Origin of the sequence: Actinoplanes couchii, assembly GCF_016862075.1 — a bacterium.
In the GTDB taxonomy this organism is placed as follows: Bacteria; Actinomycetota; Actinomycetes; order Mycobacteriales; family Micromonosporaceae; genus Actinoplanes; species Actinoplanes couchii.
The window spans coordinates 56020-110938 of sequence record NZ_BOMG01000086.1 but is presented as its reverse complement, the minus strand read 5'-3'; the positions used below and the strand labels follow the sequence as shown (position 1 = coordinate 110938).

The 54919-nt window shown below is 69.6% G+C and carries 57 protein-coding genes (2 of these 57 running past the window's edge); 19 read left to right on the top strand and 38 right to left on the bottom strand.

Translation table 11 applies throughout. The annotated features are described in order from the left end of the window. Positions 1-89, bottom strand: the 5' end (the start) of a protein-coding gene (locus Aco03nite_RS34815) for a hypothetical protein (RefSeq protein ID WP_203803160.1). The gene continues 118 nt to the left of window position 1, outside the view; the window shows 89 of its 207 coding nt (coding positions 1-89); it begins with the start codon at positions 87-89; its stop codon lies off the left edge, out of view. Positions 90-468: 379 nt separating this feature from the next. Between Aco03nite_RS34815 and Aco03nite_RS34810 the strand changes: the two genes are divergently transcribed. Further along, positions 469-1422 carry a putative endonuclease domain-containing protein gene (locus Aco03nite_RS34810; protein WP_203803158.1) on the top strand — a complete coding sequence of 318 codons (954 nt, stop codon included), beginning with the start codon at positions 469-471 and terminating at the stop codon, positions 1420-1422. Positions 1423-2727: 1305 nt separating this feature from the next. Here Aco03nite_RS34810 and Aco03nite_RS34805 read toward each other — a convergent pair. From Aco03nite_RS34805 to Aco03nite_RS34785, 5 genes are all read right to left on the bottom strand, one after another. Continuing rightward, the gene (locus tag Aco03nite_RS34805) at positions 2728-3057 is read right to left on the bottom strand and encodes a YbaB/EbfC family nucleoid-associated protein (RefSeq protein WP_203803156.1); all 330 of its coding nucleotides are present in this window, start codon (positions 3055-3057) and stop codon (positions 2728-2730) included. A 238-nt stretch (positions 3058-3295) separates the two neighbouring features. Further along, the gene (locus Aco03nite_RS34800) at positions 3296-4252 is read right to left on the bottom strand and encodes a nucleotidyltransferase domain-containing protein (protein ID WP_203803154.1); all 957 of its coding nucleotides are present in this window, start codon (positions 4250-4252) and stop codon (positions 3296-3298) included. 657 nt (positions 4253-4909) lie between these two features. After that, entirely contained in the window at positions 4910-5290 is a 381-nt protein-coding gene (locus Aco03nite_RS34795) for a TFIIB-type zinc ribbon-containing protein (protein WP_203803152.1), read from the bottom strand. 1 nt (position 5291) lies between these two features. Then, positions 5292-6482: a glycosyltransferase 87 family protein gene (locus Aco03nite_RS34790; RefSeq protein WP_203803151.1), complete on the bottom strand. Its 1191-nt coding sequence runs from the start codon at positions 6480-6482 to the stop codon at positions 5292-5294. Beyond that, the gene (locus tag Aco03nite_RS34785) at positions 6479-8962 is read right to left on the bottom strand and encodes a putative bifunctional diguanylate cyclase/phosphodiesterase (protein WP_203803144.1); all 2484 of its coding nucleotides are present in this window, start codon (positions 8960-8962) and stop codon (positions 6479-6481) included. The genes Aco03nite_RS34790 and Aco03nite_RS34785 overlap by 4 nt, the downstream gene beginning before the upstream one ends. A 361-nt stretch (positions 8963-9323) precedes the next feature. Between Aco03nite_RS34785 and moaC the strand changes: the two genes are divergently transcribed. The 4 genes from moaC to Aco03nite_RS34765 all read left to right on the top strand — a co-directional run bounded on the left by moaC (position 9324) and on the right by Aco03nite_RS34765 (position 12071). Further along, entirely contained in the window at positions 9324-9815 is a 492-nt protein-coding gene (gene moaC, locus Aco03nite_RS34780; protein WP_203803143.1) for a cyclic pyranopterin monophosphate synthase MoaC, read from the top strand. After that, positions 9788-10285 carry a MogA/MoaB family molybdenum cofactor biosynthesis protein gene (locus Aco03nite_RS34775; protein ID WP_203803142.1) on the top strand — a complete coding sequence of 166 codons (498 nt, stop codon included), beginning with the start codon at positions 9788-9790 and terminating at the stop codon, positions 10283-10285. The genes moaC and Aco03nite_RS34775 overlap by 28 nt, the downstream gene beginning before the upstream one ends. A gap of 74 nt (positions 10286-10359) precedes the next feature. Beyond that, a complete protein-coding gene (locus Aco03nite_RS34770; RefSeq protein WP_203803140.1) occupies positions 10360-11583 on the top strand; it encodes a molybdopterin molybdotransferase MoeA in 1224 nt (407 codons plus the stop codon). 71 nt (positions 11584-11654) lie between these two features. After that, entirely contained in the window at positions 11655-12071 is a 417-nt protein-coding gene (locus Aco03nite_RS34765; RefSeq protein WP_373872658.1) for a molybdenum cofactor biosynthesis protein MoaE, read from the top strand. A gap of 153 nt (positions 12072-12224) precedes the next feature. Here the strand turns inward: Aco03nite_RS34765 and Aco03nite_RS34760 are convergent, their stop codons facing one another. From Aco03nite_RS34760 to Aco03nite_RS34745, 4 genes are all read right to left on the bottom strand, one after another. After that, positions 12225-13559 carry a glycosyltransferase 87 family protein gene (locus Aco03nite_RS34760; RefSeq protein ID WP_203803138.1) on the bottom strand — a complete coding sequence of 445 codons (1335 nt, stop codon included), beginning with the start codon at positions 13557-13559 and terminating at the stop codon, positions 12225-12227. An 85-nt stretch (positions 13560-13644) separates the two neighbouring features. Next, entirely contained in the window at positions 13645-14154 is a 510-nt protein-coding gene (locus Aco03nite_RS34755) for a DoxX family protein (RefSeq protein WP_203803121.1), read from the bottom strand. A 27-nt stretch (positions 14155-14181) separates the two neighbouring features. Next, positions 14182-15387 (bottom strand): ATP-binding protein, encoded by a 1206-nt coding sequence (locus Aco03nite_RS34750; RefSeq protein WP_203803119.1) that lies wholly within the window; start codon positions 15385-15387, stop codon positions 14182-14184. Between the two features lie 91 nt (positions 15388-15478). Next, a complete protein-coding gene (locus tag Aco03nite_RS34745; RefSeq protein WP_203803116.1) occupies positions 15479-16084 on the bottom strand; it encodes an LppU/SCO3897 family protein in 606 nt (201 codons plus the stop codon). Between the two features lie 76 nt (positions 16085-16160). On the opposite strand from Aco03nite_RS34745, the gene Aco03nite_RS53385 reads away from it, so the two are divergent. Then, a complete protein-coding gene (locus Aco03nite_RS53385) occupies positions 16161-16829 on the top strand; it encodes a prepilin peptidase (RefSeq protein WP_239145700.1) in 669 nt (222 codons plus the stop codon). On the opposite strand, the gene Aco03nite_RS34735 is transcribed toward Aco03nite_RS53385, so the two are convergent. The 6 genes from Aco03nite_RS34735 to Aco03nite_RS34710 all read right to left on the bottom strand — a co-directional run bounded on the left by Aco03nite_RS34735 (position 16816) and on the right by Aco03nite_RS34710 (position 25590). Beyond that, positions 16816-19944: a UvrD-helicase domain-containing protein gene (locus Aco03nite_RS34735; protein WP_203803114.1), complete on the bottom strand. Its 3129-nt coding sequence runs from the start codon at positions 19942-19944 to the stop codon at positions 16816-16818. The genes Aco03nite_RS53385 and Aco03nite_RS34735 overlap by 14 nt on opposite strands. A 65-nt stretch (positions 19945-20009) precedes the next feature. Further along, positions 20010-21374 (bottom strand): metallophosphoesterase, encoded by a 1365-nt coding sequence (locus tag Aco03nite_RS34730; RefSeq protein ID WP_373872657.1) that lies wholly within the window; start codon positions 21372-21374, stop codon positions 20010-20012. A gap of 431 nt (positions 21375-21805) precedes the next feature. Then, complete coding sequence (locus Aco03nite_RS34725; RefSeq protein WP_373872654.1) at positions 21806-22363, bottom strand: DUF6939 family protein; 558 nt, start codon at positions 22361-22363, stop codon at positions 21806-21808. Positions 22364-23402: 1039 nt separating this feature from the next. Beyond that, positions 23403-23654 carry a MoaD/ThiS family protein gene (locus Aco03nite_RS34720; protein ID WP_203803106.1) on the bottom strand — a complete coding sequence of 84 codons (252 nt, stop codon included), beginning with the start codon at positions 23652-23654 and terminating at the stop codon, positions 23403-23405. Beyond that, the gene (moaA, locus tag Aco03nite_RS34715) at positions 23651-24664 is read right to left on the bottom strand and encodes a GTP 3',8-cyclase MoaA (protein ID WP_203803103.1); all 1014 of its coding nucleotides are present in this window, start codon (positions 24662-24664) and stop codon (positions 23651-23653) included. The genes Aco03nite_RS34720 and moaA overlap by 4 nt, the downstream gene beginning before the upstream one ends. A gap of 35 nt (positions 24665-24699) precedes the next feature. Further along, the gene (locus Aco03nite_RS34710; RefSeq protein WP_203803101.1) at positions 24700-25590 is read right to left on the bottom strand and encodes a fructosamine kinase family protein; all 891 of its coding nucleotides are present in this window, start codon (positions 25588-25590) and stop codon (positions 24700-24702) included. Positions 25591-25646: 56 nt separating this feature from the next. On the opposite strand from Aco03nite_RS34710, the gene Aco03nite_RS34705 reads away from it, so the two are divergent. Both Aco03nite_RS34705 and Aco03nite_RS34700 read left to right on the top strand, forming a co-directional pair. Continuing rightward, positions 25647-26150 carry a GNAT family N-acetyltransferase gene (locus Aco03nite_RS34705; RefSeq protein ID WP_203803099.1) on the top strand — a complete coding sequence of 168 codons (504 nt, stop codon included), beginning with the start codon at positions 25647-25649 and terminating at the stop codon, positions 26148-26150. A gap of 95 nt (positions 26151-26245) precedes the next feature. After that, positions 26246-27271, top strand: coding sequence for a DUF4192 domain-containing protein (locus tag Aco03nite_RS34700; protein WP_203803097.1), 1026 nt, complete (start codon positions 26246-26248; stop codon positions 27269-27271). Between the two features lie 38 nt (positions 27272-27309). Here the strand turns inward: Aco03nite_RS34700 and Aco03nite_RS34695 are convergent, their stop codons facing one another. Together Aco03nite_RS34695 and fdhD are read right to left on the bottom strand one after the other, a co-directional pair. Then, positions 27310-28926 (bottom strand): alkaline phosphatase D family protein, encoded by a 1617-nt coding sequence (locus Aco03nite_RS34695; RefSeq protein WP_203803095.1) that lies wholly within the window; start codon positions 28924-28926, stop codon positions 27310-27312. 38 nt (positions 28927-28964) lie between these two features. Beyond that, positions 28965-29792 carry a formate dehydrogenase accessory sulfurtransferase FdhD gene (gene fdhD, locus Aco03nite_RS34690; protein WP_203803093.1) on the bottom strand — a complete coding sequence of 276 codons (828 nt, stop codon included), beginning with the start codon at positions 29790-29792 and terminating at the stop codon, positions 28965-28967. A 129-nt stretch (positions 29793-29921) separates the two neighbouring features. Here fdhD and Aco03nite_RS34685 point away from each other — a divergent pair, with 129 nt between their 5' ends. From Aco03nite_RS34685 to Aco03nite_RS34675, 3 genes are all read left to right on the top strand, one after another. Beyond that, positions 29922-30521 (top strand): NTP transferase domain-containing protein, encoded by a 600-nt coding sequence (locus tag Aco03nite_RS34685; RefSeq protein WP_239145698.1) that lies wholly within the window; start codon positions 29922-29924, stop codon positions 30519-30521. Next, complete coding sequence (locus Aco03nite_RS34680) at positions 30518-30757, top strand: DUF6457 domain-containing protein (RefSeq protein WP_203803090.1); 240 nt, start codon at positions 30518-30520, stop codon at positions 30755-30757. Before Aco03nite_RS34685 ends, Aco03nite_RS34680 begins: the two co-directional genes overlap by 4 nt. 81 nt (positions 30758-30838) lie before the next feature. Beyond that, positions 30839-31927, top strand: a complete 1089-nt coding sequence (locus Aco03nite_RS34675) for a T3SS (YopN, CesT) and YbjN peptide-binding chaperone 1 (RefSeq protein ID WP_203803077.1) — start codon at positions 30839-30841, stop codon at positions 31925-31927. Here the strand turns inward: Aco03nite_RS34675 and Aco03nite_RS34670 are convergent. Further along, positions 31924-32385 carry an Lrp/AsnC family transcriptional regulator gene (locus tag Aco03nite_RS34670; RefSeq protein ID WP_203803074.1) on the bottom strand — a complete coding sequence of 154 codons (462 nt, stop codon included), beginning with the start codon at positions 32383-32385 and terminating at the stop codon, positions 31924-31926. The genes Aco03nite_RS34675 and Aco03nite_RS34670 overlap by 4 nt on opposite strands. Positions 32386-32453: 68 nt before the next feature. Between Aco03nite_RS34670 and ddaH the strand changes: the two genes are divergently transcribed. Together ddaH and Aco03nite_RS34660 are read left to right on the top strand one after the other, a co-directional pair. Beyond that, positions 32454-33284: a dimethylargininase gene (gene ddaH, locus Aco03nite_RS34665; protein WP_203803071.1), complete on the top strand. Its 831-nt coding sequence runs from the start codon at positions 32454-32456 to the stop codon at positions 33282-33284. A gap of 52 nt (positions 33285-33336) precedes the next feature. Next, positions 33337-33900 (top strand): bacterial proteasome activator family protein, encoded by a 564-nt coding sequence (locus Aco03nite_RS34660; protein ID WP_203803069.1) that lies wholly within the window; start codon positions 33337-33339, stop codon positions 33898-33900. A 138-nt stretch (positions 33901-34038) separates the two neighbouring features. Here Aco03nite_RS34660 and Aco03nite_RS34655 read toward each other — a convergent pair whose 3' ends face one another. The 3 genes from Aco03nite_RS34655 to Aco03nite_RS34645 all read right to left on the bottom strand — a co-directional run bounded on the left by Aco03nite_RS34655 (position 34039) and on the right by Aco03nite_RS34645 (position 35644). Beyond that, the gene (locus tag Aco03nite_RS34655) at positions 34039-34776 is read right to left on the bottom strand and encodes an AIM24 family protein (protein WP_203803067.1); all 738 of its coding nucleotides are present in this window, start codon (positions 34774-34776) and stop codon (positions 34039-34041) included. Positions 34777-34806: 30 nt separating this feature from the next. Beyond that, positions 34807-35148, bottom strand: a complete 342-nt coding sequence (locus Aco03nite_RS34650; protein ID WP_203803453.1) for a metallopeptidase family protein — start codon at positions 35146-35148, stop codon at positions 34807-34809. Between the two features lie 67 nt (positions 35149-35215). After that, a complete protein-coding gene (locus tag Aco03nite_RS34645; RefSeq protein WP_203803065.1) occupies positions 35216-35644 on the bottom strand; it encodes an OsmC family protein in 429 nt (142 codons plus the stop codon). A gap of 67 nt (positions 35645-35711) precedes the next feature. On the opposite strand from Aco03nite_RS34645, the gene Aco03nite_RS34640 reads away from it, so the two are divergent. The 4 genes from Aco03nite_RS34640 (at position 35712) to Aco03nite_RS34625 (ending at position 39380) form a co-directional block, all read left to right on the top strand. Then, positions 35712-36359 (top strand): hypothetical protein, encoded by a 648-nt coding sequence (locus Aco03nite_RS34640; RefSeq protein WP_203803063.1) that lies wholly within the window; start codon positions 35712-35714, stop codon positions 36357-36359. A 54-nt stretch (positions 36360-36413) separates the two neighbouring features. Further along, on the top strand, positions 36414-37670 hold the full coding sequence (gene serS, locus Aco03nite_RS34635) for a serine--tRNA ligase (protein ID WP_203803061.1): 1257 nt from the start codon (positions 36414-36416) through the stop codon (positions 37668-37670). Between the two features lie 106 nt (positions 37671-37776). Beyond that, positions 37777-38586, top strand: coding sequence for an HAD family hydrolase (locus tag Aco03nite_RS34630; RefSeq protein WP_203803059.1), 810 nt, complete (start codon positions 37777-37779; stop codon positions 38584-38586). Beyond that, positions 38586-39380, top strand: a complete 795-nt coding sequence (locus Aco03nite_RS34625; protein ID WP_203803056.1) for an HAD family hydrolase — start codon at positions 38586-38588, stop codon at positions 39378-39380. Before Aco03nite_RS34630 ends, Aco03nite_RS34625 begins: the two co-directional genes overlap by 1 nt. A 102-nt stretch (positions 39381-39482) precedes the next feature. Here Aco03nite_RS34625 and pheA read toward each other — a convergent pair whose 3' ends face one another. The 5 genes from pheA to Aco03nite_RS34600 all read right to left on the bottom strand — a co-directional run bounded on the left by pheA (position 39483) and on the right by Aco03nite_RS34600 (position 42815). After that, on the bottom strand, positions 39483-40409 hold the full coding sequence (gene pheA / locus Aco03nite_RS34620) for a prephenate dehydratase (RefSeq protein ID WP_203803053.1): 927 nt from the start codon (positions 40407-40409) through the stop codon (positions 39483-39485). A gap of 32 nt (positions 40410-40441) precedes the next feature. After that, a complete protein-coding gene (locus tag Aco03nite_RS34615; protein WP_203803042.1) occupies positions 40442-41032 on the bottom strand; it encodes a hypothetical protein in 591 nt (196 codons plus the stop codon). 140 nt (positions 41033-41172) lie between these two features. After that, on the bottom strand, positions 41173-41559 hold the full coding sequence (locus tag Aco03nite_RS34610) for an ACT domain-containing protein (RefSeq protein ID WP_203803040.1): 387 nt from the start codon (positions 41557-41559) through the stop codon (positions 41173-41175). An 83-nt stretch (positions 41560-41642) separates the two neighbouring features. Continuing rightward, positions 41643-42101 (bottom strand): hypothetical protein, encoded by a 459-nt coding sequence (locus Aco03nite_RS34605; RefSeq protein ID WP_203803027.1) that lies wholly within the window; start codon positions 42099-42101, stop codon positions 41643-41645. Between the two features lie 75 nt (positions 42102-42176). Continuing rightward, on the bottom strand, positions 42177-42815 hold the full coding sequence (locus Aco03nite_RS34600) for a hypothetical protein (protein WP_239145697.1): 639 nt from the start codon (positions 42813-42815) through the stop codon (positions 42177-42179). Positions 42816-43176: 361 nt separating this feature from the next. Here Aco03nite_RS34600 and Aco03nite_RS34595 point away from each other — a divergent pair, with 361 nt between their 5' ends. After that, on the top strand, positions 43177-44364 hold the full coding sequence (locus tag Aco03nite_RS34595) for an arginine deiminase (RefSeq protein WP_203803021.1): 1188 nt from the start codon (positions 43177-43179) through the stop codon (positions 44362-44364). 6 nt (positions 44365-44370) lie between these two features. Here Aco03nite_RS34595 and Aco03nite_RS34590 read toward each other — a convergent pair whose 3' ends face one another. The 9 genes from Aco03nite_RS34590 to Aco03nite_RS34550 all read right to left on the bottom strand — a co-directional run bounded on the left by Aco03nite_RS34590 (position 44371) and on the right by Aco03nite_RS34550 (position 52979). Next, a complete protein-coding gene (locus Aco03nite_RS34590) occupies positions 44371-45246 on the bottom strand; it encodes a DUF5926 family protein (RefSeq protein WP_203803018.1) in 876 nt (291 codons plus the stop codon). 69 nt (positions 45247-45315) lie between these two features. Beyond that, positions 45316-46503 (bottom strand): sensor histidine kinase, encoded by a 1188-nt coding sequence (locus tag Aco03nite_RS34585; protein WP_203803015.1) that lies wholly within the window; start codon positions 46501-46503, stop codon positions 45316-45318. Between the two features lie 84 nt (positions 46504-46587). Then, complete coding sequence (locus tag Aco03nite_RS34580) at positions 46588-47379, bottom strand: glycerophosphodiester phosphodiesterase (protein ID WP_203803010.1); 792 nt, start codon at positions 47377-47379, stop codon at positions 46588-46590. Continuing rightward, a complete protein-coding gene (locus Aco03nite_RS34575; protein WP_203803007.1) occupies positions 47376-47711 on the bottom strand; it encodes a rhodanese-like domain-containing protein in 336 nt (111 codons plus the stop codon). Before Aco03nite_RS34575 ends, Aco03nite_RS34580 begins: the two co-directional genes overlap by 4 nt. A gap of 27 nt (positions 47712-47738) precedes the next feature. Then, complete coding sequence (locus tag Aco03nite_RS34570) at positions 47739-48914, bottom strand: LCP family protein (protein WP_203803004.1); 1176 nt, start codon at positions 48912-48914, stop codon at positions 47739-47741. A gap of 89 nt (positions 48915-49003) precedes the next feature. After that, complete coding sequence (locus Aco03nite_RS34565; protein ID WP_203803000.1) at positions 49004-50188, bottom strand: LCP family protein; 1185 nt, start codon at positions 50186-50188, stop codon at positions 49004-49006. Between the two features lie 114 nt (positions 50189-50302). Then, a complete protein-coding gene (locus Aco03nite_RS34560) occupies positions 50303-51979 on the bottom strand; it encodes a monocarboxylic acid transporter (RefSeq protein ID WP_203802998.1) in 1677 nt (558 codons plus the stop codon). Beyond that, a complete protein-coding gene (locus tag Aco03nite_RS34555; RefSeq protein WP_373872656.1) occupies positions 51979-52341 on the bottom strand; it encodes a DUF485 domain-containing protein in 363 nt (120 codons plus the stop codon). The genes Aco03nite_RS34560 and Aco03nite_RS34555 overlap by 1 nt, the downstream gene beginning before the upstream one ends. A gap of 113 nt (positions 52342-52454) precedes the next feature. Further along, the gene (locus tag Aco03nite_RS34550; RefSeq protein WP_203802994.1) at positions 52455-52979 is read right to left on the bottom strand and encodes a flavin reductase family protein; all 525 of its coding nucleotides are present in this window, start codon (positions 52977-52979) and stop codon (positions 52455-52457) included. A gap of 72 nt (positions 52980-53051) precedes the next feature. Between Aco03nite_RS34550 and Aco03nite_RS34545 the strand changes: the two genes are divergently transcribed. Next, positions 53052-53336: a hypothetical protein gene (locus tag Aco03nite_RS34545; RefSeq protein WP_203802992.1), complete on the top strand. Its 285-nt coding sequence runs from the start codon at positions 53052-53054 to the stop codon at positions 53334-53336. A gap of 8 nt (positions 53337-53344) precedes the next feature. Here the strand turns inward: Aco03nite_RS34545 and Aco03nite_RS34540 are convergent, their stop codons facing one another. After that, positions 53345-54043, bottom strand: a complete 699-nt coding sequence (locus tag Aco03nite_RS34540; protein ID WP_203802990.1) for an SCO2207 family protein — start codon at positions 54041-54043, stop codon at positions 53345-53347. A 61-nt stretch (positions 54044-54104) separates the two neighbouring features. Next, positions 54105-54919 carry the 3' portion of a sodium/solute symporter gene (locus tag Aco03nite_RS34535; RefSeq protein ID WP_203802988.1) on the bottom strand. Its footprint extends 808 nt past the window's final position, so only the last 815 of its 1623 coding nucleotides appear in the window; the start codon falls outside the window, past its right edge; it ends in the stop codon at positions 54105-54107.

The following is a 54919-nucleotide window of genomic DNA, read 5'->3' as shown; positions in this document are numbered from 1 at the left end:
CCTTGCACCAGGAGCAGGGCCTGCGTCCCGTTGGGCCGCTGTTGCGGCTGCCGTTCAGGCGACGAATCAGTTCTGGTCGTACCTGCCATGAGAGATCCTCCTACGTGCCGGATGACGCTTACGTAGGGCAAGGTCCTTTAGGGACTCTGTGTGTGTGAGACCGGCAGCCGAGATCGTGGCGTTCGTCGCGATTCGGCCCGCGCATCTCACGCGGAGCCGCTGGGCTTCACGGCAGGGCGCGATCACGGGCGGCGTGCCCTGACGCCTAGCCGGAGTCGGCGGCGAGAGCACCGCGCGAGGCGCTTAGGGCGCTCCCGGTTCTGATCTCCCGTCCCGCCGTGCACTCGACGGCCACGAAGGTCAACGATCCGGGCCGTCACAGCCCGACAAACCTGAGCCTGGTTCAGGCTGGGCTAGCGGCCGGGCGAGCCATAAGGTCGGGCCATGGGAAGGGCGACGCCGCGCAAATTGCGGGGAGCGATCGGTCAGGCGTTGCGCGAGGCGATGAGCGCCCCGAAGGTCGAGCAGTTCTGCACCGGAATCGGGCTCGCCCCGCCCCACCCGCCCGATGACGTCGCCATGATCAGCAAAGCGGCCTATGTCGAGCGCCGCCTGGGCGGCAAGTCGGAACCCGAACTGCTCCAGCTCGCGCTCCAGGTACTCGACGAGTGCGAGGGCGGAGACGCCGCGGCCAGACTCGCGGATCTGGTGGCCGGCGGCGGCACCGGCGTCGCCGGAGAGATGAAGAACCTCATCTTCGCCGCAGACGGCCCGAAGCCGGAGTTCGTCTTCCGCGACGCCCTCAACAACGACCTAGAAGCGATCAAGAACGCGGAATACTGCCTCATCTACGACCGGCCCCTGGGCGACGACGGTCTCACCTGGCGACAACTCGGCGACTGGTGGACCGGCCACGCGGGCCTGGCGCACCTGCCCGAGCGCGAGATCTGGAACAACCTGCACGACCGGCTGGAACGCTCGCTGGGCGATAACGTCGGCGAACGCCACATCCTGGATGCGTACAAACGACGCTACCGGCGACTCGGACCCGACATCCCGGCCTTGATTCCGCAGGTCTACCTGCACTACGACCCCTACCCGCAGGCCCGCTACGCCCGGAGTACGCCACCGCTGGTCCGTCAGCGGATGGACTTCCTCCTTCTACTGCCCCACCGGATTCGAGTGGTGATCGAGTGGGACGGGGCGCAGCATTACGCCGACGACGAGGTGCTCGCCAACCTGCGTCGGTACGCCAACCCGAGCCGCTACGCCGCGATGATGGCCGAAGACCGGGCACTGCGCCTTCGCGGCTATGAGGTCTACCGGTTCGGCGGCCACGAACTAGACGAGCCCGGAATCGAGCAGCGCCTCGATCGGTTCTTCGACGACCTCGACCGGCGTTACGCGCCCCCGGCCGGCTAAGCAACCCACGCTCGTTCGCGACACCCACTTCACCCGGTCAGCGAGAGCGACTCTACGGCCGCGTCGGTAGTCAGCGCCGACCCCGGTGGCCCTGACCTTGCGAACGCCCGGCATCGTTCAACGTGCTGGGCCAGCCGACCGGCCGAGGGTTGGGTACGTACGGGGCAACGCTCCGTCTGCCGATGACAACAGAGACGGGACGGCTCGACGACTGCGGACACTTCGTGAGAATTAATCAAGAATTATCTCACTCTTGCTGAGACTGATCATGTCTCACATGACTGAGACTCTCTACGTCTCCGCAGGTCAGACTCGTGTCCTATCTCATGCTTCACGAGAACCTACACACTCGCACTCGCCCTCGCCCCGCCCTGTTTCGGCGGGGCGAGTGTGCGCCGCACCACGCCGCGCCGCACCACGCCGCACCGCACCACGCCACGCCGCACCACGCCGCGCCGCACCGCGCCGCGCCACGCCACGCCGCACCGCGCCACGCCGCACCGCGCCACGCCGCACCGCGCCACGCCACGCCACGCCACGCGGCGCGGCGCGGCGCGGCGCCGTACCGTGTGGCATCGCGTTGCGCTGTACCAATCCCGTCCCGGCTTGCCGTCGGGTTCCGCCTCGCTCTCGCGTGCGCGTGCTGACCGGTGACCGCACGGCCCCCGCCGACCTGGTTCGTCCCGACCCGCCTTGGCCTTCTCGGGCGGGGTCACCAGCTCCACCCACCCATCGGGTTGCCGTCGATCAGGGTGCCGTCCACCAAGCTGGCCTTTTCGGATCGGCTTTGACTGCTGCCTCTGGACCGTCTGGCTGATCTTGGCGGCTTTTGACCGCTCGGGCCCGGCTATCGACGCGGGCCGGAGGCGTTTGAGCTGCGGTTCGCGGGGCGGGATGAGCTGATCCCCAAAGGGCAGAGCTGGGGTGCGCCGGGGATTTTGGGAGTGGGCGCCGGGTCGCGGTGTTCGGGGGTGGGAACTGGCGGCCCGGCACGGGCACCGGATCCGGCTGGTCCGGGAGCCGGCGCGGGGGGTGTGCGTCGACTGGTTCGGTGAGCCGGAGTTTCGGGCTGAGCGAGAACAGAGAATGCGGGCCCGAATCAGTGGGGGTTGGGCGGTTATCAGGAAGATGAAGCAGCGGATTACTTCGACTGGTGGTCGGCGAAGCAGCATGGGGGCCGCTTCAGGTGGGGTGGTTTTTGCCGAAGTGGTCCGCGGGGGGTGACCGCCAATGTGGCTAGGTGTAGTCCGCGGTGGTGATTGCCGGTGTGGTTGGGCGTGATCCGCGGGGTGATTGCCGGAGTGGCTAGGCTGCCTCGGCGGGGCGGTGGTTGGTGACCAACTGTTCGATCTGTCGGGATTTGGTGGACGACGCGTTTCGCACGGTTTCCACGATCACCCGGGCCAGGGTGTCCGGGTTCCATTCCCGGCAGGCCTGCTGGTCCAGGCGAAGTCCGACGAGGCAACCGGCGGCGTCCACAGTGGCGTGGACCACGCCGTTCTCGGATTCGGCGCTGACCTGCATGGTCGCGAGGCTGTGCTGAAGCTCGTCCACACCGGAACGAAGCTCCTCATAGCGCCCGTAAGTGTCTTCCAGGGTGGTGCGCAGCAGGGATTGGTCGGCAGTTTCAGTCACGGTTCTTCCTCCGTTCGCCGCGACAGGGGGCGACGTGACAATACCCAAGATCCGCGACGTTGCGTATTCCGGCGACTTCGTAACGCACACGAAAAGAGAGTCCTATCGAAATATCTCTCTTTAAAGTGATGACTCGACTCCGCTTCGTGATCACGCAGCGTGATCAATGCCACGATTACGAACGTGAAAATTGCCGCCCGACTAGGCGATGAACAACCGCAGCGTACTCACCGGCGAATCACTGAGAGTGCGTAATAGGAGAGGCCGAAACCGTACCGGCGACTCGAAATCCGTCCTGCAAAGGGCCGCCGGTGTGATCCAACACAGCAAGCACCGCGGCAATCAGAACGTCCCGATCCGAGTCGGAGACCGCGGCCCGGAGCCCGTCGGCGAGCCGCCCGGGAAGCTCCGGATCCACCTCGGCGACCCGCCGCGGCAGCCACTTCCCCCGAGCCGACCAACGATTCTCGGCCAGCAGCAGAAGATCGGAAGCGGCCAACATGATCGTGCCCGCCAGATACGCGATCTCGACCGCTCCGGAGGCTCCACGAAGGTCGTCCAGCAGATCGGTGACCAGATACCGCTGATAGTCGACGACACCGTCCCCCGGCGCCGCCGGCCCGGCGGCAAGCAGCGCGACAGCCTCGGCCTGGTAGTCCGCGGCCGCGAATCCGCCTGTGGATGAGGTCGCGTTTGTGGACAAGGTTGCACCTGTGGATGAGGTTGTGCCTGTGGACAAGGCCGCGTCTGGGGACGAGGCCGCGGATCCGGGCAAGACTGTGGATCCAGGCAAGACTGTGGATCCGGGCAAGACTGTGGATCCGGGCAAGACTGTGGATCCGGGCAAGGCTGTGGATTCGGCGGAGGCCTCGGAATCGGACAAGGTCGCGGATCGGCCGAGGTTCAAAGGCACGCCTTCGGCGACCATTTGCAACAGCGGAGTACGACGGCGCGAGGCATCCTGACGCCAGTAATGCCGCAACGACTCCGGGGTCTGCACGAACCATTCGACAAGCTGGCCGTCATGCCGGGTGGTCTCCCGGAACGGAGCGGGCGGCCCGTCTATCACGACGACGATGTCCAGGTCGGACCATCGGGTACGGCGGGCGGTAGGCGCGCTGCCCCCGAGAAAGGCGGCGTGCGCCTCCGGAAACCGAACAGCGACAAGCCGGGCAGCGACGTCCACAGGATCCATTGACACACGCACACGATGGCACGCCTACCCGGCGAAAAGGGGCGGGAGCCACCGGCGACGGCGGAGGCCGGCTGACCCCACAGAGGGAAAGGCGGAGGAGCACTGGCTGACCCCGCGGAGGGAGATGCGGAAGGCAAGACGGAGGAGTATCGGCTGGCCTCGCGGAGGGAGAGGCGGAAGAGAGGCGGAGGGCAAGACGACAGAGCACCGCTCGATCCCGCCGAGGGAGAAGCGGAAGGCAAGACGGAGGAGTACCGGCTGACCCCGCGGAGGAAGAAACGGAAAGAGAAGCGGAAGGAAAGTCGGAGGAGCACCGGTCGATCCCGCGAAGGGATAAAGCGGAGGGAAGACGCTGGAGCACCGGTCGATCCCGCGAAACAGCGGAACGAAGCAGTGCAGAAGGGCAGGTAACGACTCGCCACACCGCCAAGGCGTGGCGAGTCGTCAGATCAGCCGAACAGGCTGTGCGGAAGCTTCGGCCCAGCAGGCTGTGCGGAAGCTTCAACCGATCAGACCGTGCGAAAGCTTCAACCGAACACGCAGTGCGAAACTTCAGCCCAGCCGACTGTGCGGGAAGCCTCAACCGATCCGGCTGTGCGGAAGCCTCAACCCAGCACGCTGTGCAGAAACTTCAACCCAGCAGGCCGTGGAGAAGCGTCAGTCGAACAGGCCGTGCAGGAAGCTGCGCCGCCGGTAGTGGCCGTGGTGCCCGTGCCGGTAGTGGCCGTGGTGTCCGTAGGCCGGAACAGCCGGCGGGTAGGCGTGCGGCCGAGGCGCCCCATAAGCGGGCGGCGGAGGCGGAGGCGCATACCCAGGCTGCTGGTGGTGAACCGGCGGCGGCTGGTGCGGGGCGGGAGGAGGAGGCGGCGGGACCTGACCGCCTTGGGAACGGTTGTAGGTGGCCTCGGCAGCGAACAGCTTCTCCAGCTCACCACGGTCGAGGAAGATTCCCCGGCACTCGGTGCACTGGTCGATCGTGACGCCGCTGCGCTCGTAGACCCGCATCTCGCCGTGACACTTGGGACAGGTCATATGCATTTCACTGACGGTACAAGGCTGTGTCTCCTCGTGCAGCCGAAGAAAGCGGCGAAGAAGCTGTGTCCTTGCTGAGTGCCAGGGCGAAAAAGACCAGTGCGGCCGGATAGAGCAGGTATCCGAACCGTGTCGTGGGCATCAACAGGATCGCGGTGAGAAGTCCGTATCCGCAGAAGAATGCGGCCGACGCGGCGGTCCGGGGTGGCCGTCGCAGCAACAGTGCCCCGATCACGACGGCCGCCAGCCCGAGCAGCCCCATCGCGAGATAGCGGCCACCCGGTTCGATCTGTGAGATCAGGTATCCGGGGAACGGCGACTGTGCCGGACTGGTGACCAGCCCGTGCCCGAGCGGGAACCGCAACACGTTCTCGATCAGCGCGTCCGGAGCGACCAGCAGCGGTGGCACGAGGGCGAGCAGGGGCAGCCCGAGAGCACCCGGAAGCAGTCGCCACGACCGGGTGAACAGCGCGTACAGGACCAGCACGGCGACCACCGGCAGGGCGAAGAGTTTGCACGCGGCGGCGACTCCGACGGCCACGCCCGCCCACGCGAACGAACCACGATGAATCAGCGCCAGCGCGAGCAGGCACAGGGCGAGGACCGGAATGTCGTCGCCGCCGGTGGCGAGGGTCAGCGCCGTCACGGGAAGGACTGTGGCGGCCTGCAGTGCCCGTACCGAAGGAACGAAGTGGAAAGCGGCGACCAGCGCGCCCACCGTGACCACCGCGAACCAGATCCGGGCGTCGGTCCACCAGAAGTCACCGGCGAGCGCCCGCGGCACCCCGAAGATCGACATGCCGGGCTGGTAGGGCCGGTAGCCGAGCAGACGCTCGTCGAGCGGGATCGCGGCGATCTCCGCCCGGCTCAGGTAGGGCGTGCCGTGGTGCAGCAGCGATTCGCCCATGTGCTCGACGACGAGCACTTCCTCCTGCGCCCGGTCGGTGCGCCCGCCGGCCCGCTGCACCGCCTGGATCACCATCGGCAGCAGCGCAACCGCGCCCCAGGTCGCCCAGGTCAGCAGGTCGCGGCGGCGGACCAGGTAGACGAGCAGGGCGGCGGCGAGATATCCACAGGCCGCGACCGCACCCCACGCCCGGTGCGGCAGCAGCGTCGAGGTCAGTGCGGTGACCAGCGCGAAGACCGCGGACAGCGAGTAGAGCAGCAGGTCGACGACGCGGTCCGGCAGCTTGATCACGCGGGCAAGTTTGGCAGACGCCGGGCCGGCAGGCGGACCACCGAACCCTCGTCGTGCAGCGCCGCCGCCAGAATGCCGGAACCGCGCTGCAGAATCGTGAGGAAACGGGCAGCGGAGTAGGGCCGCGCGAACAGGTGACCCTGCCCGGCCAGGCAGCCCAGCGCCCACAGCGCGCGTCGTTGCGGTTCGCTCTCGACACCTTCGGCGACGACCGTGAGGTCCAGGTTCCGGGCCAGGTCCACGGTGGTCCGGATGACGGCCGCCGCCTCCGTCGAGGTCTCTACCCCGGCCACGAACTCCCGGTCGATCTTGAGTTGGTGCACCGGGATCCGGGACAGCACCGACAGTGACGAGACCCCGGTGCCGAAGTCGTCGATGGCCAGCCGGACTCCGGCGGTGCGCAGCTCAGCGAGGGTGCGTTCGACGATGTCGAGCTGACTGACGGTGAGGGTCTCAGCAAGTTCAAGGACCAGACGATTTGCCGGTACGTCATGACGGGCAAGCATCGCCAGCACCGCCCCCGGAAAGGTCGGGTCGAGCAGGCTCCGCGGCGACACGTTGACCGCGACCGGCAGATCGAAGCCGGCGTCCCGCCAACTCTGCCGGGCGATCAGCGACTGCTCCAGCACCGCGTCCGCGAACGCCGGCAGCTGCCCGGAGCGTTCCACCGTCTCCAGGAACTGCACCGGGCTGAGACTGCCCTGGTCGGGGTGGTGCCATCGGGCCAGCGCCTCGGCCGCCACCACCTCGCCGGTGCCCAGGTCGACGATCGGCTGGAAGTCGACGATGAACTCGTGTTCGGCCACCGCCCGCCGCAGTTCCCCGGTGAGCATCAGCCGGCCCAGATCGGCGGTGTCCCGGGCGTGCGCGTAGACGAAGGTCTGTTCCCCGGAACGTTTCGCCTGGTACATGGCGATGTCGGCGCGGCGCATCAACTCCTCCACGCCGCCGGTGCCGGCCGCCAGTGCGATCCCGCCGGCCGCTTCGACACTGATCCGCATGCCTTCGACCTCGATGTCGGCCTCCAGCGCGGCGAGCATGCCGGTGGCCCGGTGCCCGGCGAGCGCGGGGGTCGGCAGGCCGGTGAGCAGCACCGCGAACTCGTCGCCGCCGAGCCGGGCGACCAGGTCACCGTCGGCCGCCGCGTCCCGCAGCCGGGCCGCCACCTGCCGCAGCACCTCGTCCCCGGCCGCGTGCCCGAGGGTGTCGTTCACTTCCTTGAAGTGGTTCAGGTCGATCAGCAGCAGGGCGAACAGGCCGGAGTGGGACGGTGCGTCGAAGAGCCGGCCGCCGTGCTCGTACAGGCGGCGCCGGTTGGCCAGGCCGGTGAGCGGGTCGTGGCCGGCGGCGTGGGCGTTCTCCGCGGCGATCCGGGCGAGTTCGGCGTACGCCTGGGCATTGCGGATGGCGGTGCAGACCGCGGAGGCGAAGGTACGCAGTTTGTACTGCTCGACCTCGGTGAGCCGGACCGTCCCGCCGAACCGCAGGCGCAGCACCCCGACCCGGACACTGCCGTCGTGCGCGATCAGGTCGACGGTGGTCTCGTCCGGTGGCGCGGTGGCCGGGGCCGGCGCCGGGCCGTCGGTCAGCACCTGTGACTCGGTGGCCCGGACCGTGCGCCCGGCCAGTTCGATGGCGGCTTCGACGGCCGAGAAGATCTGTGCCGCCCGGGTCGTCGCCGAGTGCAGGACCTGGGTGAGGTCGACGGCGTTGAGCTCGTCGGTCGCCTTGGCCAGGCGCTGCCAGGACTCGCGTTCCTCACGCGTCCGGACACTGCGGGACTGCCACAGGTGCATGCACACCACAACGAGTGGGACGCCGAGCAGGAGCAGCGGGTTCGTGCCGGTCGCGAGCACACCGACGACCAGCAGGACGGCGACCAGCTCGCCGAGGTGCAGGATGACCTTGCTGGCCCAGTCGTGCAGCGCCACCTGCCACAGGTCGCCCCCGGTGGCCGCGGCCAGCACCGGCACGAACGCCAGGTGGTCGACGACGATGAAACCGGCGAGGGCCACCACGATCGGCAGCATCGGGAAGGACGGATCGTCCAGGTCGGCACGCACGCCGAAGGACAGGAAGATCAGCGCGGCCGCACCGGTGGTCAGGGTGTCCTTGGCGACGGCGAAGACGCTCTTCTGCAGGCCGGCCCGGACCAGGAGACGGATCACCAGCGAGGCGGTGACGGCACAGAAGACCACCCACGGCGCCGGTACGAGGGTGAGCCCGACCAGAACGGGTACCTCACCCCACGTGTTGCTGTCGAGGTTGGACTGCACCCGGACGTGGACCTTGACCAGTTTGGCGATGATCAGCGCACCGCAGAGACCGGCCAGGACCGCCGGATGCGGTGGCGGGACCGGGTCGCGCAATGCGTGAGCCGCGAATCCGGCTGCGGCGCAGACCCCGAGAACGACGACGAGACCGACGAGCAGCCGGAGCCGCTGATCGGTCACGTTGTCGACGTTTCGGTCTTGAGACATCAGATCCTTGTCGTCGCCGAGTGCTATCGCATCGTCGCTCAAGGATGACGGTAATTCATAGGAGTTTGACGTTCAGCCCCACTCTTTTTCGCCGATCATGGCTTTTCTCCTTTTCGCGTAGTTGTTGGCTGTTGACGGAGAAAAGTTATGCCGCGAGGAGTGTCTGTTTCAAGTGGATCGTGTCGCTATGCGCAGAATGCGAGAACCGTACGGATTATCGTCACGGACGGTTTCTGAATGGCGACTCCATGCAATGAGAATCGCTTCATTCAACAATGATGAATGCTATTTTCGATGTCCGCGAAGCATCCCTGAGCTGTGTGGACGAGATGTGAACAAGCCGGAGAACTAAGCTCCCGGTATGTCCCAGGGAACCCGACTCACCCACGTCGACGAGACCGGCGCCGCGCGCATGGTCGACGTTTCCGCCAAGGCGGTGAGCGACCGCCGGGCCGTCGCCGCCGGGCGAGTGCAGACCACCACCGAGGTGATCGAACTGCTCCTGAGCGACGGACTGCCGAAAGGCGACGCGCTCGCGGTGGCCCGGCTCGCCGGAATCATGGGCGCGAAACGAACACCCGATCTGATTCCGCTCTGCCACCCGATCGGCCTGCACGGCGTCAAGGTCGAGCTGACCACCACCGCCGACACCGTCGAGATCACCGCGATCACCAAGACCGCGGACCGGACCGGCGTCGAGATGGAGGCGCTCACCGCGGTCGCCACGGCCGGCCTCGCGATGATCGACATGATCAAGGCGGTGGACCCCGCGGCCAGCCTGGAAGCCGTCCGGGTGCTGCGCAAAGAAGGCGGAAAGACCGGCGATTGGGTACGCCCGGAGGACCGGCCGTGACCATCACCGCACGAGTGATCGTCGCGTCGAACCGGGCGGCGGCCGGGGTCTACGCCGACACCAGCGGGCCCCGCCTCGTCGCCGGGCTCCGGGAACTCGGCTGCGAGGTGGGCGAGCCGGTGGTCGTACCGGACGGGGAGCCCGTCGCCGAGGCCCTGCGTGCCGCGATTGACGACGGCATCGACGTGGTGCTGACCAGCGGCGGAACCGGGGTCACCCCGACCGACCGCACCCCCGAGGCGACCCGAGGGCTGCTCGACTTCGAGATCCCGGGCATCGCCGAGGCTATCCGGGCCTACAGCCGGGACAAGGTACCCGCCGCGGCCCTCTCCCGGGGACTCGCCGGGGTGGCCGGGCGCACCCTGATCGTCAACCTGCCCGGTTCCACCGGCGGCGCCAAGGACGGCCTGGCCGTGCTGACCCCGCTGCTGGCCCACACCGTCGACCAGATCCGCGGCGGCGACCACTGACACCCTCCGCGTTCCGCACCCCGGGCCCACCCGCCGCGACCGGGGTGCGACCGGCGGGGGGATAGGCTTTCGCGGTGACCGAGTCGACCCCTGTGGACTGGGAATTGGCGCGCACGCTCGCCTATGAGGCGGGCCTGGCGGCGGTGGCCGGCGTGGAGAGGATCCCGCTGGGTGAGGCCGACGGCCGCACCCTCGCGGAGCCCCTGCGCACCCTCACCGACCTGCCCGCCTTCCCGACTTCGAGCATCGACGGCTGGGCCGTGCGCGGCGACGGGCCGTGGCGTCCGGTCGGCCGGGTGCTGGCCGGCGGCGCTCCCGAGCCGCTGACCGAGGACGGCACGTGCGTGGAGATCGCCACCGGCGCGATGGTGCCGGAGCACGCCACCGCCCTCGTCCGGATCGAGGATTCGACAACCGGCGCCGACGGCCGGGTCTCCGGCGAGCCGAGGAACGGCCCGGTTCCCGACGGCCGCCTCCCCGGCGAGGAGGCGAAACGCGGCGAGGAGCTCTTCCCGGCCGGCACGCCGATCGACCCGGCGATCATCGGGGTCGCCGCGACCTGCGGTTACGAGACGCTGCCGGTCCACCCGGCGCCCCGCGCGGCGCTGCTGGTCTTCGGCGACGAGCTGCTCACGTCGGGCACCCCCGGTGCCGGGCGGGTGCGTGACTCGCTCGGCCCGCAGGTTCCGTCCTGGCTGCGCCGCTACGGCGCGACGGTCGGCTCGGTGACCGGCCCGGTCAAGGACACGCTCACCGCACACCTGGACGCGATCCGGTCCGCCCTGGACTCCGCCGACCTGATCTGCACCACCGGCGGCACGATGAACGGCCCGGTCGATCACCTGCACCCGGCGCTCGCCGAGCTGGGAGCGACGTATCTGGTCAACACGGTCGCGGTCCGCCCCGGCTTCCCGATGCTGCTGGCCCGGGTGCCCGGCCCCGACGGTCGGCCCCGCTTCCTGGCCGGCCTGCCCGGCAACCCGCAGTCCGCGGTGATAGCCCTGGTCACGCTGGTCGCTCCGCTGCTGGCCGGTCTCCAGGGCCGCCCGCTGCCCGCCCTGCCGACGGTCACCGCCGGTTCCGCGGTGGCCGGCCGGGGCGGGTTCACCCACCTGGCGCTGGCCGCGCTGGATCCCACCGGGCGTACCGCGACGCCGGTGGGTCATGTCGGCTCCGCGATGCTGCGCGGTCTGGCCAACGCGCACGGTTTCGCCGTGGTCCGCCCCGGCACCCGGACCGCGGCCGGCGACCCGGTTCCCTTCCTGCCCCTGCCACTGACTCCCGGGGAGCGCCCGTGACCACCCCGACCCACACCACCCCGACCCACACCACCCCGCCCACCGGGCCCGCGCCCGCCGCCGGTTCCGGCATCGTGACGCTCGTCGACGTGGTCGACGAGGCGCTGGATCTGGCCGCTCACGAGGCTGCGGTGGCCGACCCGCGGGCCGGCGCCGTGGTCTCGTTCCAGGGCGTGGTCCGGGATCACGACCACGGTCGTGGCGTGACCCTCCTGGAGTACGAGGGGCATCCCACCGCGGCCACGATCCTGCGCGAGGTGGCCGAGGAGATCGCCGCGGACCCGGCGGTCTACGCGGTGGCGGTCTCGCACCGCGTCGGCACCCTGAAGATCGGCGACGTGGCCCTGGTCGCCTCGGTGAGCACCGCCCACCGGGCGGCCGCGTTCGAGGTGTGCGCCCGCCTGGTCGACGAGGCCAAGGCCCGCCTCCCGATCTGGAAGCGCCAGGTCTTCCTGGACGGCACCGAGGAGTGGGTCAACTGCCCCTGACCAACGGAAACCAGGGGCTACGGCGTGGCCCAGGTGGCGCCTGACGGTATCCGGACAAAGGCCACATATGACACCGGTAGGCGACCTTTGTCCGGCTGACACCAGCCACCACCTGGACCTCGCCTCGCTCCCACGAGGTCTGCCACACAGGACCTAGCCGCCACGCGGTAGTGGAATCGCGGCCCGTCGGCGGGTGGGGTGGGTTGTGGGTAGTGGGGGCGAGGCGTGCCGGGACGGCAGGATGTTCAGCAGCAGGATGATGGTCAGGGCCGGGATGTTCCAGGTCAGCGACCATGCCGGGGTGAACACCACGGTCAGGTAGGCGAAGGACGCCGCGACCAGGAACCACGTGCCGGCCAGGCGTGCGGCCCGGGGCAGGCGGATGCTGCGGCGACGGCGTAACCCGGTGTCGGCCAGGATCAGGACGGCGGGCAGCGTCCACAGGATCTCGGCGGCGGTGCTGGCCGGGGCGGTCACCGCGATGGTCAGGCCGACCAGGGTGAAGGCGGCCGGCTCGTCGCCTTCGGCGTGCGCGGAGCGGGCCCGGATCAGGCCCACGGCCAGCAGCAGGATGCCGAACGAGAACCACACCAGCACCGGTGGGGCGGGGAATCCGTAGAGCCGGGCCATCACGCCGGCCAGCGACTGGTTGCCGGGGTCGCTGATCGGGGCGGGGCGGTCGAGGGCCCACATCGTGGTGCCGTACCAGGTGGTGGTCCCGGTGGGGGCGATCGCCAGGGCGGCCAGGACCATCGCCGCGGCGGTGGCGAGGGCGGTGGCGGCGGCCCGTCGCTGCCGGGTGATCACCAGGTAGATCACGAACAGCAGCCCGGTGGCGTTGAGCGCGGTGGCCACGCCGATGCCGGCGCCGGCCCAGGCACCTCCGGCCCAGGCGCGACAGAACGCGCCGGACCTGCGCGGCGGGATCAGACGTGACCGGCGGCGGGCGCTCGGATGCCGTCGGGCCAGGGCCCGGGAGATCGGGTGCCGCCGGGCCAGGACGCGATGCCGGATGCGGGCGGCGCGGCGGAGCGCGACCAGGTCGGCGACGATCAGGGCGAGGACCAGCAGGTCGGTACGGCCGAGCCCGATGGCGGCACGGACCGGTTCGGCGAGAAGAGCACCAAGGCCGATTGCCAGTACGAACGGGGCACGGCGCCGTCCGTGCCGGCGGGCCACCGGTCCGGCGACGATGACGGTGACGAGCAGGACGGCGGTGACTCCGGCGAGCCCCAGCAGCCAGCCGGCGACCGGCAGCGGCAGCAGGGTGAGCGGGGTCAGCAGCAGGGCCAGCGCGGGTGGCAGGGCGACGCCGGTCTGGGTGCCGGGGTCGCGGTAGGTGTAGAGCCCGTGCCCGTCCAGCCAGCTCCGTACCGCCTGGAGGTCTACGGCGAGGGCGCTCAATTCGTACTGCCGCAGGGAAAGGGTGATGACCAGGACCGATAGTGCTGTCCAGCCGGCGATGTACGCCTTCTTGTTCGCCGGCATGGCCGTGACCCCCTGCCCCGGGCGTAGCGCGAGGAGGGGACGGTGGCCCCTCGTCCGCTTTAACGCAAAGGCCGCAAGAAGGTTGTTAGCCGGGCAATTTACGCGCAGTGACCGCCGAGACGGCTGCGATCCGAGCCTCCCGACGGGCGGTACGCAGTGTCCGCCGCGCCGACCGGCGACTCCGCTGCACCGCGTGTGACGTGCGGTAACGCAGTCCGGGACGGCCCTCGGTGTCGGCCGCCGCGAGCAGCAGCCCGCCGAGCAGCCCGAGGTCGCGCAGCATCTCGTCGCGGTTGCCCCGATCGGACAGTGTGTGCGGCACCAGCCCGGCGGCGAGGACCGCGGCGGACGGCCTGGTGAACCGCCCGGTGGCCAGGGCCAGGCCGGCCACCACGTCGGCGACGGCTTTCACCCGGACCAGGGTGACCGGATCGGTGGGCAGGCGCGGATCGGCCCGCTCCAGCGTCGGCCGGATCCGGTCGGCGAGCGGACGGGCCGCCTCGGCGCGCTTCTCCGGGCTGGTCAGGGCGCGGATGCCGTCGAGCACGAAGATCGATCCGAGTAGGGCGCGGGCAACGGTGCGTACGGGCCTCATGCCCTGGTTATACCCGCTTTCCGGCGATCACACCGGCTGGGTTCGGAGGTAGCGGCCGAAGTGCGGGACGGTGAACGCCACGGTCCCGCGCTCGCCCGAGTAGATGAGTCCCTTTTTGATCAGGGCGTCCCGGGCCGGCGACAGGCTGGCCGGCTTGCGGCCCAGGGAGGTCGCGATGTCCGAGGTCGGCACCGCGGCGTCCATGTCGTTGCCGGGGTCGTCGGAGAGCGCCGCCATGGCCCGCATGTACTCCCGTTCGGCCGGGGTGGCCCGTTCGAAGCGGGAGCCGAAGAATCCGACCGCCAGCTCGCCCTCGGCCTCCGGCGCGGCCACCCGGACGTCGTCGGCGGTGATTGGCGATTGAGGCGCGTGATCCCAGGTCGCCTTGCCGTACGCCTGGACGAAGTACGGATACCCGCCCGATTTCTCGTACAGCAGATCCAGGGCCTCCTGGTCGTAATCCACCCCCTCGCGCTCGGCCGGCACCCCGAGCGCGAGATCGGCGGCGTCCCGGTCCAGGCGGTCGATCCGGGCGTACCGGAAAAGTCGCTCGGAATACGACTTGGCCGCCGACAGCACGGCGGGCAGGTGCGGCAGACCGGCGCCGACCACGATCAGCGGTGCTCCGAGCTGCGACAACTCGTGGCAGGCGGCGCACAGGGCGGAGACGTCGGTGGCGCTCAGGTCCTGCATCTCGTCGATGAACAGGGCGATCCCGGTGCCCACGTCGGTGGCCAGCGACGCCGCGTCGGTGAACAGCTCCACCAGGTCGATCTCGATGTCGCCGGAGTCGGCACGACCACGGGCCGGCGGTACGTCGATGCCCGGCGCCCACCGGTCGCGCAGCTTCGCGGTCTCGCTGTTGGCCCGCAGCGCGAACGCCTTCAGCACGCCGAGCACCTCGTCCACCCGGTCCGGGTCGCGATGGTGCGGGGCCAGCTCGCGGATCGCCATGTGCAGGGCACCGGAGACCGGGCGGCGCAGCGACTGGTCCGGCCGGGCCTCGATCTTGCCGGTGCCCCAGAGCCGGCCGATCGCCGCCGACCGCAGGGTGTTGAGCAGCACCGTCTTGCCGACACCGCGCAGGCCGGTCAGGACCAGACTGCGCTCGGGACGGCCGCGGGCGACACGTTCCAGGACGATGTCGAAGGCGTCCAGCTCACGGTTGCGCCCGGCCAGCTCGGGTGGGCGCTGACCGGCGCCGGGGGCGTACGGGTTCCGGACCGGATCCATGACGTAGCACCGTATCGGGCAATCTAGCGTCAGCGCTAGAGTTCGCTCGATAACTCCGTCTTGAGCACTCTACGGAATCAGCTAGATACCGCTAGACAGGTTCATACTCGCGCAGGCACAGGACAAAATCCACGTCGTCGTACTCGGTGTCGTAGTAGTACCACTTGGTGTACTTCGGGACCTTCGCGCATTTGCCGACCGCGTCCTTCTCGCCGGTGGTGCGGCCGTCGATACGTTTCAGGATCTCGTACGTGTGCGCCGTGCACTCCACGATCCGCAGCTCGGGCTCGTTGTTCGTACCCTCGTTGCGGACGCACTGGCCCTTCGCCGCGAACCGCGCGTCCTCGCTGGTCTGCGGCCGCGGCACGTGCACCGCCGGAGCCGTGACCGCGACCACCGGCGTCTGCTCCGGCTCCTTCTCGCCGCCCAGCACGAACCAGGCCGCGGTCGCCAGCCCGCCACCGATCAGCACACTCAGCACCGCGACCGTGGCGCCCATCGCGAACCCGCGCCGGGGCCGCTGCCGGTTCTCCCGCAGCGGTGCCGGTGGCGGTTGTGGCGCGGCCGCGTACTGCTGCTGGTGGGGTATCCAGGAGGGGTCCTGACCGACCCAGGGGTCGGCCGCCTCCGAGTAGGACTCCTCGGGGCTGCCGCCCTGCTGCCACGGCTGAGCAGGGTACGGCCCGTTCTGCGACATCGGGGGTCCCTCCAGAAGCGGTCTACGCTGCCTGCCACCGTAGCGTGCGGCGGGCAATCGGCTACCTTTCACGTTCGTGTCGTCACACCTGGTGATCTTGTCAATGCTCTTCGGTGCGGCGGCCGGCGCGTTCCTGCCCCGGATCGCGTACCGGCTGACCGTCCCCTTCGGAGCACCGCCCCGCGCGGCGTGCGACGACTGCGGGCGCCCCTTCCTACCGGGCGCCGCCGGCTGGGTCCACACCGGACCCGGATATCGGCCCGCCATCGTCCTCGCGCTGCTCGCGGGTCTGCTGGCGGCCGTGCTCGGGCCGGTCCCGCAACTGCCGGTGCACCTGCTCGCCGCCGTACCCGGCCTGCTCCTGGTGATGATCGACCTGCGCTGCCTGCGCCTGCCCGACCGGATCGTCGGTGCGCTCACCCTCATCGGCGGCATCCCGCTCGCCCTGCTCCTGCCCGGCCGGATCGTCCCGGCACTGGCCGCCGGGCTGCTGGTGGGCGCCGGTTACCTGGTGATCGCCCTGCTGCCCGGGCGCGGACTCGGCCTCGGCGACGTGAAACTCGGAGCGACACTGGCGTTCCTGCTCGGATTCGCGGGCTGGCCGGCGGTGGCCGTCGGTTTCGGCACCGCCCACCTGCTCAACGGCGCGATCGCCGCCTGGTTGCTGGTCACCCGCCGGGGGAGGCCGATCCCGTTCGGGCCGGCGCTCCTGTTCGGCTTCTGGGTGGGTGTCACAGCAGCCTGAGCTGACGATCCTTCGGCCGGGTCGGGGCCGCCTCGCCCAGCCGCTCAAAAAGTCCGGAATCGATCACATCGAGGAACGGCGTCGGGCTCTGCTCGCGCTCCTTGCCGTGCCGGAACCGCTTCGCCGCGTGACTCACGTAGAGGCGGTCCTGCGCACGGGTCAGGCCGACGAAGAACAACCGGCGCTCCTCGGCGATCTCCTCCTCCGACGGCGCCGAACCCGGCCAGCGCAGCGGCAGCAGGCCGTCCTCGCAGCCGACCAGGAACACCACCGGGAACTCCAGGCCCTTCGCGGCGTGCAGCGTCAGCAGGTTGACCGCCTCCGCCCGCGGGTCCAGCGAGTCCACCTCGGCACCCGTCGCCAGCTGCTGCAGGAACATCGCCAGATCGTCACCGACCCGCTCGGCCAGCGGCATCATCAGCTCCACCGCGGACCAGATGTCCTCGGGCACGAGCTGGTCGCCGTCCAGCGTCGGCGTCGCGTACCGCTGCGCCAGCAACTGAGCGGCCGACCGGAGCCGGGCCGCCAGCGGACCGGACGCGCCCGGATGCCGCAGCTCCCGGGTGATCTCCGGGACACCGGCCCGGTCCCGCAGCCGGTTGTGCGAACGCTTCTGCACCGGCACACCGGCCCGGGACAGCGCGTCGACGATCGGCCCGGACTGGGCGTCGGTGCGATAGAGCACGGCGATGTCGGAGAACGACAGATTGCCCACCGGCGCGTTGCGGGAGTCGACCCGGCCCGAGTCCAGCGATCGGTGCGACAAACCCCCGACAAGCTCATCGATGGAACGGAGGACGAAGTCAGCCTCGTCCGCGACGCTCCGCGCCGGATAACGGCCCACCAGAGCCGCCTCCGGATCGAGCCGGGCCGGATCCAGCCGCCGCCCGCTGACCAGCGTCGACGGGGCGATCGCCTGCACCGCGGCGGCCAGGATCGGCGCGGACGAGCGGTAGTTGCGGGTCAGCCGGACCAGGCGGGCGTCCACGAAGTCGGCGTTGAACCGCAGGAAGTACTGCACGTCGGCACCACGGAACGAGTAGATCGCCTGGTCCGGGTCGCCGATCGCGCACAGGTTGCCGTCCGGCGGGCTCAGCAGGCGCAGCAGCTCGTACTGCAGCTCGTCGACGTCCTGGTACTCGTCCACGAAGATCCACTGCCAGCGGCGGCGGTACTTCTCGACCAGCGCCGGATCGTTGCGCAGCAGCTCCACCGGCACGCTGATCAGGTCGTCCAGGTCCACCAGATCCTGCTGGCGCAGCAGCTTGCGGTACGCGGCATCGTCCTCGCCGGCCTGCTCCCGCGCCTGGATCCGCTCCTGGTCGTCGGCGATCCGCCAGCCCGAACCCAGCCCGGCCGCCTTCGCGTTCTCCTTCAGCACGATCAGGCCCAGCGAGTGGAAGGTGCCCACGGTGATGTCCTCGGCCACGTCCCCGAGCAGCGCCTCCAGACGCTCCTTCAGCTCTGCGGCGGCCCGCCGGGTGAACGTGATCGCCAGACAGCGCTCCGGGAAGACACCCAACTCGGCACAGAGGTACGCCATCCGGTGGGTCAGCGTGCGGGTCTTACCCGTACCCGGGCCGGCGACGATCAGCAGCGGGCCACCCGGCGCGGACGCGGCCACCCGCTGCATCGCGTCGAGACGGTCCAGCAGCCCGGTACCGACCTCTTCCATCCCGGCCAGCATCGGCTCGAACGGCTCGTGCGGGCTCGGCGGCGCGGCCAGCGGCGGTGGTGCCGGTTTCGCCTTGGCTTTCACCGCCGGTTTGGCCTTCGGCTTCTCCTTCACCGGCTCGGCCTTCGGCCTCGGTTTTTCCGCGGGTACGTCGAAGAGGGTCTCCACCTGCGGGGCGCTGTTGCGGTTCCGCAGCTCACCCGGGTCGAACAGGGTGATCACGCCGTACTCGCCGTCGTAGCCCGGCACCCGCCGCACGTCGCCGCGCCGCAGCCGGGTGATCGCCTCGCGGAGTTCGTCGCCGCCCGCCTTGCCGATCTCGTCGACCGGCACCTTGCGCAGGATGTCCAGCTCCGAGCCGAGCGTGGCGACCAGATGGTTGAGCTGCGACTCGACCGTCTTCGACTTCGGGCCGACACCGTTGATCTCGCCGATGATCTCGTGCAGCTGGATCAGGTGCTCGACGTGGTCGTCCCTGTGGAAACCGAGCGGGCGGTCGGCCAGATCCTCGACCCGGCTCAGCACCCCCACGGTCAGTCCGCGACCGCACTCCGGGCACTTGCCGTGCGCGGCACGCGTCTTCGCCGGCTCCCAGTTCACCCCGCAGGCCCGGTGGCCGTCGGCGTGGTACTTGCCCTCCTCCGGGAAGAACTCCAGCGTGCCGGCCAGGCCGATGCCGTCCTTCACCGCGAAGTAGTCCGGGGTGCCGGTGAACAGGGTCGCCTCACGGGCCAGGGCGGCCGGGGAGTGCGCGTCCGAGTTCGAGACCAGGCGGTACCGGTCCAGGCTGGAGACCCGCCAGTTCATCTCCGGGTCGGAGGAGAGACCGGTCTCCACCGCCGTCACGTGCTCGGCCAGGTCGGCGTAGCAGTCGGCGATCGCGTCGAAACCCGACTTGGAACCGAGCGCGGAGAACCACGGCGTCCAGATGTGCGCCGGGATCAGGTAACCGCCCGCCTCCAGGGTGATCTCCAGGAGGTTCCGCGAGTCCAGCCCCAGGATCGGCCGTCCGTCCGCGGTCAGGTTGCCGATCCGGCCCAGCGCCGTGTTGATCTTCTCGACGGTCGCGAAGTCCGGCGCGTACAACAGGTGGTGGACCTTGCGGGTCTTGTCGTCCCGCTTGTAGATCGTCGAGATCTCCACGCTCAGCATGAAGCGGGCCGGCGTGCTCGCGCTCAGCGAACCCGGCAGCCGTTTTGTCACCGGTTTCTCGTCGGCCAGCCGGAACAGGCCCGGCTCGGCCGGCTCCAGGCTCTCCTTCAGATGCTCGAACCACGCCGGGTGGGTGAAGTCACCCGTGCCGAGCAGGGCGATGCCCTTGCGCCGGGCCCACCACGCCAGGTTGGGCAGCGTCAGGTCGCGGCTGCAGGCTCGCGAGAAGCGAGAATGAATGTGCAGGTCCGCGACATATGTATCCGTGCTGACCTCCACGCCCCGCATCCTGTCACGACCGTCGGTCTCGCCAAGCTTCGCCACGCTCAAACACACTTACCGATCTTGATGGGTTACGCCACACGCAATTCGATGACGGTGACCTGCGGGGGCGCTCCTACCCGAACCGGCGGACCCCAGAAACCCGCACCGTTGGTCACATAAACCGGCACGCCGTCCACCTCCCCGAAGCCGGAGACTACCGGCTGCTGCAACTTCACGAGCATGTTGAACGGCGCCATCTGACCACCGTGCGTGTGACCGGAGACCTGCAAGTCCACCCCGTAGGGCGCGGCATCCCGCGCGGCCACCGGCTGATGGGCCATCAGCACCACCGGCCGGGCGGTGTCCCGGTCACCCAGCGCGCGAGCGTAGTCGGCGGCGTCACCCTGCTGGGCGCCGGTCAGGTCGTTGACCCCGGCCAGGTCCAGACCCTCGATCGCGACCCGCTCGTTGCGCAGCGGCCGGATCCCCAGGCGATCCACCTCCTGGATCCACTCCTCGGCGCCCGAGTAGTACTCGTGGTTGCCGGTCACGAAGAACGCACCGTGCCGGGACTGGATGTCCTGGAGCGGGGCAGCGAACCGGCCCAGCTCGGCCACACTGCCGTCGACCAGGTCACCGACGACGCAGACCAGGTCCGCGTTCACCGAGTTGATCACCTGGACGATCCGCTGGGCGTGATTCACGCCGGTCAGCGGGCCGATGTGAATGTCCGAGACGACCGCCAGGCGGGTGCCGTCCATGCTCCTGGGCAGTTTCGCCATCGGCATCTGGAACCGGTCGATCTGCGGCATTCCGGTAGCGGTCTTCACGCCGTAGCCGGTGATGCCGGCCGCCGTCAGACCGGCGAAGATCGCCGCGCCACGGGACAGCAGCAGTCGCCGTTCCAGCCCTTTGTCCGGCTCGTCCGTTCCCCCGGTCGTGTCCTCGATGGTGGCGATCGCGCTCGCACTCACACCGTCGTCCTTGGCAGCCGGCACTCCGCTGGTCGCTGTTCTGCTGGTCGCTGTTTCGCCGGTTGCCGTTTCGCGGGCTGCTGCCTCGCCGGATGTTGTTTCGCTGGCCGTTGTTCCGCCGGCTGCTGTTCCGCTGGTTGCTGTTCCGGCGGTTGTTGTTGCGCTGGCTGTTGTTCCGGCGGTTGCCGTTGTGTCGGCGCCCTTGGTTTCGGCGGCTTTTCCGGCCGGCTTCCTGTCGCGGACCCACAGCCGGTCCACCAGCAGGCGCGGGATCTCCATCACCGCCAGAGTCACCAGCAGGTAGAACATCACGGCGATCCAGAGATAGCCGGGCCAGGAGAGCCATTTGAAGTACCCGTTCCGAACACCAATCAGCGTCAACGGAACCAGCGCGGCGAGCAGCAGGACAACGGTGGTCCCGACCCGACGGCCGACCCCAGGCCGCAGCGGGTCACGGACGAGGCGCTTCCACAGATACAGGTGGATCAGACCGACAACAAACAGAACCACCACGATGAACACCAACTACCCAGCCCTCCCCAGACCGGCCACACCGTAACCGAGCCCCACTCCCAGTCCACCAACACCGGATCCACCAACGCCGAAGTTCACCAACGCTGGATCCACCAACGCCGAAGTTCACCAGCGCCGAAGTTCACCAGTGCTGGATCCACCGACGCCGTAGTTCACCGACTCTTTAGTTCACCGACGTCACAGCGCGCCGACGCCATGCCTCGTGGACGTCACAGCTCACTGACGTCACACCTTGGCAACCAGCTTGCTGACTTCACAGCTTGCTGATGCCGCGGCTTGCCGACTTCAGAGCTTGCTGACGTCACAGCTTGCCCGACCAAGTGTCCCCGACCATCCGGAACCCCCGGCCCGGCAGGCAGCCGCCTCTCTCAGCCCGGTCACAGCACCGGTATGCCAGGCCAACGGCCGGTCAGGTGAAGCGCAAGCAGCGCAGCGTGCGACAGCGGAGTAGAGGTGTCCTCCGGATCCCCGTTGGCGGTGTAGTCGAGCAGCACCAGGTTCTCCTCAGCCCGGAGCGTCTCCACAAGATCGGAAACCCGATGCTCCAGCACCCACCGATAGGTGGGCAGATAGATCTGCCGCCGGGCAGCAACGTAGTCCAGCAGGGTCGTGCCCTGCAGCCCAGCCCGATGCCCAAGAACCGCCCCGAACCGCCGAACCGTCCGCTTGATCCCGATCATCGACGTGACGCCAAGTTTCCCAGCGTCAACATCACCCTTCTCAAAGACTTTGAGCGCCTGCCAAACCCCTTCCACCGAGGCGGCAGACACCCCAGGCGAAAACGGCACAGGAATCCCACCGTGGGGATAAAAAGGGCTAAACCGAACCCAAGGCTCCCGCCCACGAGAAGTCACGTCAACAACGGTGGCCCCCGGAAACGCCCCCCGAACCGACTCAGGCCGCCGCCGCCGACTAGCAACATGAACAACCCCCATCAAGACCTCCCCCAGACCTCTCCCGCAGTGCTGCCCGAGGGGTACGACAAAACCGCACCACCAGCCACCTCACCCCACCCGCCAAGCTCAGGCCCGTTCCCCCGTCCAGCCCCACCAGCCCCGCCTGCACCCCTGCCCAGCCCCGTCCTGCCTCTCCTGCCCTTGTTTGAATCCATATGCCGGTCCGCACCGGTCCGCACCGGTCCGCACCGTTCCGCACCGGTCCGCACTGATCTGCCCACGTTCACGCCGGTCCGCATTGGTCCACGCTGGTCTTCGGCTGTTAGCGCGGTTCGCCCACTTTCACGCCGGTCCGCGCTGGTATTCGCCAGTTCGCAAAGATTCGCGACGGTCCGTGCCGGTCGCGATCTCCAAGGCTCTGAAGAGACCCGAGAGCGGGGCGATGGTCGCCTGGTCCGCGCTGGTCCGAGATGGCCTGCTCTGGCCTGCCTATTTTGGGACATTCGGCCCGGTTCCGTTCCGTGGTAGGGCAAGGCGCTGGATCTCACCCGCATCCCGGGACGACCAGATCCGGGCACGTCGGCCTCGGGCACGCGGAGGCCGGGCACGCTGACGAGAGGCGGAGGGCGAACAGCGGAGGAAGGAGGGCGCCCGGAGGTTGGAATCGAGTCTTGAGAACGGCCGAGGATCGGAAGTGGTCGTGAGGTCGGTCGCGAACTGGCCGTGTGGGCGGTTGGAACCAGGACCGGCCGTGGGGGCAGCTGGCCAGTGAAGGGCCGACTGCCGAGGGCAGGATGCCGAGCGCATGGAGCCCAAGGGCCGGGAGTCCGGAGGACAGGGAGCCCGGAGGACAAGGGAGCTCAAGGCCCATCGCCACAGTGCAGGGTGCCACTCGCCTCGGGCTTGGAGCCGGAAACCAGCACAGGAAGCCGGGGAGCCAGGACCGGGAGCCGGGAGCCAGGATGGGGAGCCGAACGCCGAACGCCGAACGCCGAAGGTCGAACGCCGAAGGCCGGCGACCCGGTGAAAGCAGCCGCCGGTGAAGCAACCGCCGGTGGAGGGCAGCCGCTGGTGGAGGTCAGCCGCCGGCGAAGGGTGGGAGCACGTCGATGGTGGCGCCCGTCGGCAGTGGGGCTGTGCGGTCGTGGCAGGTCAAGCCGTCGACCAGGAAGCTGGCCGCCTTCAGGACCAGGGCCAGCCGCTCCCCGTGACGGTCGGTCAGGAGCTGGATCAGCTCGTCGAGGTTGCCGGCCGTCGCCGGCTCGCTGGACGTGCCGTCGGCGGCCGCACGGGCCCCCGCGAAGTAGCGCACCGTCAGCATCGCGCTCATCCTCCGATTGCGGACATGGGGCGGGCGGGCTGGAGGAACTTCGGGTCGTCGATGCCGTGGCCGGCCAGCTTGCCCCACATGGCGACCCGCCACGCCTCCGCGATCTTCGAGTCGGGTGCCCCGTCGCGGAGCAGTTTGCGCAGGTCGCTCTCGGTGGTGGAGAACAGGCAGTTCCGCACCTGACCGTCGGCGGTAAGCCTGGTCCGGTCGCAGTCGCCGCAGAACGGCCTGGTCACACTGGCGATGACACCGACCCGGGCGGGCTCGCCGGCCGCATCCTGATAACCGGGCACCAACCACGTCTCAGCCGGCGCTGTTCCACGTGAAACATCGTCGGGCTGGAGCCCGAACGGCTCGAGCGCCGCCAGGATCTCCTCGGCGGTGACCATCTCGTGCCGGTCCCACTGGTGCTGGGCGTCGAGCGGCATCTGCTCGATGAACCGCAGTTGATAACCGTTGTCCAGCGCGAACCGCAGCAGCGCCGGAGCCTCGTCGTCGTTGACCCCGCGCATCAGCACCGTATTGATCTTCACAGGCGTGAGCCCGGCCGCCGCCGCGGCGCGCAGGCCGGAGAGCACGTCGGCGTGCCGGTCGCGCAGCGTCAGCTGGTGGAACCGGGCCGGGTCGAGCGTGTCGAGTGAGACGTTGACCCGGTCCAGCCCGGCATCCCGTAGCGCCACCGCCGTCCGGTCCAGCCCGATCCCATTCGTGGTGACCGACAGTTTCGGCCGGGGCGCGAGCGCGGCCGCCGCCGCGACGATGCCGACCAGACCACGCCGGATCAGCGGCTCACCACCGGTGAACCGCACCTCGGTCACGCCGAGCCACTCCACCGCGATCCGGACGAGCCGGATCACCTCGTCGTCGGTGAGCTGCTGCGGCTGCGGCATCCAGGCCAGCCCCTCGGCGGGCATGCAATAGGTGCAGCGCAGGTTGCATCGATCCGTCAGCGAGACACGGAGATCAGTGGCGACCCGACCGAAGCGATCGAGCAGCGGGACATTGGGCACCCATCGAATCTAGCCGCTTTCAAGACCAACTGCCGCTACGCGAAGCGGCCTGTGGATAACGCATCGGCCGCAGCTCGTACCCCCGCCCGGTATCCGCCACCGAACGCGGCGGTGTGCACGAGCAGGAGATGCAGCTGGTGCAGCGGCACCCGATCACGCCAGCCGTCGGCGAGCGGCCACGTCTCCTGATACGAGGCGAGGATCAGATCCAGATGCGGTACGCCGCCGAACAGCGCGAGTGTCGCCAGGTCGGTCTCCCGGTGCCCGCCGTGTGCCGCCGGATCCACCAGCCACGCCCGATCATCGGCGCCCCAGAGCAGATTCCCCGGCCACAGGTCCCCGTGGATTCGTGCGGGCGCTTCGTCACCCCCGTACCGGGAAATGGCAGTGATGATCTCCTGGACCACCGCGACGTCGGAGCCGGAGAGCGCACCGCGACCGGCGGACATCTCCAGGTAGGGCGCCAGCCGCCGGGCGGCGAACCAGGCGCCCCAGCCGCCGTCGACCGGCGAATTGTCCAGCGGGAGCGGGCCGATGTAGCCGTCCCGGTCGAGCCCGAACCGGTCGGCCCCGGCGCGATGTGTCTCGGCCAGCTCCCGCCCGAACCGCTCGGCGGCCCGTCGTGTCGGTTCGCCCGGCTCGATCCATTCCATCGCGAGCATTTCGGGAAGAGCGACAATCACCTCCGGTACGGCTACCCCTCCCGCCGACCGAAGCCATCCGAGCCCGGCGGCCTCGGTCGCGAACATGCCCTCCGGCGCGTCCCCGTCCGGCCAGGTCTTCGCGAACAGCGACGATCCGTCGTCGAGCGTCAGCCGGCTGACCGAACACACCCCACTCCCGCCGACCGGGGTCTCCCGAATCCGCTGGTGGGTGAGAAATGTCGGTAGGTGCTGCGGGTGCGTGCGCAGGTACGCCAGGTCCACCCGGCTATCTTGCACTTCCCGTGACGTACGTCTCCATTCCGAGGCAAGATGACGACATGACCCCTGTCGTTGTGCGCTCGTACCGGCCGAGTGATCACTCCGCGGGCCGCCGCCTCTGGGCGGAGCTCAACCGGCAGCACAACGAGATGTACGGGGAACACCGCGACGACGGCGGAGCGGGTTTCGAGGAGTACCTGACCCGCCTCGACCTGTCCGGTCTCTGGGTGGCCGACCACGCCGACGACGGGGTGATCGGGATGGTCGGGCTGATCATGCGGGACCGGGCCGGCGAGGTCGATCCGGTCGTCGTGACCATCTCGCACCGGCACAAGGGTGTCGGCCGCAAGCTTCTGCACCACGTCGCCGCCGAGGCGAAGCACCGCAGCATGACGGCGCTGACCATCTCGCCGGAGTCCCGCAACGTGGACGCGATCCGCAGTCTGCACGCGGCCGGCTACGACGTCGTCTCGTCGATCGAGTTGACCATGGACCTGGAACGGCACACCCACGCCCGTCACCAGGAGGGCCTGCAACTCCACGAGCTGCCGTTCCGTTCGTAGGACAACGGATCACCCTGTGGACGAACCGGCGTGTCGTCCACAGGCCGAGTGCGACGCCGAGCGATCGAACGGCCGGCCCGGCCACGCTCACCGCCATGAGATTCGACTCCTCGCTGGTGATCCGCAATCCCGCCGAGCTGATCGCGGCGCTGCCCTTCATCCTGGGCTACCACCCGTACGACAGCATCGCCCTGCTCGGTCTGCGCGGCCGTGACCTGGCCTTCAGCGTGTGTTTCGACCTCCCGCCGGCGGACTGCGATTCCGATTCGCTGCGGGCCGGCGCCGGAGAGGTGGCCGACGCGATCCAGTGGCAGAGCCCGGGCGTGGTGGTGATCGTCGGTTACGGGCCGCCCCGGCGGGTGACGCCGGTGATTCTGGCCCTGGTCGAGGCGTTGCGGGCAGCCGGTGTGCGGATGGACGACGTGATCCGGGTCGGCGACGGGCGCTGGTGGTCGTACCTGTGCGAGGACCCGTCCTGCTGCCCGCCCGACGGCCGCCCGTGCCTGCCGCTGGACAGCGTGATCGCGGCCGAGGCCACCTATCGCGGCCGGGTCGCCCTGCCGAACCGGGCGGCCCTGATCGCCCAGGTGGCCGCCTGCCAGGGCCCGATCCGGGAGTCGATGGGCGCGGCCACCGAGCGGGCCCGCCGCCGGTTCCGCGAGCTGATCACCGGGGTCGAGGGGAAGGCGCTGGCGAAACGGATCCGGCAGACCGGGCGGGCGGCGGTCCGCGAGGCGGAGAAACGCCACCGGACCGGCGGGTTCCTCGACGACGACGAGGTCGCCTGGCTCGGGGTGCTGCTCGCCGACCGTGCGGTCGAGGACTTCGCCCTCGACCGCACCGGCGAGACCGAATGGCGGATCCGGCTCTGGACCGACGTGCTGCGCCGGGTCGAGCCGGTGCACGTCCCGGCACCGGCCTGCCTGCTCGGTTTCACCGCGTGGCGGATGGGCCGCGGGGCGCTGGCCCGGGTCGCGGTGGACCGGGCCCTGGCCGTCGAGCCCGCCCACGATCTGGCCGTGATGCTGCACCAGATCCTCGGGTTCGGGGTGCCGCCCGCCATGATGCGCCCGAGAGCGAAAAATGACGCCCGACACAATGCGCCCGGGGGCAAAAAATGACGCCCGCCACGATGCGCCCGAGGGTGAAAATGAGCAGCTCAGGGGCGGGACGTCTCCTGCCGGACGGTGTCCTCGGCCGGCCCGGTGGCGCGCAGCCCGGCCGACGGGGTCGGCGCGTCCGCGGTCTGGTGCAGTCCGGGCACCCGGTCCTCGATCACGAAGGTGGCCCGGGTGTGCGCCGCCGCGCCCGCCTCGGTCACGTAGGGCAGCACCACGAAGTCCGCGGTCAGCTCACCACCGGTGATCCGGGTCCGGACGTACCCGCGCTGGTTGTTGTAAAAGCGCAGGTGCGGGTTCCAGGGCGTCCAGGAGTGGTTGCCGCCGGGCACGTCGGCGCCGTTGCCGCCGGAGGTGATCGACGAGCAGACCAGCTCGGTGCCGACCGTCCGCGACGTCGGATCGTCCCAGTCCAGCTTGAGGTCGTCGGCCCAGTGCGCGTGCACGTCACCGGTCAGCACCACCGGGTTGCGGACCCGAGCGTCCAACCAGCCGCGGGTGATCCGGTCCCGCGAGCCCTGGTACCCGTCCCACGAGTCCATGCTGAGCACCTTCTGCGGGCCGGAGTTGTTGTCCCGCTGCCCGAAGAAGACCTGCTGCCCCAGGACGTCCCAGCGGGCGGTGGAGCGGCGGAACCCGTCGAGCAGCCAGGCCTCCTGCTCGGCGCCGGTGATGCTGCGGGCCGGGTCGTAGGTGGCCGGGCAGTCCTTGTAACCGTCGCCGCAGCCCTGGTCGTCCCGGTACTGCCGGGTGTCGAGCATGTGGAAGGTGGCCAGCCGCCCCCAGTGCAGCCGCCGGTAAAGCTGCATGTCGATGCCGTTCGGGATCGACGAGCGGCGCAACGGCATGTTCTCCCAGTACGCCTGGAACGCCGCCGCGCGCCGGGCGAGGAAGTTCGGATCGGGCTGCTCCGGCACCTCGTCGGCCCAGTTGTTCTCGGTCTCGTGGTCGTCCCAGACCACCGCCCACGGCGCGACCGCGTGCGCCGCCTGCAGGTCCGGGTCGGTCTTGTACTGGGCGTGCCGCTGCCGGTAATTCGCCAGCGTCACGGTCTCCGGGCCCTCGTGGTCGCGCGGGTTGCCGCCCGGGATGGTGTAGGTGTCCGGCGCGTACTCGTACTGGTAATCGCCCAGGTGCAGGATCAGTTCCGGTTCGTCCTCGGCCAGCCGGCGATAAGCGGTGAAGTACCCGTGCTCGTACTGCGAGCAGGAGACGAAGGACATCGCCAGGGCGGCGGGGTGGGCCCAGCGGGCGGGCGCGGTCCGGGTCCGGCCGGCCGGAGAGGTCCAGCGCTCGGCCCGGAAACGGTAGAAGTACTCCCGTCCCGGCGCCAGCCCGCCCACTTCGACGTGCACGGCGTGCGCGTGGGCCGGCCGGGCGGTGGCGGTCCCGCGCCGGAGCACCCGGCGGAACCGCTCGTCGGCGGCGATCTCCCAGGCCACCGGCACGTTCCGGGCCGGCATGCCACCGAGCCCGTCGGCGGCCAGCGGTGCCGGGGCGAGCCGGGTCCAGAGCACGAACCCGTCCGGCGACGGGTCTCCGGAGGCGATCCCGAGGGTGAACGGGTCACCCGATAACGGGCCTCGCGCCGGCGTCGTGGCACCGGTCAGTGGGATCACCGCGGCGGAGGCCAGCAGGGTACGACGTGATATCGACATGCATCGAAGAGTTGGTGACCCAGGTGAACATCATCTGGTCAGACGGTGACGCGCTGCGCTCCGGCATAGATGTTCATCTTCGGTTCGCGCAGGAACCCGACAAGTGTCATCCCGGATTCCTCGGCCAGTTCCACCGCCAGTGTGCTGGGTGCGGAAACCGCCGCCAGCAGCGGCAACCCGGCCATCCACGCCTTCTGGACCAGCTCGAAACTGGCCCGCCCGGAGACCAGCAGCACGTTGTCGGAGAGCGGCAGCCGGCCCTCCCGCAGCGCCCAGCCGAGCACCTTGTCGACCGCGTTGTGCCGGCCCACGTCCTCCCGCAGCACCAGCAGCTCGCCGTCGGTGGTGAAGAGGCCGGCGGCGTGCAGGCCACCGGTGCGGTCGAAGGTCCGCTGGGCGGCCCGCAGTTTGGTGGGCAGCTCGACGAGGGTCTTGGCGGCCACTTCGAGGGGGAAACCGGTCACGTCGAAACGCGACTTGGTCTTCACCGCGTCGATGCTGGCCTTTCCGCAGACCCCGCACGAACTGGTGGTGTAAAAGTTCCGGCTCGGGTCGGTGACCGGCGGCGGCACGCTCGGATCGAGGACGATGTCCACCACGTTGTAGGTGTTCGGCGTGTCCGTCCCGGCGCAGAGCTGTGCCGTCGTCACGTCCGTGGCTTCCCCGATCACACCCTCGCTGAGCAGGAAACCCATCGCCAGATCGATGTCGTGGCCGGGGGTGCGCATGGTGACGGCGAGCGGTTTCTTGCGCACCCGGATCTCCAGCGGCTCCTCGGCCGCGAGGTGATCCTGGCGACTCCGCGAACCGGAGGACGCGCTGACATCGACGGTGACCACCGTGCGGCGGCCGGTGCTGCGGGCCATGGCCGGAGCTTACGTGCTGCTCCCGGCATCGTCGTAGCCCGATCGGTCCCGCCGGGGCCACCGGTCCCCCGAAGGCGTCGAACCGAGCGCGTGGTCACGCCCGCCACGCGCTCGGGATACGGTACTCACGTGGGGGGATTCGCGGCGGTGGTCTTGGCCGGTGGTGCGGCACGGCGGATGGGTGGTGCCGACAAACCGACGTTGACGGTGGCCGGCCAGTCGATGCTCACCAGGGTTCTGGCGGCGGTGCACGACGCCGACCCGAGAGTCGTGGTCGGGCGAATACCCGGCGACTTCCCGGTTCCGGTGCACGTGACACGTGAGGATCCGCCGGGTGGTGGCCCGGTGGCGGCTGCCGCGGCGGGGGTCGCGCTGGTGCCGGAGCGGGTGACCTACACCGCTCTGCTCGCCGCTGACCTGCCGTTGCTGACCGGCGAGGCGATCGACGTGCTGCGGCTGACCCTGGAGTCGGCGCCGATGGAGGGCGCGCTCTACCGGGACACCGACGGGCACCTGCAGCTGCTCTGCGGGGTCTGGCGCACGGCCGGGCTGCGGGCCGCTCTGACCCGGGTGCGCGAGGCGCGCGGCACTCTGCACGGTGCGCCGGTGCGGGCGCTGCTCGAGCACGCCCGGGTGGCCGAGGTGTCCTGGCGTCGTCCGGGCCCGCCGCCGTGGTTCGACTGCGACACCGACGACGACCTGCGGACAGCGGAGGAGTGGGCCCGATGAACGAGATGGACTCCTGGGTGGCGGAAGTCACTGCCGAGCTGGGTCTGACGGATGTGACGGTGCCGTCGAAGGAGATTCTCGACGTCGCCCGTGACGTGGCACACAACGTGCTGCGGCCGGGGGCGCCGGTCTCGGCCTACATCCTCGGGCTCGCGGTGGCCGCCGGCGCCGATCCGGCCGAGGCTGCGGCCAAGATCAGCGCGCTGGCGCTGCAGCGGTCCACGTCGGACTCGTAGGGCGCGAAAAGCCGCCGGACCCCGTACCCCCGCAGGACCCGGGGACGCTCGATAGGGTGACGGGAACGGAGGTGCGGGATCATGACGGTAGAAGGCGCCGCGGGTGAGGCGTACGAAGGCGTGTTGCTCGAGGAGCCGACCACGGCCGACCTCAGGGCCAAGGTCACCCAGGCATGGCGGGAGTTCGCCAGCGCCCTCGCAGCGGTGCTGCCGGGCCTCCAGCCGGGGTCGTATGTCGATCTCACCCTGGACCCGACCGCGTCCGGCACCGGCACCGCCGTCTACTCGGTGAGCATCCGGGTGCTGGAGGACGGCGTCGTCGAGGCGCTGGCGGTCGGCAACGCCGCGCTGCCGCAGGAGTTCCGGATGGACCGGGCCGCGGTCGCCGACCTGGTCGCCCTCGGCTGGTCGCCGCCGGGTGTGCTGGCCGGTTCGGGTGACTCGTTCGGCCTGCGGTCGTCGCAGGACAAGGCCACCCAGCTCGCCACGGTGGTGTCCCGGACGCTGCGGGACGTCTACGGCGCTCCGCACCCCGCGTTCCTCGTCTACCTGGTGCACGACGACGAGGACGAGCCGATCGACGCGAGCCCGCTGGGCACCGCCCGGCACGAGCCCAGCATCGACCTGGACGATCTGGACGCCCTGGGTGACGGCACCGCTCTGGACCGGGCGCTGGCCGCGACCGCCGAGGACCTCGTGCCTCTGGAGGACCGGGTCCGCACGGTTGTCGCCACCATGTCCAAGACCACGATCGACCAGCTGCAGGTGGATGCCGACGGCGACATCGGCATCCGGGCAGGCTCGGCGATGGTCTTCGTCCGGGTCCGGGACAACCCGCCGCTCGTCGACGTCTTCTCGCCGATCCTGACCGAGGTCGAGCCGACCGAGCAGCTCTACGTGAAGCTGTCCGAGCTGACCAACCGGATGCCGATCGGCCGGCTCTACTGCGCGCAGGACACCGTGTGGGCGTCGATCCCGGTGTTCGGCCGCAACTTCCAGTCGGTGCACCTGATGCTGGCGGTGCAGGTGATGACGGGTCTGGCCGACGAGCTGGACGACCGGCTGCACGGCGAGTTCGGTGGCAAGCGTTTCTTCGGGGAGGGCGACAAGCCGGCCGCCCCGAAGGAGAAGGGCGGCGACGACGGCCACCGCCCGGGGATGTATCTCTAGGAGGTCGTCGGCGGCAGCGCGGTCGGCGTCTCGACCAGCCGCGACAGCACCACCATGCTGCGGGTGGAGGTCACGAAGGGCTCCGCCCGCAGCTTCTCCAGCGCCTGTTCGAGGTGCCCGATGTCGGCGGCCCGCAGGTGCACCAGCGCGTCGGCCTGCCCGGAGACGGTGTAGGCGCCGACGACCTCGGGGTGCCGCCGGGTCGCGACGGTGATCTGGGCCGGTGTGGTCCGCCCGGTGCAGAACAGCTCGACGAACGCCTCGGTGGTCCACCCGACGGCGGCGGGCTCGATGACGGCCGTGAATCCCTTGATCACCCCGGCGGTGCGCAGCCGATCGACGCGCCTTTTCACCGCGGGCGCGGACAGCGACACCTTGGCGCCGATCTCGGCATACGAAGAGCGGGCATCGGCGACGAGGAGCGCAATGATTCGCTGGTCAACCGCGTCCATCTGCAACGAATCGCCTCCGAGGAGCAAGATTTCGAGCTGTTTGCTGCAACTCAGCCTACCTACGCTTTAACCTCATGAGCTACATGGAGCGCTTGCCGCGAAACAGGACATATCTGATGTGTCCGCCTCAGCATTTCACGGTCGAGTACGCCATCAACCCCTGGATGGACACCACCGCCGCGGTCGATGCCGAGCTGGCCGTCCGGCAGTGGGAATCCCTTCGCACCACCCTGACCGGTCTCGGTCACGTCGTCCACGTGCTCGACCCGGTGCCGGGCCTGCCGGACATGGTCTACTCCGCGAACGGCGCCTTCTCGGTCGACGGCACCGTCTACGGCGCCCGCTTCCTCTACCCGCAGCGGGCGAACGAGGCGGTCGAGCACCGGATGTTCTACCAGCGCGGCGACGACTGGCGATTTGTTGCTCCGGAGCACGTCAACGAGGGTGAGGGTGACTTCGCGTACCTGCCCGGCGCGTACGGCGGCATCGTCCTGGCCGGCTACGGCTTCCGCACCGATCCGGCCGCCCACGCCGAGGCGCAGGAGGTGCTGGGCCGCCCGGTGATCTCGCTGAAGCTGGTCGACCCGGCCTTCTACCACCTGGACACCGCGCTGGCCGCGCTCGACGACAGGCACGTCACGTACTACCCGGAGGCGTTCTCACCGGCCTCGCAGCGGGTGCTCGCCCAGCTGTTCCCGGACGCGGTGCTCGCCGACCGGGTGGACGCCGAGGCGTTCGGCCTGAACCTGGTCAGTGACGGACGGCACGTGATCCTCAACACCGAAGCCGTCGCGATGGGGCACAAGGTCCGGGAAGCCGGTTACCTGCCGGTTCACGTCGAGCTCTCCGAACTCAAGCGTGGCGGTGGCAGCGTCAAATGTGCCGTTGCCGAACTTCGGGCCTGAACCGCCCCGACCTCACGGGCATCGCTCGAACCCGTGCGTAAAGATGGATCGCATGACCGCTGACCCCCGAACCACCGAGCCCCAGGAAGACGGCACCGTCATCGTGGTGGGCCCCGACGGCCGCCCGTTGGGCACGATCGACGAGAACGGCGGGCTCACCCCCGAGGAGCCCGGCAACCTCATCGAGCAGCCGGCCAAGGTCATGCGCATCGGCAGCATGATCAAGCAGCTGCTCGAAGAGGTGCGCGCCGCTCCGCTCGACGAGGCCAGCCGTGGGCGCCTGCGGGAGATCCACCAGCGTTCGATCAAGGAGCTGGAGGACGGCCTGGCCCCCGAGTTGCGGGAGGAGCTGGAGCGCCTGTCGCTGCCGTTCGAGGGCGAGACCCCGCCGAGCGAGGCCGAGCTGCGCATCGCTCAGGCCCAGTTGGTCGGCTGGCTGGAGGGCCTCTTCCACGGCATCCAGGCGGCCCTCGTCGCCCAGCAGATGGCCGCCCGCCTGCAGCTCGAGCAGATGCGCGGCGTCCCCGGCATGCCCGCGCTCCCGGCCGGCGCGGTGCTCCCCGGCAAGCAGCCCGGCCCGGTCGACGGTGTCGGAAGAACCGGTCAATACCTCTGAGTACCACCCATATTGTACGGTCGTGGCCGCCCCGCCGAACTCAGGACGTCCCGCTCCGTCCCGCGAGGTAGGGCGGCCCCACCGACACACCCCGCGACCGCCGGGCGGATGCGACCGTCCCGGCCCGGCGGCGCGTGACTAGTCGTCGAAGATGTTGTCCAGGATGCCGCCACTGCCGCTGGACTTTTTCTCGCCGGCGCCGGCCAGGCCGCCGGGCGGCTCCTCGGACGGCTGCACGATGACGAAGCCCTGACCGGCGAAACTCATCGTGAAACGCTCACCCGTGGTGCGTCCCAGCAGGGTGCCGAAACCGAGCTGTTCGGCCCGGTGGTACCCGGTCTGCAGGCTCGCCGACCAGGCGATCGCGGCCTGCGGGTCGACGAAGGTCGGCTGGTCGACGTTGAGCACCACCGGTGTGCCCCGGGTGGTCACCGCGATCCGGCCGTGCCCGGAGAAGACGCAGTTGAACAGGCCGGCGTTGGAGAACATCCCGGCCCCGTTGACCATCTTGATGTCGTAGTTCAGCGACGAGTCGAAGGCCAGCACGTTCGCCCCGTTGATCGAGAGCGCGTCACCGGGCTCCAGATCGATCAGGTGGATGTCGGCCGCGTTGTCGGCGAGGAAGACGTCGCCGTTGCCCCGGATCCGCATCAGCGGGACACCCTCGCCGGTCAGCTTCTGCTTGAGGAACTTGCCGAGGCCCCCGGAACCGAGCGCCTCGAACGTCACCTGCCCCTGGTAGGCCACCATCGAGCCGGTCCGGGCCAGGAAATCACCGTTCAGTTCGGCCTTGAGGAGCTTCGCGTTCTGCAGCCGGAGGCCCGGCTGGCTGTGCTCTTTTTCCAGGTTCTCAGCCGAGAAAAGTTCGCTGCGCATGACCTCAGGTTAGGGCCGCGGGACAAGCCGTCAGCCCCAGCCGAGGTCGTGCAGGCGCTGTTCCTCGATGCCGAAGTGGTGGGCGATCTCGTGGACCACGGTGATCGCCACCTCCTCGACCACGTCCTGTTCGGTCTCGCAGACCTTCAGGGTGGGCAGGCGGTAGATGGTGATCCGGTCCGGCAGCATGCCGGCGTAGTCCCAGCCGCGGTCGGTGAGCGCGGTGCCCTCGTAGAGGCCCAGCAGGTCGTCACCGCCGCCCTCGGGCAGGTCCTCGACCAGGAAGACCACGTTGTTCATCAGCGACATCAGCTCGACGGGCACCTCGTCGAGCGCCTCGCCGACCAGTTCCTCGAAACGTTCTGGGCTCATCTCGACCGGCACGAGCCCATTGTGCCCGGTACGGCCGGTGACCGGCCGTACCGGGAATGTGGATGTCTCAGGCGAGCTTGGCGACCAGGCCGATCTCGGCGCCGGGCGAGAGCAGCTTGGAGATCGGGCAGTTCTCCTTGGCGCCGATGGCGATCTTCTGGAACAGGTCGTCCGCGATGCCGGGGACGTCACCGACCGTCTCCAGGTCGATGCGGGTGACGCCGAAGCCGCCGTCGACCTTGTCCATGTGGACCTTGGCGACGGTCTCCACCGAGGTGGGCGTGAAGCCGGCGTCGGCGAGGCCCTTCGAGAAGGCCATCGAGAAGCAACCGCTGTGCGCGGCCGCGATGAGCTCCTCCGGGTTGGTCCCCTCGCCCTCCTCGAAACGGGACTTGAACGAGTAGGCGCCCTGGAGTCCACCCTTGCCGGTCTTGACAGTGCCGGAACCCTCGGTGAGGTTCCCTTCCCAGCGGGCTGAAGCAGAACGAATAGGCATGACCCGAACGCTATCCGAAATCTCGCCCTTGGTTCACTAGTAGAGGCCAGAGGTAATCATGGAGCGCATGGCGCAGGACTCGATGATCAGTTTCGGAGACGCGGGCGACGACGCGAAACCTCGGCGGACCTTCCGGTACGACCTGGGCCGGGACCACCGGATCCCGGGGCTGGTCGCCGGGCTCGGCGCGCTGGCGGCGTTCGGCTCGCTGATCTCCGAGTGGCAGACCACCACGATGAACGGGGCGACCGTGGATCCCGCGTTCGGTGGCCGGATGCTGCCCACCGAGCTGACCGATCTGGGCGCGGTGGGCGCCGGTTACCTGGTCGGGCTCCTGCTGCTGACGACCGCGGTGGTGCTGAAGCTGTTCGGCCCGGAGTCCGGGCGGCGGCACGCGCGGCTGGCCGGGTTCTCCGCCGGTGGGGTGCTGCTGACCCTGCTGACGGCGATGACCCACCACGTGGGGAAGGCGAGCCTGCTGATCCCGCGGTACTACACGATCGAGCTGACCGGCGACGACATCCAGGTGGCGGCCGGCCGGGGGCTGTGGTGCGCGCTGTTCGCGGTGACCGCCGCGCTGATCGCGATCGGGCTGCCGCACCGGGAGAAGGCACCGGTCACGCCGGCGGAACCGGAGCTCGACGAGGAGCCGCTGGACCTGACTATCACGCCGACGGCGCCGTTCGCATCGATGGATCAGCCGCCCCGATCGTGACACGGGGGATATCCGTGTGCTGAACGGACCGGTACGCCGGTAGGCTCCACAAGCGTGATTGACCTGCGTCTGCTTCGTGAAGACCCCGAAACGATCCGCGCGAGCCAGCGGCTGCGTGGTGAGTCCCCCGAGCTCGTCGACTCCCTGCTGCGTGCCGACGAGGAGCGCCGGGCCGCCACCCAGCGGTTCGAGGCCGTCCGGGCGGAGCAGAAGTCCATCGGCAAACAGGTCGCGAAGGCCTCCGGGGAGGAACGGGCGGCCCTGCTCACCCGTACCAAAGACCTCGCCGTTGAGGTGAAGGCGGCCGAGGCCGCTGCCGGAGCGGCCGAGGTGGCGCTCAAGCAGGCGCACATGGCCGTGTCGAACGTGGTCGCCGGCGCCCCTCCCGGTGGTGAGGACGACTTCGTGGTGCTGCGCGAGGTCGGCGACATCCCGTCGATCGCGAACCCGAAGGACCACCTGGAGATCGGTGAGGCGCTGCGCGCCATCGACACCGAGCGGGGCGCCAAGGTGTCCGGCTCGCGGTTCTACTTCCTGACCGGTGTCGGCGCGCTGCTGCAGCTCGGCATGCTGCAGCTGGCCATCCAGCAGGCGGTCGAGCACGGGTTCACCCCGTCGATCACGCCGACCCTGGTCCGGCCGGAGTCGATGGAGGGCACCGGCTACCTGGGCGCCCACGCCAGCGAGGTCTACCGGCTGGAGGCCGACGACCTCTACCTGGTCGGCACCTCGGAGGTCGCGCTCGCGGCGTACCACTCGGGCGAGATCCTCGACCTGGACGGGCCGCGCCGCTACGCCGGCTGGTCGTCGTGTTACCGCCGGGAGGCCGGCTCGCACGGCAAGGACGTCCGGGGCATCCTGCGGGTGCACCAGTTCGACAAGGTGGAGATGTTCTCGTTCTGCCGTCCCGAGGACGCCGCCGAGGAGCACCAGCGGCTGCTCGCGATGGAGGAGGAGATGCTGGCCAAGGTCGAGATCCCGTACCGGGTGATCGACGTGGCGGCCGGTGACCTGGGCTCCAGCGCGGTCCGCAAGTTCGACTGCGAGGCGTGGGTGCCGTCGCAGCAGCGCTACCGCGAGGTCACCTCGACGTCGAACACCACCACGTACCAGGCCCGCCGGCTCAACGTGCGGTACCGGGACGAGAACGGGAAACCGCAGACCGCGGCCACCCTGAACGGGACGCTGGCGACCACCCGGTGGCTGATCCCGATCCTGGAGAACCACCAGCAGCCCGACGGTTCGGTACGAGTGCCGAAGGCGCTGCAGCCGTTCCTGGGCGGCCGGGACGTGCTCGAACCCGTTAAGTAACGCGCAACCGATCGGCTACCAGTTGTCATAGTCGCTGGTAGCCGATCGGGTGTACCGTTCTCCTTCCGCACTCCGCGGGGGTCAGTAGACCCAACGGAGGGTTTCGATGAAGCCTGGGCTCCCGAAACTGATCGCCACCGATCTGGACGGCACGCTCGTCCGCAGCGACGACACCGTCTCGGCGTACACCCATGAGGTTCTCGACCGGGTCCGGGCCGCCGGCATCCGGATCGTGGCCGCCACCGGCCGTGGCCCCCGGCTCACCTCGCTCACCCGCAACGACATCCGCGTCGCCGACTTCCTGGTGCTCGCGCAGGGCGGCTGGGTGCTGGACCTGGCCGACTCCCGTTACCTGCGTCAGGCCCGCCTGCCCGGCAAGGCGCTCGGCGAGGCGCTCGGCGCGCTGGAGTCGGTGGCCGGCCCACTGTCGGTGATGTTCGAGGCCCTGGAGCACGACGACTCGCCGCTCTGGGGTGACTACGACCCGACCTGGCGGTACCCGGTCACCGTCGAGTCCCGGACCCGCGCCGAGTGCCTGGACGGTGAGGTGATCAAGGCGTTCGCCCGCTCGTTCGAGCTGGACGTGGACGCCCTGCTGGACGCCGCGCACCGGGTGATCCCGCCGGACCTGGCGACCGTCACCCAGGCCGGGCTGGACTACGTGGAGATCTGCCCGTCCGGCGTCGACAAGGGCACCGGGCTGTCGGTGGTCTCCGAGGCGGTCGGCGTCGATCCGGCCGACGTGCTGGTCTTCGGTGACATGCCCAACGACCTGCCGATGTTCGCCTGGGCCGGGTGGCGCCGGGTGGCCGTCGCGAACGCGCATCCGGCGCTGCTCGCGGTGGCCGACGATGTGACGCTCACCAATGACGAGGACGGGGTGGCGGTCTATCTGGACCGGCTATTGTCGAGGTGATGCAAGATTTTCGGCTGGTCGCCTCAGACATCGACGGCACGCTGATCACCAGCGAGCGCACCCTCAGTCCGCGCACGCTCGACGTGCTGGGTCGGCTTCCGGTCCCGCTGGTTCTGGTCACCGGCCGGCCGGTCCGCTGGCTGCAGGATCTGTACGACCAGTTGCCGGCCCCGCTGCCGGCGGTCTGCGCCAACGGGGCGGTGATCTACGACCCGGAGCGCGACGAGGTGGTGCGCACCCAGCCGCTCGACGCCTCGATCCTGATCGACGTGGTGAAGAGTCTGCGCGACGAGATCCCGGACGTGTCGATGGCCGTCGAGGTCGAGGACGGGCGGGCGTTCCTGCACGAGGACACCTGGGTCGTCCGGTGGGAGCACGGCCACCAGGTCCGGGTCGTCGCGGCCCCCGACGGGCTGACGACGGTGCCCGCCGTCAAGTTGCTGGCCCGGTCCGCGACCGCCGACCCCGACGACTTCCTGACACTGGTCAGCGGCATTCTCGGCGATCGGGCGGTGGCCACCCGGTCCTCGTCGTCGGCGCTGGTGGAGATCTCGGCCGCCGGTGTGACGAAGGCCGCCGGTCTGGCGTGGTTCTGCGAGCGCCGGGGCATCAGCGCCGAGCAGGTGGTCGCCTTCGGTGACATGCCCAACGACATCCCGCTGCTCACCTGGGCCGGCCACGGCGTGGCGGTGGGCAACGCCCATGAGGCGCTGCGCACCATCGCCGACGCGACGACCGGCACCAACGACGCCGACGGGGTCGCGGTCTACCTGGAGTCGATCTTCAACCTCTGAGGCCCGTCCGGAGACCTCGCTCCGGTTCCGCCGCGCGATCAGCCACAGCGACGGCAGCCGCAGGTTCCACCCTCGACCAGCGCGCCGAGCAGGCAGCGGAAGTCATGTCCCGCGTAGTGCGGCGAGCCAGGCTGCCGAGTCCGCGAAGTCGTCGTCGGTCAGGCCCTTCGGGGCCGGGACCGGGGCCTCCGGCTGGAGCCGGTGTTTCGGGTAGCTGCCGAGGAACCACACCTCGGCGCAGATCCGCCGCAGGCCCCGCATCGCCTCGCCGACCCTCGACTCGGCGACGTGGCCGGTGCAGTCCAGGAAGAAGACGTAGGTGCCGAGCTGCTCGCCGGTCGGGCGGGACTCGATCCGGGACAGGTTGACGCCGCGCACGGCCAGCTCGGTGAGCACCGCGAGCAGCGCCCCGACCTGGTCGTGCCGGATCGACAGGGCCAGCGAGGTGACGTCGTCGCCGGTCGGTGGCGCGAGCGGGCCGGGCTTGCTGAGCAGCGCGAACCGGGTGACCGCCTCGGCCCGGTCGGCGACCTTCTCGGCGAGCACGGTCAGGTTGTTGCGGCCCACTCCGATCGGGGCGCAGAGGGCCGCGTCGTACTCCCCGGCGGCCGCGTGGATCGCCGCCGCCGCGTTGGAGAGCACGTCGACGACCACCGCGTCCGGCACGTTCGCCTGGAGCCAGTGCCGGCACTGGGCCGAGGCCTGCGGGTGCGCGGCGATCGTGCGGAGCCCGGCGAGCGGGGTGGCCTCCCGGGCGGCCAGCACGAACTCGACAGGCAGCAGCACCTCGCGGGTGATCATCAGCGGGCTGCCGGTGATCAGCTCGTCCAGGGTGACCGGGATGGCGCCGCCCACCGAATTCTCCAGCGGGACCAGGGCGGCGTCGGCCTCGCCACTGCGCACCGCCTCCAGGGCCTCCGGGACGCTGCGAGCGGGGATCCGAACCCCGTGCTCGGCCGCCGAGACGGTCCGCAGAGCCGCTTCGGTGAACGTGCCCTCCGGCCCGAGGTACGCGAATGTTCCAGCCATCCCGAAATCCTAGTCACAACCCGCAGGCAGTGTCAGAATCCGCAGGCGAAGACGCGGATGGCGGCCGGGGCCTGGGCCTGGACCTGCGGATTGCACACGTCGGTGCCCAGCGTGACGATCGTCAGCGTGTCACCGGCCCCGGTGGTGACCACCGACAGCGGTTCGGCGCCGGACTTCCCGATCGTGGTGAAACTCCACGCGCCCGAGCAGTACGGCCCACCGGACACCGTCAGAGTCCCGGACGGCACCGCGTCGCTCTCCTTCACCTCCGCCAGGATCTCCGCCCCGGTGGGCTGCCCGGCACACGGCGCCGCACGCGAGGGCGTAGGTGTGGGTGAGGTGGCCGGCGGGACCGTGCCGGTGGTGGTCCGGGTCGGCACGACGTAGGTGCCGGTGGGATAGGTGCCGACCGGATAGGTGCTGGTCGGATAGGTGCTGGTCGGATAGACCGGACCCGACGGATATGTCGGGTAGGCGGGCGGCGGCACGACACCGGAACTGGGCAGGTCGATGCTGACGTGCGGCCGGGCCGGCCCGGCGGGCAGCGCCGCGGGCGGGGAACCGCAGGCGGTCAGCAGGAGCGAGCCGGCGACCACGGAAAACAGACGTGTGCGGGGGGACACGCCACCATGCTAGGGCTTGTTCCGACATTCGGCCGGGGAGCATGGCGGCGCGACGCGAACGTGAAGTCCGGCGCCGAGCCGCGGGCGCATGCCACCACCGAACGCGGAGAGCGGACGTCAGAGAACGCGGCGAACGGACGTCAGCCGGCGATGCGGTGCCCGGCCGCGGTGAGCGTGTTGACCGCCTCGGTGAGCCGCACCGTGGGCACGAGCAGGTAGTCCGTGTCGTACGTCGAGAAGGTCACGATGTTGACCCTCGCCTCCGCCAGCGGCCCGGCGAGCGAGGCGAGCACCCCGGTCATCGCCAGGTTGAGGTCGGCGACCCGCAGACATCGCCAGGCGGTGTCGGTCTCGGCGCCCGGCGGCACCCGGTCGTTGGGGCAGATGACCGAGAGCTCGCCGACACCCCAGGTCACCGAGATGACGCTCTTGTCGTCCGGACCCGCCGTGAGCGAGGCGGGCAGGGTCGAGCCGGCCGGCAGCCGGCACACCGCGTACTCACCCGGTAACAGGTCTAGATCGAGCATGTTCGCAGACTACGTTGCGTATCTGTAACAACCAATGCCCGGCAACTGCAATGAACGCCACACCTTCACCCGCGAAAGGGACGTCAGTACCGAACCGGGGACAGGAAGGTCAGGGCCCCGCCGATCCGGTCACCGGCCATCAGGGGGGTCGAGATCGCGTCCAGGGTCAGCGGTGTCTCGCCCGTGCGCGGCAGCACCCGGATCAGGCCACGGGCGAGCCGTTCGCTGCGCAACGCCAGCATCGGCGGGATGTTGTCGGCCTCGGGCTCCTCGAGCCGGCCCGCGTTCGCGGTGAAGTCCAGCAGGTTCAGCGAGGTGACCGGCCGGCCGAGCGCCTCGACCGGTTTGCCCAGGCCGAGTAGCTCGCTGCAGGACGGCGACACGGCGATTATCAGCCCGTCGATGTCGATGACCAGGCACGGCTCGTCAGCCGCCGCGACCGCCATGCTCCAGCGCTCGACGCTGGTGACGAACTCGGCCTCCGACGGTGTGCGGGCCTGTGGGACGAACGCTCCCGAGAGGGAGAGCTCAACATGCGCCACCGGGCTCCTCCTCGCTCCTCGTACGTCGATGGCCGGCGTCGGAGAACGTCGGCCATCGACGGTTCACAAGGAACGTTACCGGCGGCTCAGCCGCTTGTCAGCGGCCGTCTGTCCGTTGCCGTACGAAGAGTAGTCATGGCTCGGCCGCCAGGGCGCGTTGGACCAGGTGCCCGGGTGGTGAGCGACGGCGGACAGTTTGTTCGCGGTGGACGGGGAGATCTTCGCCCCACCCGCGATGAGGAGCCGGTCGAGCTCTTTGTCGGTGGAGATCAGGCAGTCCTTGGGCAGACCGTGGACGCTGATCACGCCGTTGCCGACGAAGGTGAGCACCGCTTGCACCGGGACGGAGAGCCCGACGACTGCGGAGATCGCCTTGGCGGCCCGGCGGGCGTCCCGGCGGGCCTCGGAGATGTACTCCGGGCGCTTGCCGTTGACCTGGACCACGTCACCGGCGATCAGGACGCGGGACCGGCCGTGATCGACGACACTGACGGCGTAGATGCCGCCCGGGCCGATCGCGAGGAACCCGGCACGTTCGTCGGCGGGGCTGGGCTCGTAGTAGGCGTTCGTGGAGTCGGTACGAGGCCAGTCCACGATGTGCCAGTTGGGTCCGAGGCGGTCCAGCCGGGTGAGGGCGCGCGCACCGGCGGCCTCGATACGGCGGGCACCACGCACGGCGCGGCGGCGGCGGGCCCACTCGGCCGGAGTCGGCATCCGCTGTGTGTCCTCCATGAGGGGGGACGGATGCGCTCGGTCGATGGGTGTGAGGTCTTGGGAGTGCGCGGGTAGCGCGGAGCGGGCGGGGAAGACAGACACTGCGACCTCCGGCAAAAGGTCAGTTGGGCCTTCTTTTCCAACTACCGTACGTGCTTGGGCCCTTACGGAACAGGGCGACGGGTAGGAAAGAAAGGGGAATGAGTGTGGATGAATGCCATATTCACGACTACATCTTCTTTCGGATGGTGCATCGCACCATCTCAAGCTAACGCCCGGCTCGGGTCGATGCATCAGGGTCTCAAGATCTAGTCTCAACGTCACAGTCCGATAGCGCTCGGTGCGGGATAGGTTCGAGACCGTGTACGTCGACAGTGAAGTCAGCCGCCTCCGCACGGTGCTTCTGCACCGCCCGGCCGCCGAGCTCGCCCGTCTGACCCCGCGTAACAACGACTCGCTCCTCTTTGACGGGATCCCGTGGGTCAGCCGGGCCCAGGAGGAGCACGACGCCTTCGCCGAGGCTCTCCGGGGCCACGGTGTCGAGGTGCTGTACCTCGGTGATCTGCTCGCCGAGACGCTCACCCTTCCGGAGGCCCGGGCCGAGCTCACCGCGGGCGTCCTCTCCCATCGCCGTCTCGGTGACGCCCTGCGCGCGTCGGTCGCCGGTTATCTGGCCGATCAGGACCCGGACCGGCTCGCCGAGGTGCTGGTCGCCGGCCTCGCCCACGAGGAGATCCGGCCGGGCACCGGCGGGCTGGTCTACGCGATGATGGACCGGCACGAGTTCGTCATCGATCCGCTGCCCAACCTGCTGTTCACCAGGGATTCCTCGGTCTGGGTGCGGAACCGGGTCGCGGTCACCAGCCTGGCCATGCGGGCCCGCCGCCGGGAGACCACGCTCACCCACGCGATCTACCGGCACCATCCCCGGTTCGCCGGCACCGAGCTGCTCTTCGACCCGTCGCTGGAGCACGTCGAGGGCGGTGACGTCCTGGTCCTGGCACCCGACGTGCTGGCCATCGGGGTCGGCGAGCGGACCACCCCGGCCGGGGCCGAGCGGCTCGCCCAGCGGGTCATCACGGCCGGGCTGGCACACACCGTGTTGGCCGTGCCGATCGCCCAGGAACGCGCCACCATGCACCTGGACACCGTCTGCACCATGGTGGACGCCGACGCGGTGGTGATGTACCCGAACCTGGCCGACAGTCTGCGGGCCTGGACGATCACCGGCGGCCCGGATGGCGGGATCACGGTCCGCGGGCCGGACCCGTTCCTGGAGGCGGCCGCCGAGGCGATGGGCATCGACCGGCTGCGCGTGATCGACACCGGCCTCGACCCGGTCACCGCCGAGCGGGAGCAGTGGGACGACGGGAACAACACGCTCGCCATCGCGCCCCGGCTCTGTGTCGCCTACGAGCGCAACGTCGAGACCAACGCGCAACTGGAGAAGGCCGGGATCGAGGTGGTCCGGATCAGTGGTTCGGAGCTGGGCTCCGGGCGGGGCGGGCCGCGCTGCATGAGTTGCCCCATCGAGCGCGACCCGCTCTAGTCCGCCTCAGCGCAGCGTGAGCTGCCGCCCGATCAGGCCCTGCTTCGCGCGGCGGGCGGCCGCGTCCAGGGGCTCGTCGATCGCGAGCGTGTCGGCGTACCGCTTGGTGAAGTCGGCCAGCGGCGCCTCGAAGTCGGCGCCCTCCGGCTCACCGGGCACGTCCCAGACCGGCACCAGCAGGCCGTGCGCCCGGAACATGCCGGCGAACTTGGTGCCCTCGCCGAGCAGCAGGTCGCCGGAGGCGGACAGCCGGGACAGGGCGTCCAGCGCCTTGTCCTCCGGGTCACCGAGCACCCAGCGCACGTGGCTCTTGTCCGGGGCGACCCGGCACCAGTACGCCGCCTTGGCCGCCGCCAGCCGCACGGTCGGGTAGATCGAGGCGTTGGCCCGCTCCAGCGACGCCTTCACGGTGGCGTCCTGCATCTGGTCGGCGTCCAGCCAGTACTCGAACCCCTCGTGCATGGTGATCTCGAGCGGGCCGTCGGCCAGGATGTCCTGCAGGCGCAGGCCCTCACCGGGCAGAGCCGGCACCGCGACGGTGTCGCCGGGCTCGGTACGCAGGGCGTTCAGGACGGCGACTGCCAGGTCACGGGAGACGTCACCGGACTGGACGTGCCGCTGGAGACCGATGAAGACCTGCCCGTCCCGGCGGGACATCGCCGGCCAGGCCATCGGCAGCACCGTGGAGAGGCTCACCGGGCGGTCGCCGTACTCGGCGACGATCTCCGGCTTGAGGGTCAGCGGCGCGGACGCGGCCGGGACCAGCTCCCTCAGGGCCACCCATTCGGGCTCATCGGCCAGCCCCTCGAACGGGCGGGCGACGAAGATGTCGCGCACCTTCGTCTTCGGGGTGGTTTCGCGGGACTTACGACGCTTGCTCACGGGGAACCAGCGTAAGCGGTCACTCGGAGATTCCGGGGACGTGGCCCCCATCCAACCGCCCCGCCCGCCTCAGGCCTTCGGCAGCCGGACCTCGGCCACGGTCCCGCCGCCCTCGCGGGGTCGTAGCGAGACCCAGCCGTTCTGCCGCTCCACCAAGCGCCGGACCAGGTAGAGGCCGAGTCCGGCGCCGGCCCGGTGGTGCCCCGAGTCGGCCTGCCAGTACCTGTCGAAGGCGTGCTCGACGTGCTCCGGAGCGATGCCCTCACCCCGGTCGGAGACCCGGAAGCGCAGTGTGTCGTCGTCCACCCCGGCGCACACCTCGACCGTGCTGTCCGGTTCCGAATACTTCTCCGCGTTCGTGGCCAGCTCGGTCAGGATGGTGGCGATCGAGTCGCGAGTCCCGTACGCCTTCGGCAGATCGGCCGGCAGGTGCGACAGCAGCAGGCGCGCCCGCAGATCGCCGGGCAGCTCGGCGGCCGCCTCCCGCAGCGCCTCGACCAGGTCGAACGGGCCGGCCGGAGTCGCGCCGACCGCGCCGTCCTCTTCGCTGGCGACCGAGAGCAGCCGGTCCACCAGGCGGGCCAGCTCACCGGCCCGGGTGCCGACCACCCGCACCGCCTCGCGCCGGCCCGGCTCGCCCAGGCTGTCCCAGTGGTGGGTGAGGGTGTCCGCGTACCCCTTGATCACGGTGACCGGGGTGCGCAGCTCGTGGCTGGTGACCGCGACCCACAGATCCCGGTCGGCGACCCGGCTGACCTCCTCGGGGGCCGGCGCGCCATGGGTCGGCAGCCCGGCACGCAGGTGGTAGACCCGGCCGATGAACGCCGCCAGCAGCTCGACGACGGCGAGATGCTCCGGACCGGGATCGCCGGGGGTGTCGAACCAGAGGTGCAGCGAGCCGAACACGGTGCCCGCGCACTCGCACCGGGCGCCCAGCGTGTAGCGCAGGTCGGCGCCCTCGATCAGCCCGGCGAACTCGTCGCCGGCCGTCTCCAGCGGGACGTGCAGGGTCCGCGGGCCGAGGAGACGGTGCTCCACCCGGCGGCCGAGCGCGGGCGCGCACACCCCGGTGGCGGCGATGATCCGGCCGTGGCCCTCCGCGTACTCCGCGAAGGCGGCGCCGCGGGCACCGAGGGTCTCCTCGGCCAGCCGCACCAGCTGCTCCAGCACGTCCAGGCCCGCGTCCCCGGAGTTGACACGGTCGAGGACCGCGATCTGGCCCCGGGTCAGGGCCGCGTAATCGGGACGGTCGGGCATGTCTGCGAGTTTGCCTCTTCCGCCGGGATTTCGGCAGATGAACCTAAGCGGATCCTTGAGTGCGATCAGATTGAGTGGCGCAGGTCACAAGCGATCCAACTGATCCAGTACGAAGCGGGGACGGTCGGTGATCACGCCGTCCACCCGGTGCTCCAGCACCAGTTCCAGATCCTCGGGCTCGTTGACGGTCCACACGTACGTCCGGTGCCCGGCCGCTCTGATCGCCGGAAGCAGTGCCGGCTTGGCACGGATCAACTCGACACCCGGGCCGGCGGTCCGCGCGCCGAACGGCAGCCGCCCCCGGCTCACCCCGGGTGCCGCCATCTCCATCAGGTAGACGGTCGGCAGGTTCGGCGCCTGGGCCCGGACCCGGCGCAGCGCGAGGGCCGCGAACGACATCACGGTGATCTGCACGTCGTCGTCCGGTTTCGGATCGGCCAGCCCGTGGTGCCGCAGCATCGCGATCAGCCGGCGCTCGACCTCCGCGCCGTACCGCGACGGGTGTTTGGTCTCGATCAGCAGTTTCACCTGCCGCCCGCTGGACCGCAGCGTGTCCAGCAGCCGTTCCAGGGTGAGCAGCCGGGACAGATCGGGCAGCGCGGCGTCGGCCGGATAACCGGGATGCCAGGAGCCGAAGTTCAGCGCGTCCAGCTCGGCCAGCGTCTTGGTGCTGACCCGGCCCCGGCCGTCGCTGGTGCGCTCCAGCTTGCTGTCGTGCACGCAGACCAGATGCCCGTCCCGGGTGAGCCGGACGTCGCACTCCACCCCGTCCGCGCCCTCGTCGAGCGCGCGCAGATAGGCGCCGAGGGTGTGCTCCGGGAGAGCATCAGCGCCACCACGGTGGGCGAAGACGGCGGGTCGGTACCCGTCGGTCACAGCACCCGGGCCGGCTGCCCGCTGTCGGTCACCATGTCCTTGCCGAGAGCGGCCCAGGACTGCATGCCGCCGTCGAGGTTGCGCACGTTGTCCCACCCGTTGTTCATCAGGTAGGAGACCACCTGGCCGGAGCGGCCACCGGCCCGGCAGACCACGACCACCTCGCCCTCGGTGGGCACCTCGGCCATCCGGGTGGGCACCTCCATCATCGGCAGGTGGTGCGCGCCGGGCGCGTGGCCGGCCTCCCACTCGTTGTCCTCGCGCACGTCGAGGAGGTAGACGCCGGCATCGACTTGATCAGCGGTGACGCTGGGAACCTGGGGTCCGAACACCCGATAAGCGTAGAGCCAACCCGCGGGCTACTTTTCGTTGGCCACTACCTCGGGGTGGTCCAGCACGAACTCGTCCAAGCGGTCGTTCTTGACCGCCTGGAACATCTCCTTGCTGACGTCGTTGAAGACCTCACGACCGGCGGAGTTGCCGGAGAACGTGCCGCTGTTGGTCCGCAGCAGGACCATGTCGCCGGCGGCCACCCCGGTCAGCCCGAGCACGAAGTCGGCGATCTCGATGTCGCCGGTGTCCAGCACCAGGGATTTGCCGGCCGTCTCGACCAGCGAACTGATCTTGAGCGGGTTGCCGAGGATGCCGCTCGACGTCGCCTTCTTCGCCATCGCCTTGATCAGCTGCTGCTGGTGCCGCTGGCGGTCATAGTCACCGTTTTTCAGGCCGTAGCGCTGCCGGGCGTAGTCGAGGGCCTCCCAGCCCTCCATGTCCCGGCAACCGACCTTGTGCACCACCGGCTTCTGTGTCTTGCCGGTCTTGCGGGCGTCGGCCAGGTACATCGGCTTTCCACCGACGTACACCATGTGCTTGGAAGTGACCTGCTGGTCGACGCACATGTGGACGCCGCCGAGCTCGTCGATGACGTTCTTGAAGCCGCCGAAGTTGATGATCCCGGCGCCGTCGAAGCTGATCCCGGTCGACGTCTTCAGGGTCTTGGCCAGCAGCTGTGCGCCGCCGCCCCAGCCGGCGCCGTTCTGCGCGCCCCAGTAGAACGCCTCGGTCGCCTTGACCGTGCCGCCCTCCCACTTGCTGGCGGCGAAGGCGGGCGTCTCGACCTCGGTGTCCCGCGGGACCGAGACCAGGTACGCCTGATCGTGGCTGGCCGGGATGTGCAGGATGATGATCGTGTCGGCGTGCACCGAGTCCTCGGCCCATCGGGCCCGGGCGTCCACACCCATCAGGAGCATGTCGATCGGGCCGTCGAGGGTGGCCCCGCCGCCCTCCTGCTCGGTCTTCTTGGCGTCACCGGTCAGGTCGGCGACCGCGATCGTCTCGGTGGTCTTCTTGATCACGACCTTGGTGGCGACCACACCCCCGCCGCCGGCCACCATCAGGACCACCCCGAACGACAGTGACAACCTGGCCCACAGCGGTGACCGCCGCTTGCGCTCGGCCGGCGAAGAAGGCGGGGCCGGCGGGACGGGGACGAACCCGGTCCCGGCCGGCGATTGCCGATCGGCCGTGACGGTCATGCGGCACTCCATGGATGGGGGGTGAGGGGCCGCATAACCCTACGGACACTTTTCAGCCAACTGAAGGACTTTTGTGTTTCAGAACGAGGTCACTTCTTTTTGGGGTTCGCGGCCATCCATTCGTCCATTTTGTCGGCGGCCACGGCTTTGTAGAGCGCCAATGCGTTCTCCCGGTCGGAAACCACGACGGACTGTCCGTTGATGGTGTCGCTACCGTTGTTCGGGCTGGTCAGGAACGTGAGGTTTTCACCCCGGAGGCTCCGGAACTGCACCGCCATGTCCTTCAGCGAGAAGGTTTCGTCGACCGTGACGGCCTTGGTCACCGAGCCCAGGAAGTCGTTCAGCTTCACCGGATTGGTGAGCGTTCCGCTACTCGCCGCTTTCTCCATCAGCGCCTTGAGGAAATCCTGCTGGTGCTGCATGCGGGCGAAGTCACCACGCGGGAACTGCTTGCGCTGGCGCACCCAGTCCAGGGCCTGCGCACCGTTCATGTGCATCATGCCCTTCTTGAACTTGCGGAACGGCTTGTGGATCGACGTGGTGTCCTGCTCCACCTTCAGGTCGACACCACCGAGCGCGTCGGTGACCTCCTTGAAGCCGCCGAAGTCGATCGCCGCGACATGGTCGATGCGCACGTCGGTCATGCACTCGACGGTGCGGATCGCGCGCGGGATGCCGCCGAAGGCGAACGCCGCGTTGATCTTCGCCCGGCTGCCGTCGCCGCAGGCCGCGTTGTTGTCCTTGGGGATGACCACCCACAGGTCCCGCGGGATCGAGATGAGCTGCGCGGACTTGTGGTCGGCCGGCACGTGCATCAGGATCAGCGTGTCCGCGCGCCACTGGTTCGCCTGGTCCTGCTTGGCGTCCGGATCCCGGGAGTCGGTGCCGACCAGCAGGATGTTGAAGGCGCCCTCGACGGTCTTGCCCGGGCGCTCGGTGGTGATATCGGAGAAGGCGTTGGTCCGCTTCAGGTCGTCGTCCAGGCCGGAGACGTATCCGTACGCGGTGATCCCGCCGACCAGGGCGAGCACCAGCAGGACGCCGCCCGCGACCAGGGCGATGCGACCCCACTTGGGCTGCGGGCGCCGGCCCTTGCCGCCGTTGTAGGAGCGGCCGGTGCCGCCCGGGGGACGGCCTCCGCCACCGCCGGGGGGACGGCCGCCCGAGGCCATGCCGTCACCACCGGGAGGGGGAAGGTCCCGATCGGGACGCCCGGGCCCGGGCACGGACGCGCGTCCGGAGGAGTTGCCGCTGGGAGAGGTGGTGGCTGACATGACACCAAGGTTACGGAGTGCCGGGAGCGAATCTGAGGTGTCGTCGCGCTTGCGGCACGAAGGTGGGAGATGAGTGACGGCCTCGTCACGCATCCCCCACCGTCAACTGCCGGATCAGTGTGCTCCGTGGCCGGTCAGCGACCGGACCTCGAGCTCCGCGTACTTCTCCGGGTCGGTCTCCTTGGACAGGATGGTGCCGAGCCAGCCGAAGAAGAAGCCGAGCGGGATCGAGATGATGCCCGGGTTGGACAGCGGGAAGAAGTGCCAGTCCGAGTCCGGGAACATCGCGGTGGCCGAGCCGGACACCACCGGGGAGAAGAACACCAGGATCACCGCGGAGGCCAGGCCACCGTAGATGGACCAGAGTGCGCCCGAGGTGTTGAACCGGCGCCAGAACAGGCTGTAGAGGATGGCCGGCAGGTTCGCCGACGCCGCCACCGCGAACGCGAGCGCCACCAGGAAGGCGACGTTCAGGCTCTGCGCGAAGATCGACAGGGCGATCGAGATCGCGCCGATGAGCAGGGCCGAGTACCGGGCGACCCGGACCTCGTCCCGTTCGGACGCGTTGCCCCGCTTGATCACGCTGGCGTAGAAGTCGTGCGCGAGGCTCGACGACGAGGCCAGGGTGAGCCCGGCGACCACGGCCAGGATGGTGGCGAAGGCGACCGCCGCGATCACCGCGAGCATGATCGCGCCACCGGTCTCGCCACCGAGGTAGTCGAGGCCGAGCTGCTGGGCCAGCTGCGGGGCCGCGGTGTTGCCGGCCTTGTCCTGGGCGGTGATGTCCGCGCCGCCCACGATGGCCGCCGCGCCGAAGCCCAGAGCCAGGGTGAACAGGTAGAACGTGCCGATGATGCCGATCGCCCAGAGCACGCTCTTACGCGCGATCCGGCTGGTCGGCACGGTGTAGAACCGGGTCAGGATGTGCGGCAGACCGGCCGTGCCGAGCACCAGCGCGAGGCCCAGCGAGAGCAGGTCCATCTTGCTGTAGAACGTCTTGGCCGCGTCGCCCGCCGTCTCCACGCCGTACCGGAGCCCGGGTTCGAGGAAGGCGCTGCCCTTGCCGGATTGTTCGGCCGCGGCACCGAGCAGGGCGGACAGGTTGAACTTGTAGTGCGCGAGCACCAGCAGCACCATGATCAGCGCGCCGGTCATCAGCATGAAGGCCTTGACGATCTGGACGTACGTGGTGCCCTTCATGCCGCCGACCGTCACGTAGATGATCATCAGGGCGCCGACCAGGATGATCGTGGCGATCTTGGCGGTGTTCGCGTCCATGCCCAGGAAGGTGGTGTCCGGCTTGATGCCGAGCAGCAGCGAGACCAGCGCGCCCGCGCCGACCATCTGGGCGATCAGGTAGAAGACCGACACGACGATGGTGGAGACGCTGGCCGCGGTACGGACCGGGCGCTGGCGCATCCGGAAGGCCAGCACGTCGGCCATCGTGAACCGGCCGGAGTTGCGCAGGAACTCGGCGACCAGCAGCAGCGCCACCAGCCAGGCGACCAGGAAGCCGATCGAGTAGAGGAAGCCGTCGTAGCCGTAGAGCGCGATCAGGCCGGCGATGCCGAGGAACGACGCCGCCGACATGTAGTCGCCGCCGATGGCCATGCCGTTCTGGAAGCCGGAGAACTGGCGGCCGCCGGCGTAGAAGTCGGTGGCCGTCTTGGTCTGCCGGCTGGCCCAGATGGTGATCCCGAGCGTGATCGCCACGAAGACCAGGAACAGTGTGATGGTGAGAGTGCGCGAGCCGCTGGCGGACGCCTCGGCCGCGAGGATCTGCGGTGCCATCAGGCCTTGCCCCCGTCGGTGGTGGTGGCGGCGGTCTCGACGGCGCCGTTCTCCAGCGTGGCGTGGAGGTCGTCGGCCAGCGGGTCCAGCTCCTTGGCCGCATAGCGCGAGTAGTGCCACGCGATCAGGAACGTGGAGACGAACTGGAGCAGGCCGAAGACCAGCGCGACGTTGACGTTGCCGATCAGCTTGACGGCCATGAAGTCCCGCGCGTACGCGGAGAGCAGGACGTAGAGCGCGTACCAGACGATGAACGCGACCGTCGTCGGGAAGATGTATCGACGCAGTCGGTGGCGCAGTTGAGCGAACTCCTCGGAGCGCTGCACTTCAAGATATTTCTCGGCGGATGCCGGCACGGAAATTCACCACCTTCGTTGGGGCGGACCTTTCCGGCACCGTACGAAGGAGTGAGCCGTGTCACGGGCCGCTGGTCGTGGTCTGCGCTGAGTGGTGGTCTGACTGCGCTGAGCGGCAATCAAGCCAGTTCGGTGTACCTCCCCCGATAGTGGATCAGAGGGGCCGGGCTTGATCCGGTATGGACGGTTTCGATCACTCCGTCGAGTAGCTGCGCCCACCCGCACGGGCGCTGCGAGTCCAGCCGGCAGCCCGCCCAGGTGCCCGCCGAGTCCGGAACCGGACCGAAGTCGGTCTCGGTCCACCCGCCGCCCGCGAACAGCCCGCCCGGTGCCGGGAAGAGTCCGGCGAACCGGTCGGCGAGCTGCCGGTCGGCCGGGGTCAGCGGGATCACGGCGAACCGGCCGGCGCTCACCACCGCGTCGAAGAACTCGCTCTCGTCGTCGATCAGCCCGAGCACCCGACCCGGTTCCCCGTCCGCGACCAGCGTGGACGAGACGGTCAGGCCGGCCGGACCGGGCGCCGTCCACAGGGTCACCGGCGACGCGAGGCGCCCGCGCAGACGGCGTACCGGGGACTTGCCGGTCTCCGGGATCTCGAACGGATCGGTGGAGTGGATCCGGCCACCCGGCTCATCGAAGCTCATCCGATCATTCTCCCGATTACAGATTGTGCACGGGGCTATCGGCTTTAAGTGATCAACGCCTATTTTCGAAGGATGGCTCAGGTGGTGCTCCGTCCCGGTGACGTCGTCCACGTCGGCCCGGACGCGAGTGTGCAGTTCTCCGGTGACCGGGCACTGACCTTCCGGGTCATCCGGGTCGACCCGAGGATCACCTACGACGGCTGGATCTGGCTGGACGGTTACGTGCTCGACGTCGAGGGCACCGCGCTGCAGAGGCGGCGCATCTTCGTCCGGCGGGAGGGGCTACGGCCGACCCAGATCAACCGTGCCCCCACCGCGCGCGTCCTGCCCCGAACCGTGGGCCGGCCGCTGAACTGATCGGCAGGTCAGCCGATCCGCTCGATCACGGCGCGCCGGATCAGGAACTTGCCGGGTTCGCGGACCTCTTCGAAGGCCGCGTTGTTGAGCAGGATGCAGCTGCCCGACACGCTCGCCACGGTGACCGTGATGGCCTTGTTGTTGTCGAGGTTGGTGACCTTCAGCTTGGTGCCGATCGGGTGGGTGCCGCTGGACGCCGCGGGGGCGCCGCCCTCACCGGACAGGGTCACGGTCGAGCCGGGGCAGACCACGTCACCTGTCGCGTTGTTCCCGCCGCCGTTGTTGTTCCCGGCGTTGTTGTTGCCGCCACCGTTGTTGTTGCCGCCGCCGTTGTTCGCGGGCGGGGTGGTGGCCTGCGCGGGCGGGGTGGTCGGCGCGGCCGTCGTCGGCTGGGCCACCGGCACGTCGGCGACGTCGCAGCCACCGGCCTTCATCTGCAGGTTGATCTGCTTGATCACGGCCTCGCGGTTCGCGATGACCGCCTCGGTCTGCGCGTTCGGGTTGGCCCGCTGCTGGGCGATGAAGTTCTCGTTGTTCCGGATCGCCTGCTGTTGACCGTCGCAGAAGACGTTCGTGGTGGAGGCGCTGCTGAGCCCGGTGCCCACCGCCAGGCCGCCGCCGACGACCGCGGCCGTCACGAGGCCGATCACGAGCTTCTTGTTACGTCCGCTGATGCCGCTGCCCGGCCGCCTGTAGGTGCGTCTCATGCCCAGGTTTACGGGACCGGGTTCACTGCTGGATGAGAAAGGAACCTTAAAGATCCTTAAATCAACTCCGCAAAGATTCTGGGGCGTGGAGACGTAGCATCGTGGCGCCCACGTCACCGGGCACGCGGCGGCTGGTGAACAGCGAGACACCGACCATGACCAGGAAGGACAGCGGTACGGTCCACGCGGCCGGCTGCCCCACGAACTCGGCGATCCCCACGTGCAGGGTCGGGCCCAGCACGGTCAGCAGCACCGAACCGACCGCCGCGCCCCCACCGACGATCAGCCCGGCGATCGCCCCGGCCGCGGTCAGCCCCCGCCACCAGATGCCGAGCACCAGCAGCGGGCAGAAACTCGACGCCGCCACCGAGAACGCCAGCCCGACCACCCGCGACACGTCCATGTCGGACACGAACAGCGCCAGCCCGGTCGGCACCACCGCGGCCAGCAGGGTCGCCACCCGGAAGTCCCGGATCGAGCCGTTGCGCCCGGGCCGCAGCACATCCGTGAAGATCACCCCGGCGACGCTGGTCAGCAGGCCCGACGAGGTGGACAGGAAGGCCGCCAGCGCGCCCGCGGTGACCAGCGCCCCGAGCATCCGGCCCAGATGCCCGCCACCGAGCGCGGCCTCCGGCAGCAGCAGCACCACGGCGTCGGTGTTCCCGGTCATCAGCAGCTGCGGTGTGTAGATCCGGCCGAGTACCCCGTACAAGGTCGGGAGCAGGTAGAACAAGCCGACCATGGCGAGTACGACGAGAGTCGTGCGCCGGGCCGACGCGCCGTCCGGGTTGGTGTAGAACCGGACCAGCACGTGCGGCAGCCCCATCGTGCCGAGGAACGTCGCCAGGATCAGCGAATAGGTCGCGAACAGGCTCT

Excerpts from the sequence above, each read along its gene's own strand:
- Aco03nite_RS34800 (WP_203803154.1), bottom strand. The coding sequence starts at position 4,252 with ATGGATCCTGTGGACGTCGCTGCCCGGCTTGTCGCTGTTCGGTTTCCG.
- Aco03nite_RS34795 (WP_203803152.1), bottom strand. The coding sequence starts at position 5,290 with ATGCATATGACCTGTCCCAAGTGTCACGGCGAGATGCGGGTCTACGAG.
- Aco03nite_RS34785 (WP_203803144.1), bottom strand. The coding sequence starts at position 8,962 with ATGTCTCAAGACCGAAACGTCGACAACGTGACCGATCAGCGGCTCCGG.
- moaC (WP_203803143.1), top strand. The coding sequence starts at position 9,324 with ATGTCCCAGGGAACCCGACTCACCCACGTCGACGAGACCGGCGCCGCG.
- Aco03nite_RS34760 (WP_203803138.1), bottom strand. The coding sequence starts at position 13,559 with ATGCCGGCGAACAAGAAGGCGTACATCGCCGGCTGGACAGCACTATCG.
- Aco03nite_RS34755 (WP_203803121.1), bottom strand. The coding sequence starts at position 14,154 with ATGAGGCCCGTACGCACCGTTGCCCGCGCCCTACTCGGATCGATCTTC.
- Aco03nite_RS34750 (WP_203803119.1), bottom strand. The coding sequence starts at position 15,387 with ATGGATCCGGTCCGGAACCCGTACGCCCCCGGCGCCGGTCAGCGCCCA.
- Aco03nite_RS34745 (WP_203803116.1), bottom strand. The coding sequence starts at position 16,084 with ATGTCGCAGAACGGGCCGTACCCTGCTCAGCCGTGGCAGCAGGGCGGC.
- Aco03nite_RS34735 (WP_203803114.1), bottom strand. The coding sequence starts at position 19,944 with ATGCGGGGCGTGGAGGTCAGCACGGATACATATGTCGCGGACCTGCAC.
- Aco03nite_RS34725 (WP_373872654.1), bottom strand. The coding sequence starts at position 22,363 with ATGGGGGTTGTTCATGTTGCTAGTCGGCGGCGGCGGCCTGAGTCGGTT.
- Aco03nite_RS34720 (WP_203803106.1), bottom strand. The coding sequence starts at position 23,654 with ATGAGCGCGATGCTGACGGTGCGCTACTTCGCGGGGGCCCGTGCGGCC.
- Aco03nite_RS34705 (WP_203803099.1), top strand. The coding sequence starts at position 25,647 with ATGACCCCTGTCGTTGTGCGCTCGTACCGGCCGAGTGATCACTCCGCG.
- Aco03nite_RS34700 (WP_203803097.1), top strand. The coding sequence starts at position 26,246 with ATGAGATTCGACTCCTCGCTGGTGATCCGCAATCCCGCCGAGCTGATC.
- Aco03nite_RS34695 (WP_203803095.1), bottom strand. The coding sequence starts at position 28,926 with ATGTCGATATCACGTCGTACCCTGCTGGCCTCCGCCGCGGTGATCCCA.
- fdhD (WP_203803093.1), bottom strand. The coding sequence starts at position 29,792 with ATGGCCCGCAGCACCGGCCGCCGCACGGTGGTCACCGTCGATGTCAGC.
- Aco03nite_RS34680 (WP_203803090.1), top strand. The coding sequence starts at position 30,518 with ATGAACGAGATGGACTCCTGGGTGGCGGAAGTCACTGCCGAGCTGGGT.
- Aco03nite_RS34675 (WP_203803077.1), top strand. The coding sequence starts at position 30,839 with ATGACGGTAGAAGGCGCCGCGGGTGAGGCGTACGAAGGCGTGTTGCTC.
- ddaH (WP_203803071.1), top strand. The coding sequence starts at position 32,454 with ATGAGCTACATGGAGCGCTTGCCGCGAAACAGGACATATCTGATGTGT.
- Aco03nite_RS34660 (WP_203803069.1), top strand. The coding sequence starts at position 33,337 with ATGACCGCTGACCCCCGAACCACCGAGCCCCAGGAAGACGGCACCGTC.
- Aco03nite_RS34655 (WP_203803067.1), bottom strand. The coding sequence starts at position 34,776 with ATGCGCAGCGAACTTTTCTCGGCTGAGAACCTGGAAAAAGAGCACAGC.
- Aco03nite_RS34650 (WP_203803453.1), bottom strand. The coding sequence starts at position 35,148 with ATGAGCCCAGAACGTTTCGAGGAACTGGTCGGCGAGGCGCTCGACGAG.
- Aco03nite_RS34645 (WP_203803065.1), bottom strand. The coding sequence starts at position 35,644 with ATGCCTATTCGTTCTGCTTCAGCCCGCTGGGAAGGGAACCTCACCGAG.
- Aco03nite_RS34640 (WP_203803063.1), top strand. The coding sequence starts at position 35,712 with ATGGCGCAGGACTCGATGATCAGTTTCGGAGACGCGGGCGACGACGCG.
- Aco03nite_RS34630 (WP_203803059.1), top strand. The coding sequence starts at position 37,777 with ATGAAGCCTGGGCTCCCGAAACTGATCGCCACCGATCTGGACGGCACG.
- Aco03nite_RS34625 (WP_203803056.1), top strand. The coding sequence starts at position 38,586 with ATGCAAGATTTTCGGCTGGTCGCCTCAGACATCGACGGCACGCTGATC.
- pheA (WP_203803053.1), bottom strand. The coding sequence starts at position 40,409 with ATGGCTGGAACATTCGCGTACCTCGGGCCGGAGGGCACGTTCACCGAA.
- Aco03nite_RS34610 (WP_203803040.1), bottom strand. The coding sequence starts at position 41,559 with ATGCTCGATCTAGACCTGTTACCGGGTGAGTACGCGGTGTGCCGGCTG.
- Aco03nite_RS34600 (WP_239145697.1), bottom strand. The coding sequence starts at position 42,815 with ATGCCGACTCCGGCCGAGTGGGCCCGCCGCCGCCGCGCCGTGCGTGGT.
- Aco03nite_RS34585 (WP_203803015.1), bottom strand. The coding sequence starts at position 46,503 with ATGCCCGACCGTCCCGATTACGCGGCCCTGACCCGGGGCCAGATCGCG.
- Aco03nite_RS34570 (WP_203803004.1), bottom strand. The coding sequence starts at position 48,914 with ATGACCGTCACGGCCGATCGGCAATCGCCGGCCGGGACCGGGTTCGTC.
- Aco03nite_RS34565 (WP_203803000.1), bottom strand. The coding sequence starts at position 50,188 with ATGTCAGCCACCACCTCTCCCAGCGGCAACTCCTCCGGACGCGCGTCC.
- Aco03nite_RS34560 (WP_203802998.1), bottom strand. The coding sequence starts at position 51,979 with ATGGCACCGCAGATCCTCGCGGCCGAGGCGTCCGCCAGCGGCTCGCGC.
- Aco03nite_RS34550 (WP_203802994.1), bottom strand. The coding sequence starts at position 52,979 with ATGAGCTTCGATGAGCCGGGTGGCCGGATCCACTCCACCGATCCGTTC.
- Aco03nite_RS34545 (WP_203802992.1), top strand. The coding sequence starts at position 53,052 with ATGGCTCAGGTGGTGCTCCGTCCCGGTGACGTCGTCCACGTCGGCCCG.
- Aco03nite_RS34540 (WP_203802990.1), bottom strand. The coding sequence starts at position 54,043 with ATGAGACGCACCTACAGGCGGCCGGGCAGCGGCATCAGCGGACGTAAC.